Origin of the sequence: Fulvimarina manganoxydans (assembly GCF_900176465.1) — a bacterium.
Taxonomy (GTDB): domain Bacteria; phylum Pseudomonadota; class Alphaproteobacteria; order Rhizobiales; family Rhizobiaceae; genus Fulvimarina; species Fulvimarina manganoxydans.
This window is the reverse complement of record NZ_FWXR01000018.1, coordinates 1-57,671: the sequence shown is the minus strand read 5'-3', so window position 1 is coordinate 57,671 and position 57,671 is coordinate 1. Positions and strand designations below refer to the sequence as shown.

Sequence of the window (57,671 nt, the reverse complement as noted above, 5' to 3'; positions counted from 1 at the left end):
GGTTCTCGCGCCGCGCCTTGCGAATCTGCTGGCGGGCTTGGCGCACGGCCTCGGCCGTCACCGCGCAGGTGTTGAAGACGATCGCGTTTGTCTCGCCAGCGCCGAGGCCGGCCGCGCCCGCTTCGCGCTTCATCACCTCCGCCTCATAGGTGTTGAGGCGGCAGCCGAAGGAAATGACGTCGACACCCATCAGGCCGGCTCCCGGCTTTCCTCGGGCAGGCTTGTCTTGCCTTCCGCGTCGCGGATGTAAGCCCCGGTCTGCGGGTCGAGCCGTCCGGACCACATCCAGGTCGCGGGACCCGTCATGATCACGTGATCGTCCTCGCGCCATTCGATCAGGAGTTCGCCGCCGGCTGGCACCGTCACCGCCACCTTTCGCCCCGTTCGCCGTGTGCGCGCGGCCGAGACGGCAGCGGCGCAGGCCGCCGAGCCGCAGGCGCCGGTGAGCCCCGCGCCCCGCTCCCAGGTGCGCAAGGTCAGGCTCTCCGCGCTCGTCACCTGAGCGATCGAGATATTGGCGCGCTCGGGAAAGATCGGATGATTTTCCAGGATCGGACCGAAGCGATCGAGATCATAGGACCAGACATCGGCCTTGACCCAGAAGATCGCATGGGGATTGCCCATGGAAGCGACCGAGGGCGAATGGAGCACCGGCGCGTCGATCGGGCCGATCTGCAATTCGATGGCGCGGGTATCGCGAAACTCTTCGGCCAGCGGAATATCCTGCCAGCCGAAGCGCGGCGGGCCCATATCCACCGAAACAAGGCCGTCCTCGCGCTCATGGGCGCTCAAGATGCCGGCAAGGGTTTCGAAGGTGAAGCTCTGCCGTCCGGTCTCGGCGGCGAGCGCCTGAACGACGCAGCGCGTGCCGTTGCCGCAGGCGCCGGCCTCCGACCCGTCGCGATTGAGAATGCGGATATAGGCGTCGGTGCCGTGAAGGCGCGGATCGTGGATCGCCATGATCTGATCGAAGCGCGTCGCCGCATCCTCGGCCAAGGCGCGCGCCGCCTCGGGCGATATGCGGGCTTTCGACCCCCGCATATCCGCCACGATGATCTCGTTACCGAGCCCGTTCATCCGCGCGAATGGGATGGTCGGGCCGGCGGCCTTCATGTCCACCGTCTCGCTCATGGGCCGCTATATGGCCGATCGGCGGGCCGAATGAAAGACGGTGCGGGCTGCAAGGCCGCTTTGCGCTCCGTCTGACCGAAAGCAGGTGGACAACCGCTTTGAACAGGCCCGACAACTCAATGGGTCAGACGCGGGGAGGAGAGATAGGCGTTGAGAAGCCTTTTCATTCCGTTGTGAATCTCAGATTCCGAATTTGCCGACAGGAAGTATTTCGGGCTCGACGCGCAGTCTTCCAGCGCCAGGGGAATGTAGTCTCGCCGCGTCATCGAAGGAGACGCGCTGCCGCGCATGTGACCGCCCCAGGTCGAGTTCCATCCCGCCGATCCCATGCTGGCCCCTGGCCCGGCATTGTAGCCCCAATCCCAAGGCACCGGCAGATATTCAGTATAAAGGGCGGCGATATCAATTCCACGGTCTTTAATCTGATCGCACCATTTCGGATTCGTCGGCGCGATCTTGTTGGGCGACTCCCAAACCCATTCGCGCTTCGAGATCAGACCGTCCGTCAACATCATGATCAGCTTCTTCGGCTCCGACGGGGTGGCTCCGGACCCGGCCCGTCCGATCATTTTCGTCAGCGTTTCGAGCGACAGGTCGAATATACTGGTCTCGTCAGAATCCTCGCTCAAGCGCGCAACCTTCTCGTTGAGAAGGACTTCTTGAGTGGTTTTTCCTTGATCGGTTTTTTTGCACTTCGTGCCCCCCAGGAGAGGATGGTGACTGCTGCAAAGCAGTCCTCCCTTGCCCTGGACCTCTGCGGAGAGATAGTCTGGGTCTACAATCTTTTTGGCATAGTCGCCGATGGTGTAAAGCCCGACACGAATCCGCTCTCCGTTCGGATCGGCCTTCTTGATCTCGTCCATCGACGTTCGAACCGCATCGGCCACGACATCGCTCCGAAGACGGATCCCTCGCCCCCTCGCATAGTCGTAATTGGTCGCATAGCTTGTTGTGCCCACAGGGCCTTCGTGTGTGTGGCAGGCAAAGACGCAACCGATCTCCTGCTGCATCCTGTCTCGATCGGCCGGTGTCGCGGCCAAAAGCATCGAGGCGGAATTGTCTACGACGATCAGGATGTCGAGATAGGGCTTGCTGACGCCTTGGGATCCCGATCGAACGGTCATATCGATCGATCGCATCCCCATCACCTGCAGGAACATCGTCGGGACCGTCCCTGTGGCCGTCGCCTCGATCGTGCGATGGGCCTTGTCGACCGTCACCTGATCGATCTCGAACGTCCCGGATCGGGCGATCTGCTGAGCGTTGAAGAACCGCTTCACCTCGGCTTCGAGCTCCCCCTCGCTCGCGGTCGAGATCGAATGACTGGCGGCCAAAACGGCACTGTCCAGATCGCTTTGGACGTCTCTTTCGGAATTGGACGCATTGCGAAAATCGACCGCGCCGCCGATCGCCAAGACGAGTGGCACGGCCGAAAGCGCGAACATCATCGCGACATTACCGGATCGCTCGCGCTTGAAGGCGCGAAGACGACGCCATAACGGTTTCAGGATCGTTTCTCGGCGGACAGGCATTGCACTTCTCTCGCAGAATCATACGCTGACGAATGATGTCTCGAAAGTCCTGAGCGACGCTTAACGGAAATGTTCGCGATCGCATCAATCGTGCCAATACCGGTTCCGATGAACTCTTTCCTATATGAAGAGTTACCGATGGTCACAGTGCGGACTATGATCGATCGGGACGACCAATCGACCGCAATTCCTGTTCGACGACAGTGGAGCAGCGCGCCCTGTGGCCTTAGGGCAGTCTCTTCTCCGGCGCCGATCGGCTGCTCGGCGCTCAGAGATCAGGCGTTGGCTTTCATCGCGTTCGTCATGCTCGGGCTCCGTCCCAAGCATCCAGTGTGCCAATGAAGCCGCGCATTTCTCGAGCGTTTCTGGATGCTCGGTACGCGGACACAGAATGACGATGCGTTGAAGGTATCGGCTCTGCGATCCACCGGCCGCCTGCGGTCGGGCGTCGTGCCCTGTGCCCCGCGGACACCATTTGATACGATGTCCGATTGACCCAGTCGGGCTCCGTATCAAAGCCCGCGCAGCGCTTGAGCGGCTCTAAAGATCCGTATCGCAAAGCAACCGAACGGATTTCCTATGAGATGCGGCTCAGGCTTCGGAATAATAGCCGAGAATAGCCTTCGTCTCCAGATATTCCTCCATGCCTTCCGGGCCATATTCGCGCCCGTTGCCGGAGCGTTTGTAGCCGCCGAAGGGCGCCTGCGGGTCCCAGGCGGGAGCGTTGAGATGGACCTGACCGGCGCGAATCTGCGAAGCGACGCGGCGCACCTCGTCCATATCGGTGCCATGCACATGGGCGCCGAGCCCATAGACCGTGTCGTTGGCGATCGCGATCGCTTCTTCCACCGTGTCATAGGGCAGGATGGCGAGCACGGGCCCGAAGATCTCTTCCCTTGCGATCGCCATGTCGCGGCGGACATCGGAGAAGACCGTCGGCCGGGCGAAAAGACCCGCCGCCAGGCCCTCGGGCCGGCCCGGCCCGCCGGCGACGAGCCTGGCGCCTTCGGCGATTCCCGTCTCGATCATGATCTGAACGCGCTCATATTGCGCCCGGTTGGCGATGGCGCCGTGGGTCGTCGCCTCGTCGGTCGGCGCGCCGACCACGAACTCCGCGACCGCCATCCGCGCCAGCGCCTCGACCTCGGCGAGCCGGGCGCGCGGCACCAGCATGCGCGTCGGCGCGCTGCAGGACTGGCCTAGATTGCGCATGGCGGCGGCAACGCCGAGCGGCACGCAGCGGTCAAGATCGGCGTCGGGCAGGACGATGTTGGGCGATTTGCCGCCGAGCTCCTGCGCAACGCGCTTGACCGTCGGGGCGGCGGCTTGCGCGACGAGAACGCCCGCCCGGGTCGAGCCGGTGATCGAGACCATGTCCACGTCGTCATGGGCGGCCAGCGCTTCGCCGACGACAGGGCCGGAGCCGTTGACGAGGTTGAAGACGCCCGGCGGGCAGCCGGCCTCCTCGACGATCTCGGCGAAGAGAAGCGCGCTCAAGGGGGAAAGCTCGCTCGGCTTCAGCACCACCGTGCAGCCGGCTGCCAGCGCCGGGCCGACCTTGGCGGTGATCTGGTAGAGCGGCCAGTTCCAGGGCGTGATCAGCGCGCAGACGCCGATCGGCTCCTTCATGATCGCGGTCGTGCCGCGCTTCGAGACAAAGGGGAAGTCGGCGAGATTGTCGCGCGCGACGCGAATATGTTCGGCGGCGAGCGGGACCTGGGTCTGGCGGGCATAGGTGATGGGCGCGCCCATTTCGGTCATGAGCGCATGGGCGATCAGATCGAGCCGTTCGAGGATCAGCTTATGGATGCGGCCGAGACAGGCGGCGCGCTCCGGGGCGGGCGTCTCGGACCACGCCGGAAAGGCGCGCCTTGCCGCCAGCACCGCATCGTCGACATCGGCTGCGTTGCCGAGGGGCACTTGCGCCACGACCGCTTCTGTCGCGGGATCGACGACCGGGGCCTTTTCGCGGCCTTTCGGCGCGCGCCAGCTCCCGTCGATGAAGAACCGATCCAGATGGCCGGCTTCCTTCAGATGCTGGATGGGGTCGGTCATTGCAGGCGATCCTTGATGCGGTAATAGGCGCCGACCACGGGCAGGAACCAGGGCTTGCCGAAATGGCCGGGAATGGCGGGCCAGTCGAAGTTCTTCCAGGGGTTCGCCTCGGCCTGCCCGTCCATGACGTCGGCCATGATCGTGCCCATGAGCGTCGACATCTGGGTGCCGTGGCCGCTGTAGCCCATCGAATAATAGATGCCGTCGCGCTCGCCCGCCCGTGGCAGGCGGTCCCGCGTCATGTCGACCATGCCGCCCCAGCAATAATCGATGCGGGCATCGCGCAGTTCGGGGAAGACCTCGTTCAGCGAGGCGCGCAGGATCGCGCCGCTCTTCTGGTCGGAGGCGGGATTGGAGACGGCGAAGCGCGCCCGGCCGCCGAAGAGAAGCCGGTTGTCGGGGGTCGTGCGGAAATAGTTGACGAGGTTCTTCGTATCGACGCAGTTGCGCCGGCGCGGCACCAGCCGGTCCAGGGTTTCGACCGGCAGCGGCTCGGTGACGATCAGGAACGCACCGACCGGAACGATGCGCCGGCGGACCCAGGAGAGCGGGCGTCCGGTATGGGAGATGCCGCTCGCCAGAAGCACCTGGCGGACGCGCGTCTCACCGCGCGGGGTCTGAACGATGTGACCGCCGCCCGGCGCGGGTTTCAGGCCCGTCATCGGCGTGTGCTCGAAGATCGCGGCGCCGTGGCGCGCGGCGGCCTCGGCGAGGCCGCGCACGAAACGGCCGATATGGATCGTGGCGCTCTTGCGATAGATCAGGCCGCCATAATAGCGATCGGACCCGACTTCGCCGGGAAGATCGGCCCGCGTGACCATCTCGGTATCGGGATCGACATGGGCGGCGAGCAACTCCTGAGCCCGGGCGAGCTTGTCGTAATGCTCGGGCTTGGCCGCCAGTTTCAACTTGCCGACCCGGGCGAAATTGCAGTCGATGCCCTCTTCCCGGATCAGCCGTTCCACCGTGTCGACGCCAAGATCGAAGGCCCGATAGAGCGTGTCGGCGGTCTCGCGCCCGAGACGCTCGGACATGACGCCATAATCCTGGGCAAAGCCGTTGTTGCACATGCCGCCATTGCGGCCCGAGGCGGCGTTGCCGATCGTCTCGGCTTCGAGAAGGACCACGCGGGCCCCCTTCTTGGCGAGCGTCAGCGCCGCCGAGGACCCGGTCAGGCCGCCGCCGATCACCGCGACGTCATAGCTCTCCTCGAGCGGCCCCATGGCCCCGCCCGAAAAGGGCTTCGAGGTGTCCAGCCAATAGGATGTGAGTTTCATCGGGAGTGTCCGGTGGGGGTGGGAAAAGTATTACCAGCCGCGGATTCGCGGCCATTCGGCCGTCACCGTGCCGTCCGGGCCCGAGACCACATGGTAGCTCTCATGCTGGGCGCCGGTGGCGCAGGCATGGTTCGGCAGGATGCGGAGCTTGGTCCCGACGGGCAGGTCAGGAAGCGAAGCCGACGATCCGGAGCGGATGGCGAGCGTGCCGTGTTCCTGGCTGGCCTGGGCGACGAGAAGATCGGGATAGATCTTTCCCGCGATGTCCGTGACGAGACCATAGCCCTGATCGACGCGCTGCGCCGCCGTGCCGCGATCGCGCGACAGGGCCATCCAGCCGGCATCGATCATGATCCAGCCCTTTTCCGGCCGTTTGCCGATGACGGTGGCAAGGACCGATAGAGCGAGATCATCGGTCGAGCAGACGCCGACACCGTGCATGACGAGATCGAAGAGCATGTAGACGCCGGCGCGCATCTCCGTAACGCCTTCGAGAGACTTGGCGAAATGGGCGGTCGGTGTGGAGCCGACGCTGACGATCGGGCATTCATGGCCCGCCGCGCGCAGCCGCGTGGCGGCCTCGACGGCGACGGCCCGCTCGTTTTCCGCCGCCGCTTCCAAGGCTTCGGGCGTATTGAGCCCGTAGGATTCGCCGGCATGGGTGAGGACGCCCGCGAGCCGAACGCCGCCTTCCTTCAAAGCCGCCGCGACCTCGATCAGTTTCGGGTCGTCGATCCGCATGCCGCCGCGATGGCCGTCGCAGTCGATCTCGATGAAGGCCGCAGGCGTCACGCCTGCCGCTTGCCCCGCCTGTCCGAGGATGTGCGCCTGTTCGACCGTATCGAGGAGAAGCTTGATGGCGACGCCATCCTTGCGAAGCCGCATGGCCCGTTCGGCCGTGTGCGGCGCGAGGCCGACCGCATAGGTCATGTCGCGGAAGCCGTGCCCGGCGAAATACTCTGCCTCCGCCATCGTCGAAACGGTGATCGGCCCCGGCCCATCAGGAAAGACGTGGCGGGCGGCGTCGATCGACTTCACCGTCTTCATATGGGGGCGCAGCGTCACGCCGAAGCCGGCCATGCGGCTGGAAAGCCGGGCGAGATTGCGGTCCAGCCGCTCGGTGTCGAGGATGAGAGCCGGGGTCGGAAGCGTGTCCAGCCGCGATTTCGTGGACATTGGAGACCCCTAGTTCAGCGACTGGTTGGAGAGGGCGAAAAGCTGCGCCGGTCCGCTCTTGTGCAGCGTGCCGCGCACCATCACCAGCGCATCGCTGACCATCGGCAGGCCGAGGCTCTCCAGCCATGGCGACAGGCCCGTCTCCACATCGGTGTCGATCCGCACGAAGCGGCTTTCGAGCCGGGACAGGGCGGCCGCGACCAGGTGTCGGGCCTCGTCGGCGCCGGGCGCGACGACGGGGCCGACCACATGACCACGCCCCCAGACGCGGGAGATGGCGTAACCCGCAACCTCGCCGTCTTGCAGGAGGAGGTCGGTCTCGCCGACCGCCAGAAGCTGTTCCAGAAGCGGGCGGCGTTCGAAGCCGGTCGCCTCGCGGTCGAGCTTGAGGATGGCGTCGAAGTCCGACACGGCCATGGGGCGAACGATCTCGGCGGGCGGCGCATCCACCCGCCCGGGAAGAATGCCGTGATGCTGGTGGATCGTGCCGACGGGATTGAAGCCGCGCCTGAGATAAAGGGCCTTGCCCTCGGCCGTCGCGTTCAGAAGGATCGTCCGCGAACCCGCCGCCGAAAGGAGCGCATCCATCAGCCTGGCGCCATAGCCGCGTCCCTGCAATGCGTTCGAGACGATGATCATGCCGATCGTCGCGCCATCCTCGCCATAGGGGAACCAGGCGGCGGTGCCGACCACCTCGCCGTTCTGCTCGAGCGCGAGGCCCTCGCCGAGCTTGAGGGCAAAGGCCCAGTCCTCGACCCGATAGGGCCAGGAAAGCGCCATGGAGAGCTTATGGGCGCCCGGTAGGTGACGGTCGGAAAAGGGCACGATCGCCACCTCGTCCGCTGCGTTTTTGACGTCCCGAATGGCTGCGGTGTCCATGATGCGTGCGCACTTTTCTTTTTGCATTTCGCGAGTGATGTCGAGAGCCCGGCCGCCAAGCCGTTCTCCCGGTCGCTAAGCAAGGAAGCCCGCCGGCCCTTCGCGGGCAGAGGCGCGTCCTCGATCTTTCATCTCATAGGGTGATCCGAGAGAAGCCAAAGGTTCTACCGCAGGCCGGGGGCATTTCGGCATCATCTTCCGAACTTCCCAGATTTACGGCACGAACGGCCCAGCCGTTTCGCTACCTTGAGCGCAAGGTCCCAACCAAGGTCCCTGAGGAGATGCGCGATGGTGGAGGAAATTCTGGCGAGGCTGGTCGCCTTTCCGTCCGTCGTCGGCACGCCGAACGGGCCGATCACCAACTGGATCGCCGACTATTGCCGGTCCCATGGGGCTGAGATCCATGTGCTGCCCGGCCCGGAAGGCGATCGCGCCAATCTCTTCGCCAGCCTCGGCCCGGTCGACGTGCCGGGCTATGTCCTGTCCGGTCATAGCGATGTCGTGCCCGCCGACGAGGACGGCTGGAGCGCCGATCCCTTCACGCTGCGCGCCGAGGGCGAGCGGCTCTATGGGCGCGGCACCACGGATATGAAGGGCTTTCTCGCCGCCGCGCTCGCCGCGCTGCCGGTCCTTGCGGCCCGTCCGCTGAAGCGTCCCATCCATCTCGCCTTCTCCTATGACGAGGAGGCGGGCTGTCGCGGCGTGCCGCACATGATCGCCGCGCTGCCGAAGCTCTGCGCCGAGCCGCTCGGGGTGATCGTCGGCGAGCCGAGCGGGCTTCAGCCGGTCCTTGCCCACAAAGGTAAGGCATCGGTCCGGCTCGACGTGACCGGCCGCTCCGGCCACTCCTCGCGCCCCGATCAGGGGCTCAACGCCATCCATGCCATGGTCGGCGTGCTGGCCGATGCGGTCGCCCTCGGCAAGGATCTGGCGAGCGGCCCGTTCGATCCGCGCTTTACCCCGCCCTATTCGACGCTGCAGGTCGGCATCGTTTCCGGCGGGCGGGCGCTCAACGTGATCCCGGAGCGCTCGAGCGCCGAGATCGAATTGCGGGCGATCGCCGGCGCCGACCCGCGCGCGCTTCTGGAACCGATCCGCAACCGGCTGACGGCGCTGGAGGCCGAAGGCTTCGGAACCGGCTGGCAGGAATTGGCCGCCTATCCGGCCCTCGCGCTTGCCCCGGACAGTGCGCTGGCGGCGCTGATGGGCGAGTTGTCCGGCCAGGCCCCTTGCGAGGCCGTGAGCTACGGCACCGAGGCGGGGCTTTTCCAGGCGGCGGGCCACGACGCCATCATCTGCGGCCCGGGCGACATCGCCCGAGCCCATCGTCCCGACGAATTCATCACGCGCGGCGAACTCAACGCCTGCCTGTCCATGATCCTCGCTCTTGCAGAAAGGTGCCAGGCATGACCGGCCGCCCCGTCTTCCTGTTCAACTCCACCGCCGAACGCGCCGCCGTCTTCCGAAAGGCCTTTGCGCGGGATCTGCCTGATGTCGTCTTCGCGGACGATCCGGCGACCGTCGAGCCGGACGATGTCCGCTATCTCATCACCTGGACCATTCCGGCCGATCTCGCGCGCTACCGCAATCTGCAGGTGGTCTTCTCGATCGGGGCGGGCGTCGATCAGTTCGGCAAGGCGGGCCTGCCGGCCGATGTCGCCGTGGTGCGGATGGTCGAGGACGGCATCATCCGCATGATGCAGGAATATGTGACGCTCGCGGTGCTCGCCCTCCATCGCGATCTGCCCGCTTACGGGAGGCAGCAGGCCGAAGAGGTCTGGCGCGCCCTCCCCGCCCGGCAGGCCAGCGAGCGGCGCGTCGGGTTCCTCGGCCAGGGCATTCTCGCACAGGCGGCGATGGCGCGCCTCATGCCCTTCGGCTTTCCGCTCGCCGGCTGGAGCCGTTCGCCCCGCGCCATCGAGGGCGTCGAGGGGTTTCACGGCGCGGACCGGCTCGCCGATTTCCTGGCGCGGACGGATATTCTCGTCTGCCTTCTGCCGCTGACGGAAGAAACGCGCGGCTTCCTCAATGCCGAGCTCTTCGCCAAGCTTCCGCAAGGGGCAGCGTTGGTTCACACCGGACGCGGACCGCAACTCGACACCCCCGCGCTTCTCGCCGCGCTCGATTCAAGCCATCTGTCGGCGGCGATGCTCGACGTGACCGATCCCGAGCCGCTGCCCGCCGGCCATCTGCTCTGGTCTCACCCCAAGGTCGTGATCACGCCGCATGTGGCGAGCGTGACCCAGGCAGGGTCCGCCGCAGAGGCCGTCATCGACAATATCCGCCGCCATCAGGCCGGCCAGCCGATGGTCGGCCTGGTCGATCCGGCGCGTGGCTACTGACAAGACAAACTCGACAGACCCGGAGACCGAAACCATGTCGCTGATCGTTCCGATCGACCCCAAGCCGACTTTTGAGCCGAAACCCGGCGAGCCGCTCCCGGAGCGCCTGATATCCGGCTCGCCGACTTTCAAGACCTGGGCCCAGGACGCCTCCAAGGGCGAGATCGTCAAGACCGGCGTCTGGGAAGCAACGCCCGGCGAGACCCATTCGATCAAGGGCACGACCTTCGAATTCTGCCACCTCCTCGCTGGTCACATCGAGATCGAAGAAAAAGGCGGCGAAACCTATACGTTTCGCGCCGGCGACAGCTTCGTCATGAAGCCCGGCTTCGTCGGCATCTGGCGCACGATCGAGACGGTCCGCAAGATTTACGTCACGGTCTCCGAATGATCGACAACCGGCGGGCATCCGGCTCCCGAGCCATCCACGCCGACCCCTTGCATCTTTGAGGAACCGATGAAGACCTATCGCATCGCGCTTGTCCCCGGTGACGGCATCGGTCCGGCTGTCATCGATGCCGCCTGGCCCATTCTGGAGCGCGCCGCATCAAGGAACGCCATCGCGCTCGAAGCCACGCGCTTCCCCTGGTCCTGTGAATTCTACCACGAGACCGGCGCGATGATGCCGGCGGACGGGATCGAGACGCTGCGCGGCTTCGACGCCGTGTTCCTTGGCGCGGTCGGCTGGCCGGCGAAGGTGCCCGATTCCGTGTCGCTCCACGGTCTCCTCCTGCCGATCCGCAAGGCTTTCGCGCAATATGCCAATATCCGCCCGCACCGCCTGTTGCCGGGCGCCGAAGGCCCCTTGCGCCGGGAAGAGTTCGACATTCTCTGCATCCGCGAAAACACCGAAGGGGAATATTCGGGCGCCGGCGGGAGGGTCCATCTCGGCACGCCCGAGGAGGTGGCGGTGGAGACGGCGATCTTCACGCGGGTCGGCGTCGAGCGCATCCTGCGCTTTGCCTTCGACGAGGCGCGCAAGCGGCGCGGCAAGCTCGCCTCGGTGACGAAATCCAACGCCCAGAAACACACGATGGTGTTCTGGGACGAGATGACCAAGCTGATCGCGGCCGATTATCCAGATGTGGAGGTCACGCCCTATCACATCGACGCCATGGCGGCGCGGATGGTCATGGCCCCCGAAACCCTCGACGTCGTTGTCGCCTCCAACCTCTTCGGCGACATCCTCACCGATCTCGGCGCCGCGATCCAAGGGGGCCTCGGCTTTGCCGCCTCCGCCAATATCAACCCGGACCGCACGGCGCCCTCGATGTTCGAGCCCGTCCACGGCTCGGCGCCGGACATCGCCCATCTCGGCATCGCCAATCCGATCGCCGCCATCTGGTCGGGCGCGATGATGCTGGAGCATCTTGGCGCCGGCGAGGCCGCTGCCGACGTGATGCGGGCGGTGGAGGCGACGACGGCGCGCGGCCTCGGCACAATGCCCGGGAAAGATAAGACCGACCGGATCGCCGACGCCGTTCTCGATGCCCTGGGCTGACATTGCGCGTCGCGCTCGTCCATTCAGCCGCCCCCATGAAGAGAAGAAACCCATGCAATTGAACGAAACCGATCTCCTGCGCTTTCAGGGTCTGATTGACGGGCGTTGGCAGGATGCCGGCTCGGCGGCGACGCTGGACGTTGTCGATCCGGCGAGCCAGGGCGTCCTCGGCACCGTGCCCGATATGGGCGAGGCAGAGACCCGGGCCGCGATCGAGGCGGCCGAGCGCGCCTTCGGGCCCTGGAAGCGCAAGCCCCATGCCGAGCGCGCCCGTCTGATCGAGGCCTGGCATTCTCTGATGATCGAGCATGCCGAAGACCTCGCCCAAATCCTCACCGCGGAACAGGGCAAGCCGCTCACTGAAGCCCGCGGCGAGATCGCCTATGGCGCGAGCTTCGTCAAATGGTTTGCCGAAGAGGCCCGGCGCATTGGCGGATCGACCATCCCCTCGCCGACGCCCGACCGGCGCATCATCGTTCTGAAGGAGGCCGTCGGGGTCTGCGGCATCATCACGCCGTGGAATTTCCCGAATGCGATGATCACCCGAAAGGTGGCGCCGGCGCTTGCCGCCGGATGCACCGTCGTCATCAAGCCGTCAGAATTCACGCCATTTTCGGCGCTCGCCCTCGGCGTCTTGGCGGAAAGGGCCGGCATCCCGGCGGGCGTCGTCAATATCGTCACCGGCATGCCGACGGGTATCGGCAAGGCTTTCATGGAGAACGAGACGGTCCGCAAGATCTCCTTCACCGGCTCGACGCGGGTCGGCGCGCTCCTGATGCGCGGCGCGGCGGACTCGATCAAGCGGCTCAGCCTCGAACTTGGCGGCAATGCGCCCTTCATCGTCTTCGACGACGCCGATCTCGATCTCGCCATCGAGGGCGTTCTCATCTCGAAGTTCCGCAATGGCGGCCAGACCTGCGTCTGTGCCAACCGCATCCTCGTCCAGTCCGGCATCTATGACGCTTTCGCCGAGCGCCTCAGCGCCCGGGTGAAGGAGATGAAGGTCGGGCCAGGCACCGAGGAAGGCGTCGCGATCGGCCCGATGATCAACGAGGCCGCGATCGAGAAGATCGGCCGTCACATCGAAGACGCCAAGGCCAAGGGCGGGCACATCCTCGCCGAGAGCGGCCATATGCCGGAGGGCGGGCAATATGCGCGGCCCGTTGTGATTGGCGGCGCGACGACGGATATGCAGCTCGCCTCGGAGGAGACCTTCGGCCCCGTCGCGCCGCTCTTCCGCTTCGAGACGGAAGACGAAGCGATCAAGATTGCCAATGGGACACCCTTCGGCCTTGCCGCCTATTTCTTCACCGAAAGCCTGTCGCGCGCCTGGCGCGTCGGCGAGGCGCTGGAATTCGGCATGGTCGGCCTCAACACCGGCCTGATCTCCACCGAGGTCGCCCCGTTTGGTGGGGTGAAGCAGTCCGGTCTCGGCCGCGAGGGCTCCCATCTCGGCATCGAGGAATATCTGGAGGTGAAGACCTTCCATATGGGCGGCTTGCGCCAGAGCGGCTGAGTTTCAATCCACTGTTTACGGGGCGCCAACAGGGCGCTCCGTTTTGCTCGCCGAACCGATCTTGGTCGCCGTGAGCCCCACCCCCTTCAGGAGCCTCTCTCATGTTGCTGAATTCGCTGGTCGAGCTCGACCGCGCCCATCTCGTCCATCCCGTCGCCTCCTATCGGGGGCATGAAAAGGCCGGCGTGCGGGTTCTCGCCTCGGCCAAGGGCGCGCGGGTCAAGGAAGCCGGCGGACATGAGCTGATCGATGGCTTTGCCGGCCTATGGTGCGTCAATGCCGGCTATGGGCAGGAGAAAATCGTGGAGGCTGCGACACGCCAGCTTCGCGAGCTGCCCTATGCGACGGGCTATTTCGGCCTCGGCTCGGAGCCGGCGATCCGCCTTGCCTCCGAGCTCGCCGACCGGGCGCCGGGCGATCTCAACCATGTCTATTTCACGCTCGGCGGGTCGGACGCGGTGGATTCCACGGTCCGCTTCATCCGCTATTACTTCCATGCCATCGGGAAACCGGAGAAGGACCAGTTCATCTCGGTCATGAACGGCTATCACGGCTCGTCGACCGTCGGTGCCGGCCTCACCGCCCTGCCCGCCTTCCATGCCGGGTTTGGCCTGCCCTTCGACTGGCAGCACAAGATTCCATCCCATTACAGTTACCGCAATCCGGTCGGCACCGAACCGCAGGCGATCATCGAGGCCTCCGTCGCGGCCTTGCGGGCAAAGGTGGAGGAGATCGGGCCTGAGCGCGTCGCCGCCTTCTATGTGGAGCCGATCCAGGGCTCGGGCGGGGTGCTCGTGCCGCCGGATGGCTGGGTGAAGGCGATGCGCGAGACCTGCCGCGAGCTCGATATCCTGTTCGTCGCCGACGAGGTGATCACCGGTTTCGGGCGCACCGGGCCGCTCTTTGCCTGCGAGGACGAAGGCATCGTTCCCGATCTGATGACGGTCGCCAAGGGCCTGACCTCCGGCTACTGCCCGATGGGCGCGGTCCTCCTTTCGGACAGGATCTATGATGCGATCGCCGATGGCGCGGGGCTGACGGCCGTCGGCCATGGCTATACCTATTCCGCCCATCCGGTCAGCGCGGCCGTCGGGCTCGCCTGCCTCGATCTTTACGAAAACGGCCTTCTTGAAAACGGCCGCCGCGCCGGCGAGCGGCTGATGGCGGGGCTCCATTCGCTCGCCGATCATCCTTTGGTCGGCGAAGTGCGCGGCCGGGGGATGCTGGCCGCGGTGGAACTCGTGACGGACAAAGCGAAGAAGACGCCGCTTCCTGCCAGCGCCGAGCCGGCCAAACGCGTCTTCGACCGGGCCTGGGACAATGGCCTCGTGGTTCGCGCCTTCCCCACCGGCGTCCTTGGCTACGCACCGCCGCTCTGCGCGACCGACGCCGATATCGACGGGATCATCGAGCGCACGAAGATGACCCTCGACCAGACGTTGGAAGACCCTGACGTGCGCGCTGCGATGGTCGGCTGACGAGAGCGGAGCGGCCTGCCAAAGGCCGCTCCCTTCGAGGCGAACTCAGCCCAAAGCGTGGCCGGCGAGACCGAAGACGATCGGCTCGCCCGGCCGCTCGGTCAGGATGCGGCGGCCCTTCGACATGGTGGTGACGGTCTCGGCGGCCGGGAGGCCGTTGCGGCGAAGAAAATCCGCGAAAGCGCCTTCGGACCTTGTATCGACACGCACGAACTGCCCGCCGAGCCCGTCCAGATGCACGGCCGTAAGATGGATGGCGTCATTGTCGCTCGAAGCGACGATCGGACCGATGACATGGCCGCGCCCAAAGGGGCGGCACATGGAATAGCCGACGATCGCGCCGCCGCGCCGAAGCACCTGGATCGAGGCGGTCTCGGCCAGGCCCTTGAGATGGGCCATGCGGTCGGCCCCGAAGGCCGCATGGTCGAGCGCGGCGATCTCCGCGAGCGCGTCGGGGGCGAGGGCCTCGATTTCAACCTTCAGCACCAGACGCGCCGCCGTCACGGGCGGCATCACGCCTTGATGCATATAGACTTGGCCCTCGGTGGCGAAGCCGAGAGAGTGATAGAGGATATAGGCCGCACGCGTGGAATTAAGAGCAAGATCGCGCCCTGCGCAGCGGGCGAGAACCTGATCCATGAGCCATCGGCCATTACCCTGCGCTTGCGTGCGCGGCGTCGTGATGACGAGACCGATCGTGGCGAAATCGTCCCCATGGGGAAACCACATGGCGCTGCCGAAGACACGCCCGATCCCGTCGACGGCGACGATCCCCTCCCCGACGCTGAGCAGGAATTCCCAGTCCTTCGGACGGTGCGGCCAGCCGACGCTGATCGACAGGGCGTGAAGCAGGCTGACATCGACGCTGCCGATATCCCTTGCGAAGAGCTCGAAGGATTTGAGCCGCACGGCGTCCTGCATCTTCATCAATCCTCCGTAGCCTGACCGACCCTTCAAGTGGGACCGGCACGATGGCCCACTCGCGAAAGCGGCCTGTTCGGCCGTTGCGCGTCGGTCCGATCAGACCCGCTCCCCCGCCGCTGAATGTCTCGCATGCTCTCGATAGGGTGGTTCATTCGTCGCCGGTTTCCAGCCTACGACGGCCCATCGGATAACACTCCTTCCGTTACGGCTCAAACGGCGCCGCTCCGGGGGAGAAAGGCGCTCCCGCCGCCTCTGTCACGCACCCCTGTCTCTCGTCGTCACATCATCTCAGGGCGCTTGATCGCCGAACCATCGAAGAAACGGCTGAGCCGGAACGGGTTGATCTCGACGAAAGGTGTTTCGTTCATCGCCATTTCGCTCGCCAGCCGCCCGGCGCCGGGCCCGAGGGCAAAGCCATGGCCGGAAAAACCCGTGGCGAGCGTCAGGCCGCGAACGGCGTCGGGATTGGCGATGACGGGCACGAGGTCGGGCGAGGTGTCGATGAGGCCGGCCCAGGACGCGGCGACTTCAATGCCCTTGAAGACCGGGAAGTCGGCGACAAGGCTGTCGATCGCCTCCTTCACCAGATCCTTCTGGGGCGCCGGGTCCATGATGCGGATCTTCTCGAAGGGCGAAATCTTGTCGAAGTCCCAGCCGCCGAGCGCGTCGGGACCGTTGAAGAAGCGGCCATTCAGCCGGTATTTCAGCTTCTTGCCGATCTTGGCGCGCATCATCTCGCGGAATTTGGTGGCATAGAGGATGCCCTGGGGCGCGAGGTTGACGACGCCGTGCCCGGGAACCGCGATCGTGTAACTGCCGTCGAGGCGCCGTCTCAAAGCATACCCGGCGCCTGTCACGCAGCCGGCCTCGACGACGTTCGGGGCGGGCGTCGTGCGCAGCGCTGTGCCCTCCACATTGGCGACCGGCAGATCGATGCCATGGCGGCGCAGGAAGCGCGAGCTCCAGGCCCCGCCCGCCAGAACGACCGCCTCGGCCTTGATCAGGCCGCGTTCGGTCCACACGCCCTTGACCGCGCCATTGGCGATGTCGAGCCCGCGCACGGCGCAGTTCTGATGAATGGAGGCACCGAGCGCCTTCGCTCCGGTCGCGATCGCGGGCGCGGCCATGCCGGGCTCGGCGCATCCGTCGGTCGGCGACCAGATCGCGCCGACCCACTTCGTGGTGCTTCCCTTCATGCGCTCCTGTGTCTCGGCCGCCGTCAGGGTCTCGTTGTAAAAGCCCATTTCACGGGCCTTCCGGCTCCAGGCATCCCATCGTGCCAGTTCGTCCGCATCCTTGGAGGCGTAGAGGCAGCCGATGCGGCGAAAGCCGAGATCGGCACCGATCTCGGCGTCGATCTCGCCCCAGCGCTTCAGGCTGTGCATGGCGAGCGGAAGCTCATGGAAATCGCGGTTCTGCTGGCGCACCCAGCCCCAGTTGCGGCCCGACTGCTCGCCCGCGACGATCCCCTTTTCAACGAGTGCGACGGAAACGCCCTTGCGTGCCAGTTCATAGGCGGTGGAGGTGCCGACGATACCGGCGCCGATGACGACCACATCGACTTTTGCGGGAAATTCGGCGCTGTCCTGGACAGGGTTCACGACGATGGGCATGGAGAGAGGTCTTTCGGATCATTCGAGCCGCGAAGGCGGCGGGCTTTGGGAGGACGAGCTGCCGCGGCGCCGATCGCTGGCGCCAATCATTGGCGCCAAGCACTGGCGACAGCGCTGCGGCGATATCAATGGCCGTCGCTGCGTACATCGAAGGCGTCGCGCAGGCCGTCGCCGATGAAGTTGAAGCTGGCAACCGCGATCGTGATCGCCGCGCCTGGAATGATGGCGAGCCAGGGGGCGCTGCCAAGATATTGCTGGGCCCCGTTCAGCATATTGCCCCAGGAGGGCAGCGGCGGCTGGATGCCATAGCCGAGGAAGCTGATATAGGCCTCCATCAAAATGGCGCGCGCGACCGTCAGCGTAGCCGCGACGATGATCGGCCCGAGCGCGTTGGGCAGGATCTCCCGGAACATGATGTGGGCACCGCTGAGACCCAGCATCCGCCCCGCCTGGACGAATTCGCGCTCACGCAAGGAGCGGACCTCGGCATCGACGATGCGCGCCACCTCCATCCAGCTGGTGGCGGCGATGACGATGGTGATCATCATGGCGCTCGGCTGAAGGGCGGCCGCAAGCGCCAGAACCAGGAAGATCGAGGGGAAGGACAGGAAGCCGTCGACGGTCCGCATCAGGACGCTGCCGATCCAGCCGCCGCGATAGCCGGCGATGACGCCGACCAGGGTGCCGATGATGGTCGACAGGAGCATGGCGGAGAAGCCGACAGCGAGCGAGATGCGCCCCGCCTCGAAGAGCCGGGCCGCGACGTCCCGGCCGAGCGGGTCGGTGCCGAAGAAGTGGTAGCCGGTAAAGGGTGGCGCGAAGCGCGCACGAAGATCGATGTCGAGCGACCCGTAAGGCAGGAGATGAGGCGCCAGGATGCAGGCCAGCACCAGAAGAACGATCATGCCCAGACCGAACATGGCGAGCTTGTTGGTGATGAAACGGCGGGTCGTGCGGCTCCGCCACCAGCGTTCGCGGATGGGTTGGGACAGGGTGGCGCTCGTCATGGCGGTTGGCTCCCTCTCTCGGGCGATGGATGTCATGGATCAGGCCAATCGGATACGAGGATCGATGAGGGCGACGGCGATATCGGCGATGAGGTTGCTCGCGATGACCAGGATCGCCGAGAACATCAAAAGGCCCATCACCACCGGATAGTCGCTGTAACCCAGACTATCGAGGAAGAGGCGCCCCATGCCGGGCCAGGTGAAGACCGTCTCGGTGACGAGGGCGCCGGTCAGAACGCTCGGGAGCTGGATGCCGGCGAGCGTCACCATCGGCAGAAGCGCGTTGCCCACCACATGCTTCATCAGGATGCGGCGCTCTGACAGGCCCTTGGCGCGCGCCGTCTTGACGAAATCCTGGTTCATCACGTCCAGCGTCGCCGAGCGCATATAGCGGCTCCAGATCGCGACATGGACCAGCGCCAGCACGATGCTCGGCAGGATGAGATGGTGCAGATAATCCAGCACCGTCTCGTCGCCGATCGTGTACATATTTCCCGCCGGCAGCCAGCCGAGTTTCAGCGAAAACACATAGATGCCGACGAGACCGAACCAGAAGGTCGGGATCGACAGGGCGATCATCGCCCCGACCGTCGCCGCGTAGTCGAAGGTGGAGCCGCGATGAGTGGCGCTGCGGATGCCGATCCAGGCGCCGATGGAGACGGCGATGATGGTTGATGAGCCCATGAGCAGAAAGGTCGCCCACAGGTGCCGGGCGATGACCTCGAGCACGGGAGCGCCGTCCCGGAAGGAATGACCCCAATCGCCCTGAAGAAGCCGCCATGCCCAATCGAGATATTGAACATAGAGCGGGCGGTTCAGTCCGAGCTGCTCTCTCAGCCGGTCAAGATCGGCCTGGGTGATACTGGAATCGAGGCCGAACTGCGCGAGCGGCCCGCCCGGCAGCAGATTGAGCACGACGAAGCCGATCACCGATACGATCAAAAGCAGGACGAGGCTCTGCAGAATCCGTTTGAGGAGGAAGCCGGGCATTGGGAGAGGGACCCTTCGTGACAGCGTCGCCGGTAAGGTCCTCCGCCCTTGAGGAAAGGGCGGAGGAAAGGGGGAAAGGCCGCGATCAGTCCTTCCAGGACCAGGCGGCGGCATGCCAGGAGGGCGTGCGCGTATTGGGATTGAACTTGAAGCCTTCGAGCCCGGATTTGCGCCCCATCACGACGGTGTAGGCAAAGATCGGCAGGAAAGGCAGATCCTCGCGGATGATCTGCTGAACCTCCGTATAGATCTTCTTGCGCTCTTCCTGACCGAAGGTGCCTCGTCCTTCCTTCAGAAGCTCGTCGACCCGCGGGTTGGAATACTGCATCGTATTCGATCCCTGCCCGCCCTTGGCGGCGCTGGAGGTCGAGGCAAAGCGGTTGGTGACATCCGGGTCGGAGGCGATGAGGAAGGTGACGCCGGACATGGCCGTATCAAACTGGGACTTCGTCCAGAAGTCGCCCCACATGACCGCCGGCGGCAGGTTGGAGATCGTCATCTCAACGCCGATCTCGCGATAGATCTGCTGCATATATTGCTGCACCTGCTCGCGCAGATGATTGCCCGAGGTGGTGGAGTTGGCGAAGGCGAGACGCACGCCGTCCTTGGCACGGATGCCGTCCGATCCCGGCACCCAGCCGGCATCGTCGAGAATCTTGCGCGCCTTGTCCAAATTGAATTCCTGCTTCGGCAGGTCCGGATCGTAATAGTAGGACAGCGGCGGCATGAAGGTTTCGGTCATGGTGCCGACGCCGTAATAGATGCCATCGATGATCGACTGGCGGTCGAGCGCGGCATAAAGCGCCTCGCGCACGGCCGGGTCCTTGAATTGCGGCCGCTCCAGATTGAAGAAGATGCCCTCGATCGAGGAGCCGGGCTCCAGGGTGACCGTGCGATCGGGCAGCTCCTTGGCCTCGGCGTAGTGATCGGGCGTGATGTAGGACTGATCCACCAGATCCACGTCGCCGCTCTGGAACTGGGTGTAGAGCACCGTCATGTCGGGGATGTATTTGAAGATGAGCTCCTCGATGAACGGCCCTTCACCGAAATAGTCCTCATTGGCGACGAGCTCGACCCGGTCGCCCGGCACGCGGTTGCTCCATTTGAACGCACCGGTGCCGATGGGCGACTGGTTGAAGGGGGCCGTATTCGGGTCTTCCGCCGCGCCCAGGATATGCTTGGGCACCATGAAGGTCTCGGCCAGGAAGGCGAGATAGGGCGCGAACTCGCTTTCCATCCGCCAGGTGATCTCCGTCGGCGAAACAACGGTAAGATCACGAACCAACGAATGTCCGCCGGTGCGCCAGGAGAGGAACTTCGGATCGACGATCAGCTCCAGCGTGTATTTGACGTCTTCGGCCGTGAAAGGCTTGCCGTCATGCCATTTGACATCGTCGCGCAGGCGCACCCGCCAGTTCAGGCCGTCTTCGGAAATGCCGCCATTCTCGACGCTCGGAACCTCGGCGGCGAGATTGGGCTGGATCACACCGTCCGGGTCGATGCGGAAGAGCGCGTCGAAGACCGAGAAATGGACCGCGTCGTCCACCTCGTTGTGAACCATCAAGGGGTTGAAGACGGTCGGCTCCTGGGACATGCCAACGACGACGCGTCCCTTCGGCTCCCTGTCTTCCTGGGCGAAGGCCGCGCCGCCGAGGAAATGGGGCGCGACAAAGGTGGCAAGGCCGCTGGCCGCCATCAGGCGCAGGGCACTACGGCGCGAAAGGCCGGACTTCGGGGGGGTCTTATCCGTCATGATGTCGGTTCCATTCCAGTTGAGGTTGCGGGCCAGTTGAGGTTGCGGGCTTAAGGTTTTCGGGGTGCTGGCTCAGTTGAGGGCGGAGAGACGCGCCTCCGCCGGCATCCGGCCCGGAATCGCGTCCACGAGCTCACGCGTGTAGGCCGAGCGGGGATCGAGAAAGATCTGCGAGGGCGGCCCCTGTTCGACGATCCGGCCCTTTTGCATCACCGCGATCTCGTCGCAGATCTGGCTGGCGACCCTGAGGTCATGGGTGATGAAGATCATCGAGACACCGGTCTCGCGCTGGATCTGGTCGAGAAGTTCGAGAATCTGCGCCTGGATCGACACGTCGAGCGCCGACACCGCCTCGTCGGCGACGAGAAGCTTCGGCTTGAACATCAGGGCCCGGGCGATGCCGATGCGCTGGCGCTGGCCGCCGGAGAACTCGTGCGGATAGCGCTCGAAGGCACCCGCATCGAGGCCCACATGGGACAAAAGCGCCTGCGCCTCCTTGCGGGCTTTCGGATAATCCATGCCGTGAGCGACGGGGCCAACGGTCAGGATATGCCCGATCGTGGAGCGCGGATTGAGGGAGGCGAAGGGGTCCTGGAAGATCATCTGGATCTTCGGACGGAGCGGGCGAAACTCCGCATCGCTCAGGGGGACGATATCGCGGCCCTCGAAAAGGATGCGTCCGCCATTGCCGTCCTGGAGCTTGACCAGAAGGCGCCCGAGGGAGGATTTGCCCGAGCCGCTCTCGCCGACAATGCCGAGCGTACGGCCCGGTCCGATCTCGAAGGAGACGTCCTGCACCGCCTTGACGAGGTACTCTCCGCCGAACAGGGCGCTGCCGATGCGGTAGGTCTTTCCGAGCCCCTCGACCCGGATGATCGGCTCCGGCGCCGCGTTGGACGCCGCCGCCCGGTTCTCGCCCGTCAGCGCCGGAACGGCGGCGATCAAGCGCTTGGTGTAGGGATGGGACGGCGACTTCAGCACCGCGTCGGCGCTTCCCGTCTCGACGATACGGCCCTTTTCCATGACCACTACGCTGTCGGCGATCTCGGCCACGACGCCGAAGTCATGGGTGATGAACATGACGCTCATCCCCTTGCGTCGCTGGATGTCGCGGATGAGATGCAGGATCTGCGCCTGGGTCGTCACGTCGAGGGCCGTCGTCGGCTCGTCGGCGATCAGGATCTTGGGCTCCAGCGCGAGCGCCATCGCGATCATGACCCGCTGGCGCTGTCCGCCTGACAGGCGGAACGGATATTGGTGATACATCAGCTGGGGATCGGGGAGGCTCACTTCCGTCAGGAGCTCGATGACCCGCGCCCGCTGCCATTCGCGCGTGCCCACCCCATGAGCCGTCAGCACTTCGGTAATCTGCTCGCCCACCGTCATCAGCGGATTGAGCGCCGAGAGCGGGTCCTGGAAGATCATCGAGACGACGCGGCCGCGCAGATTGCGCAAGGTGGCGGGTGCGGCGCCGATCAACTCGCCCGCCTCCGCCCCGCCGAGATGAATCTCCCCGGCCGAGACCCGGATCGAGGATGGCAGGAGTCCCATGATCGTGTTGGCGGTGACCGACTTGCCCGATCCGGATTCGCCGACGATGCACAGGATCTGTCCGTCCTGAAGATCGAAGGATATGTCCTCCACGGCGTGACGCCGTTCCATGTCCTTAGGCAGGTCGATCGTCAGACCGCGAACCGAAAGCGCCGGCCCCGTTGCCCCGTCAGTCTGGTATTGCGGCGTCATCGTTTGCGGTTCCTATCAGTGCAGACTAATAAATCATCAAACTGAGCAGGCAAAAGATGCAAAATCAGGCAGGCTGTGCCAGGTTGCAGCGCGATGCCTACTTGTGGTCGATCCTGCATTCCCTTGGGGCCGTCATCGTTTCGACATCGAGTGTTGCGCGTTTGGCGCCATTGAAAGCGCTGAATTGCGTGGAGCGCGCAGCAGAAGCTTCTGCAGGCCACGGCCAAATCGGCATTTTCCACTCGTCATCCGGTGCCCCGTCGCAGGCCTGCTCGACGCGGAGTCCACAGTTCCCAGGGAAAGGCCGAAGGGCGCGAAAATCGATCGCAAACGGGTGGGCACCACTTTCTGCCTCGCAAGGGTTCACCCTGCCTTTCGATAAGGCATGGCACGGCGTCTCCAACCCGTCCCTCACGCCGAAAGCCTCTGCAATCCGGTGGCGAGCGCCTCCAGAAACCGGTCCACATGGGCGGCTTCGCAGACCAGCGGCGGACGAACCTTCAGTGTATCCTCATTGGCGCCGCAGGTGCTGATCAGGACGCCGTCGTCGCGCAACAGATTGACCAGATCGAGCGCCATCGCCCGGCGCTCGCCGGGCGACATCGCGTCCCGTCCGATGTCGATGCCGAAGAAGAGACCCGCATGGCGCACCGCGCGGATGGCGTCCGACTGGCCGGCAAGGACATCGAGGCCGGATGCGAGGCGCTCGCCCATGGCAAGCGCATTCTCCATGATCCCGTCGCGCTGAAGAATGGTGAGCACGGCGTCGGCCGTCGCGATGCCGACGGTATTGCCGGCAAAGGTGTTCGAATAGCGCGCCGTCGCGCCGAACCGGTCCATATGCGCCCGGCGTCCGACCACGGCGCCGATCGGATAGCCGTTGCCCATCGGCTTTCCGAGCGTTGCGAGATCCGGCGCCACATCGTGGCGTTCGAAGCCCCACATATGGGAGCCGGTGCGCCCGAAACCGGGCTGGACCTCGTCGGCGATGAAGAGCCCGCCCGCCTCGCGCACGGCCTCGACCGCGCCGGCGATGAAGCCGGGCGGGTCCAGCCACACGCCATCGCTGGAAAAGATACTGTCGATCAGAAGCGCCGCGACGCCGATGCCGCGCCGGTCGAGATCGCGAATGGCGGCCCTGACCTCTGCCTCGAAAAAGGCGGCGGCATTCGCTTCGTCGATCCCGGACGGTCCGGGCAGGTTGACCATGCGCACCGATGGGCTGAGCTTCACCGCATCGCCGAGATTGGGCGACACCGCCGCAGCGGCCGCGCTCGTGCCGTGATAGGCATAGGAGGAGACGATCACCCCGTCCGCGCCGCTGACCAGCCGGGCGATGCGCAGGGCGAGATCGTTCGACTCGCTGCCCGTGCAGGTGAAGACGACCCGGTCGAGCGCGCTCGGGAAGGTGGCGATGAGGCGCTCGGCATAATCGACGAGGCGCGGTTCCAGATAGCGCGTATTGGCGCTGAGCCGCCCGGCCTGCTCGGCCATGGCGGCGGTGACCTCCGGGTGGCAGTGACCAAGGGAGGGAACATTGTTGTAAAAGTCGAGAGTGGCCCTGCCATCGGGGTCGTAAAGCCACATGCCTTCGCCGCGCACGAAATGGACGGGGCGTCGATATTGCAGGCGGTAGGAGGAACCGAGCACGTGATCGCGGCGAGCGATCAGATCCGCCTCGCGCTTCGGCAGGCTGGCCTCGCCAGGCCTGTAGCGATTGGGCATTAGGTCTTCGGCCATGGCGGATTTACCCTGTTCGATGGGGAGGAAAAGAGCCTGCTCGGGCGCCTTGCGACGCGCCATCCGGCGGGCGAGCGAAGGGGCGCTCCGGGCATCATCGCGAGCTTGCGGCAAGAGCTGCGCGAACGGCCGCCTCCCCCTCGCCCGGGCTCAGCCTGTCGAGAATGGCGAGACCGGTTTTAGCGCGGGCGACATTCTTCATGATGTAGGCGGTCTCGCCGGGAAAGAGGCTCGCCCGCCAGTGATTGATCAGGATCAGCGCGCTTTGGCGGGCCTTCATCAGCCCGACCAGGAGCGTGGTTTCCAGCTTGGACAGCGGCAGGATGGAGGCATACCCCGCGATCAGATGCTCCGCGCCGCCGAGCGGACTGGCAGGGTCGGCGACCTGATGGCTCGCCGCGATGGCAAGGTCCTGGATTTGGGGTCCGAAGCCGCCATCGCCGAAATCGATGAAGGCGATTCTCTCCCCTGCTGCGAGCGTGTTGAAGGGGCTCGGATCATTGTGGGTGACCTGCCATGGGACGTCGCAGAGAGCCGGTTCGACGCGGCGGAGATAGTCCCTCATCGCCCGAGCGACGGCCTGCCCCATTTCTCCCTCGGGCAGATGGCGCTCCAATTCGATCAGGCGGGGCCAGCAGCCGATATGCCAGAGGACCGGACGACGGGCGCCCGGCAGATCATCATGAACCGCCAGCGCGCGATCAAGGTGGGCGAGCGCCCGGCCGCAGCGATCAAGAAGGTCGGGCGAGCGGGCTTCGCGGTGAAGGGGCACGCCCTCGACAAGGCTCTGCAGATAGCCCGAAGCGCCCGCCTCCTCGAACATCGCGGCGCCATCGAGGGTCCGAATGATCGTCGGCGCAACGAAGCCCTTTGAACCTTCGAGAGCGCTGAGCGCGGCGGACTGGAAGCGGAAGCTCTCGACCGCCGGTTTCTCACGGGCGGTCTTGAAGATCAGCCGCTCGCCGGTGGGAAACCGAATTTCGGCCGTCTGCTCGACCTCCGAGGAGAGGATTTCGATCTCTCCCGACAGGCCGTAATGGCGCCAAAGGAGCGCCCCCAGCGCATCGATCTCGAGGATGCCGGGCGATGTGGCAAGGGCGCTCATGGCGGCTTCGACATGAGATTGGCTAAAAGACGCAAGGCCGATCGGCTTTTCGGACTTTTCAACGCAGCCGGCCTGGTTTTCGACACGCAAGAAGCGGCTCCCTAACGGCGCGTGGAACGCGGCGGCCGAACGATCTTGTGCCGCCGGTCTCAGAGACCGACGACGCCCGGCAGATGCCGGATGTCGGGGATCTCGGTATAGCCGTAATAGGGATTGGCCGGCTCGTGGCCGCGATTGACCCACACCTTGTTCTTGATGCCGAGATCATGGGCGGACATCAGATCGTATCGGAAGGAGGAGGAGACGTGAAGGATATCCTCCGGGCCGCAGTTCAGCATGTCGAACATATATTCGAAGGCCTTGAAATGCGGCTTGTAGGCGCCCGCCTGCTCGGCCGTGTAGACAGCATGGAAGGGCGCGCCGAGCTTGGCCACATTGTCGTGGATCTGCGCGTCCATCGAATTGGTGAGGGTGACGAGCGGGATCTCCTTGGCGACCCTGGCAAGCCCCTCCGGCACGTCGGCATGGGGGCCCCAGCTCGGGACGCGCTCATAGATGTTCTGCGCGTTCTCGGGTTTGAAGGCGACGCCATTACGCTTGCAGGTCCGCTCGAGCGCGTTGTGAACCACGTCCGCATAGGGCTGCCAGTCCTTCATCACCTCGTCGAGCCGATAGGCGGAGAAATCGGCGATGAAGGCCTGCATCTGAGGCTCGGAGAGCTCGCTGCCGTATAGATCGCGCGCCGCTTCCGCCATCTGGAAGTGGATCAGGGTGCCGTGGCAGTCGAAGGTGATATATTTCGGGCGGAAATCGGTCATGCGGGGGGACCCTTTTCGTCGGCCGTGCAGCCTATTGAAGCGATGCGACGACGGTAGGACCGAACGGGCCGGACGGATGACCGATTTCAGCGATCTTCGAGCAGGAAATGCCGTTTAACGGTGAGATTTCGGCATAATGGCCTAGACGCTCGATTGATGGGACTCAACGGGGCGCACCGGGCCCTTGCCCTGGGAGAGCCCCAAGACCTGGCCCGACCCCAATCCCATCAGAGCGGGAACAGCGTCCTGAGCGGCAGATGGGCGCGCACGATCGGCGACTTCAGGACGACGAAGCTGAAATATTTGTCGATGCCGATATCCAGGCTCGACAGGCGCTCCATGATCTCCTGATATTCGCTGATCCCGGCGGCGACAACTTTGAGAAGATAGTCGTAGCCACCGGAGACGAGATGGCACTCGACCACTTCTTCCACCTTGTCGACGGCGGCCAGAAATCGGGCGAAATCGATCTGCTGATGGTTCTTCAGCGTCACCTCGGTGAAGACGGTGAGGGTCTGCCCCAGTTTGGCGACGTTGATCTGCGCCGAGTAGCCAGAAATATAGCCCTCCGCCTGCAGTTTCTTCACGCGCATGAGGCAGGGACTGGCGGAAAGATTGACCAGTTTGGCGAGTTCGACATTGGTGACACGACCGTTCTTCTGCAATTCGTGCAGAATCTTGATGTCGATACGGTCAAGTTTCATGGATGCGATCCGGACCTCAAATCACAATGACGGCCGCATGGCGGACTCTGCCCCACGCTAAGCAGCCCGGCCTTTCCTGTCGATTGGATTTGCGAAGATATCCTCGCCCGCCCCCGGCTTGTTTCGAAATTCGGCGCGGGATTCAAGGTCGATCGCCTCTGTCGGACCACATAGGGTGCCCGGGTGATTCAGTCGGGCTCCGTATCAAGGCCCGCCAGGCCTTGTCGGGCCTGGCTATTGGTCCGGCAAGGCCTAGCCCAGCGCGCGAAAGCGTCGGGGCCATCCTCAAAACTCCGTTAGATCGCAAGAGCTTGTTCTTGCGATCATAGTCTCGTCCAGTCCACACCGCATATTGTGGGACCGGAGACAGAAAGTTCACGACCGACATGGAGCGTCCTGCATGTTTCGAACCCCGATGAACCGTCGGACCCTTCTCTCAGCGGGAGCGGCCGGCGCCGGCGCCCTTCTGGCGATGGGAACATCCAGCCACTTCGTTCCCGCTCGCGCAGCAGGGCTTGCGCCGACGCCCTCCATGCGCGGCGGATCGAACAATTACCGTCCCGGCGCTCCGATCGTCGAGCGGATCGGCAATGGTGGCTTCTGGATGACCGGCAGCGTTCGCCGGGCGGGAGACGGCGCGCCTTTGGAAGGCATCCGCATCCAGATCTGGGCCCATACGACGGAAGGCTATGAGCGCGATCCCGAAAGCCATGGTGCAACGCTGACCGGCGCCGACGGGACCTTCCGGCTGGAAATGCCGCAGATCGTGCCGGCCTTCGGGCAGCCCCATGGGCATCTCGCCTATGACGGCGATGCCTATGAGACCGTGTTCCTGCGCCCGGTCATGCCGAGCCCGCGCGATACGAGCCTCAACGCCGATTTTGTCCTTCAGCCCGTCTGACATGGGGTCGAAAATTCGCGGAATTCTAATCTGGGGCGCCTTGGTGATCGCCATCGTCGCCCCGATCACGATCGCAGCGACGAGCGACTATCTCGCCTATCGAAGCGGGATCTATATCGCGGCCGGCTTTGCCGGGATCGTCGCGATGGCGCTCATTCTCATCCAACCGCTGCTGGCGGCCGGGTATCTGCCGGGCCTCGCCATGCTTCGAGGCCGCCGCCTGCATCACTGGGTTGGGGCAAGCCTCGTCATCGCGATCCTCGCCCATGTAGGCGGGCTTTGGCTGACGAGCCCGCCCGACGTGATCGACGCCCTGACATTCACCTCGCCGACGCCCTTTTCCGACTTCGGCGTTCTCGCCATGTGGGGCCTCTTCGCAGCTGCCGCGCTCGCGGGCTTTCGCAAGACCCTGCGCATCCGCCCGGCCGTCTTCCGCTTCGCCCACACGGCGCTTGCCGTTTTCGTAGTCGTCACAGGTTCGGCCCATGCTCTCTTGATCGAAGGCACCATGGGCACGACCTCCAAAATCGCTCTATGCGCTCTCGCTCTCGCCGCAACGGTCAAAGCCATCGCGGATCTGCGCAGTTGGGCGCTCCTGACGCGCCGCCGACGCCGGGCCTGAAGCACTAGGCAGGATGGTGCTTGCCCTGTCGTGCCATTGCCTTGCGCGCCGCTCTTTCGGGCCATTGTCGACAGAACGGACCCAGCGACATGGGTGAACCGTCGAGGCCGATCAGCTGACACATCCCGCCGAGCGAGGAGGCGCGGAGCGGGGGGACGCCGCAGCGGTTTCAACGCGCTTGGGTGAAGAGGATGCGGAAGGCGAAGGCCGAGAAGACCCCGGCAAAGAGCCAATCGATGACGCGCATCACCTTCGGACGAGCCTTCAAGGCACTTGCAAAGCGATCGGCGGCGAAAATCATCGCCACCGAGAAGGGTATGGCGAGAAGCAGGAAATAGACGCCGAGAAAAATCAGCTTGCCCGTCACATGCGGATCGCGCGCCGAGACGAATTGCGGAAGGAAGGTCACGAAGAAGAGGATGATCTTCGGATTGAGAAGATTGATCCCGATCCCGGTCAGCCAATGGGCGGAAAGCGGCCGGGGCTTGATACGCTTGGAGGGTTCAAGCTGGAACGATGATCCCTTGAAGAGCGCCTGAAGCGCAAGAAAGACGAGATAGGCCGCACCTGCGATCTTCAGCGCTAGAAAGGCCTCCGGCGAGGCCGCGATCAGGGCGGAAATGCCGAAGGCCGCAAGGCTCGTATGGATGAGGATACCGGTCGAGGCGCCCAGCATCGCCATGATCCCGGCCGAACGCCCCTCCGAGAGCGTTCGCCCCAGAAAGAGCGTCATGTCCGGACCGGGGGTGATCGTCAGCACGAAGGCGGCCAGGGAAAAGGCGAGGAGGGTCGAGAGATCCGGCAGAAAGCTCATGGGGAAAACCCTGGTCGAAGAGCGCATTTCATTGATAGGCGACGACAATGTCCGAGGCCGAACCCCATGGGGTTGGACAAAGCCGATTGGCGATTCCGCTCATAGCATAGATGCGGCCTCGGCTTGCGCGGTTATCGATCCCTTCGCCCAAGCTATACGAGAGTCTCTTCAAACGGCATCGATCGAGGACTCGGTCCGTGGTCCACCGGCGTCATCTCGTAAACCAATGTCGGGCTGCGAATTTCGAAGGTGAGACCGATCCTTTGGCGCTTCGTCATCCTCGTACTCGAAGAGTGCGGGGACCATGCCATCACCGTATGAGCGGCATTCGGGCGGAGGACTTTGCACGAAGCTGGCCGCAATCGCTTGTGGTGATCAACCTTCGAGGCATGCGTCCCCGGCCCTGGCGGGCGGAGGATGACGACGGTTCTTAAAGCCTCGACCAATCGTCCGCCGTTTTGATCTGACATAATAAGACTAATCGTCGAGGCCGATCCGAGCGAGAATGCGCTGCAGCTCTTCGGCGGACCCGTATTCAATACGGATCGAACCCTTGTTCGGCTTGCCTTTGACCTTGACGGCAAGATCCAGACGCGCGGCCAATCGGCGCTCGATCTCGGCGAGATGGGCGTTCGGGGTCGGTGCCCGCCGCTCCCGTGCGGGGCTCTCCGCCGGATCCTCGTCGTCCTGACCATTGCCGGCCGTGCGGGCGAGTTCCTCGGCTTGGCGGACGGATAATCCGTCTTCCACGATGGCGCGGGCCACACGCTCGGGGTTCTCGGCATTGACCAGCGTCCGGGCCGCCCCGGCGCTTAACTTGCCCTCGACGACCATCGCGCGAACGCTTTCGGGCAGACGCAACAGGCGGAGCGTGTTCGCCACATGGCTCCGGCTCTTGCCAAGTCCCTCGGCAAGATCGGCCTGGGTATAGCCGTGCTCGTCGATCAGCCGCTCATAGGCAAGCGCCTCTTCAATGGCGTTGAGGTCGGTTCGCTGGACGTTCTCGATCAGCGCGATCTCGATCGACTGGCGGTCGTCGATGTCGCGAAGGACGATCGGGACTTCCTTGAGTTCGGCGGCTTTCGCCGCCCGAAACCGTCGCTCGCCCGCAACGATCTCGAAGCCGCCTTCGCGGTCCGGATCGGGACGCACGAGCAGCGGCTGAACGATGCCGTGCTTGCGCACGGAGGCCGTCAGATCCGCGAGATCGTCCTCCGAGAAGGTGCGGCGCGGATTGTTGGGATTGGGCACGACGCGATCGAGAGCGACGACGCGCTCGGCCTGCATCGGCACCGCGCTCTCGGCCTCCGGCACCTTATTGGCTGCGGCCGGGCGGAACCCGCCGTGATTGCCGGGTCCGATCAGCGATGCGAGGCCCCGCCCCAATCTCTGCCGTGAACGATCTTCACTCATGCGCCCGACGTCCTGCCGTCATCGTCTTCTGCATCGCCGAGCCGCCATGGTACACGGCGTCCCCGATGCGAAATGTTTCACGTGGAACAGGGCTGTCCGCCCTGCCCTGCCATCCTTTGATCCCTCAGGCGGCAGCCAACTGCTTTTCGCGTTGGATGATCTCGGAGGCAAGGGCGATATAGGCCTGACTGCCCGGACACTTCATATCGTAAAGGATCGCCGGCTTGCCGAAGGACGGCGCTTCCGAGACACGGACATTGCGCGGAATGACCGTCTGATAGACGCTATCGCCCATGAAGGAGCGCACATCGCGCACGACCTGCGCGGCCAGATTGTTGCGCCCGTCGAACATGGTCAGCACGATGCCATGGAGATCGAGCTCGGGATTGAGGCTGTCGCGCACCTCTTCCACCGTCTGAAGAAGCTGGCTGAGACCCTCCAAAGCAAAGAACTCGCATTGCAGAGGAACGAGCACGGAATTGGCCGCCGCCATCGCATTGATCGTCAGAAGGTTCAGCGACGGCGGGCAGTCGACCAGAACGAAATCATACTTCGCCCCCGCCGCCGCGTGACGATCCAGCGCATCGCGCAGGCGATAAGCGCGGCGATCGGCCGTCGATATCTCCATTTCAAGACCGAGAAGATCGAGCGTCGAGGGGACGATCGACAAAGCCGGCACGGCCGTTTCCAGCGCCGCTTCGTCGATGGACGCCCCCTGGGTCAGGACGTCATAGGACGAGATTTCCCGCTCGTCCTTCTCGATGCCGAGCCCTGTCGAGGCGTTGCCCTGGGGGTCGAGATCGATCAAGAGCGACCGCTTGCCGATCGCCGCGAGAGCGGTGGCGAGATTGATGGCCGTCGTCGTCTTGCCGACGCCGCCCTTCTGATTAGCGATGGTAATGACCCGCATCGATGGTTCCGCGATCCTGTCCATCGGTTCTTGCCGTCAAGGATAACCCAAGACGGGCGAAAAGCGACACGCCTTTTCGGCATAGCTCCCGCGCGAACCAGATTGCGACCGGCAAGCCGGTCTCTCACAGCTCCCTCGAATGATAAGCGATCCATCCAAACCGCCCAGCATTCTCAATTCCTTTAGTGACACGCCGGTGGGTGGAAGGCCTCCCCCCGTCTCCGTCCGGCGCCTTGGTGCCGGCGCGATCGAATTGAGATCGGCGCACGGCAGATAATCCTGAATGGCATCAACCAGGCTCAGCGCCGACGCCGTTCTGGCAAGCAAGCTCAGCGCCGTTCGATCGCACCGAGCTCGAGAACGACAGAGCCATCCTTCAGCATCGAATCATGCTTTACCATTTCGAAACGCCAAAGGGCAGACGCCGCCTCGATTTCCTCCCCATGTGTTTCCCCTTTCGCAAAGAAACACTTGGCCTCGGGTTTCGCATGCGGCTCGACCATCGCCAGAAGCTCCGAGAGCGAAGCAAGGGCACGGGCGGTCACGACATCGGCGCTGGAAAGCACAGGGCCGACAGCCTCGATCCGCTCGGCATGGACAGCGCCGGAAAGGCCCAATTCACGCATGACCGCGCGCAGAAAAGCGGCCTTCTTGCCATTGCTCTCGACGAGGTCGATATGGGCGTCGGGCCGCTCGATCGCGATAATCAATCCAGGCAGGCCGCCGCCGGAGCCGAGATCGGCGCAGCGCTGGAACGGTGGCAGAAGCTGTTCCAGTTGCAGCGAGTCCGCAATATGCCGCTCCCAGACCGCGCCGAGCGTCGCGGGCGCGATCAGATTGATCCGGCGCTGCCATTCTGTAAGAAGGGTGACATAGCGGTCGAGCCGCTCTTCGGTTTCACGTGAAACATCGAAGCGATCGAGAAAGGCAGCGCGTCCTGCGCGCTGGGCATCGGCTACTGCGCGCGGATCGCGTGACGCCGGCTTGCGCTTTCCCGCTGACTTTACAGCGCCCGAACGAGTCCGCGATCCGCGATCGGCGCCGAACCCGGCCTGACCTCTACCCTGTCCCGATCCACCAGTCCGGGGCCCATCGTCACGCGGCATCGGCCATCTCGCTTCGACGAATAGCGACAAGGAGGATGGCAAGCGCCGCCGGCGTCATGCCGTCGATCCGCTCGGCCTCGGCAAGGCTCACCGGGCGACGCTGTCGAAGCTTCTGGCGCAGCTCGTTGGAGAGGCCCGGAAGTGCTTCAATGTCGAGGCCATCAGGGATGAGACGATTCTCGTCCTGGCGCAGCCGCTCCTGATCGCGCTTCTGGCGATCGAGATAGACGTCATAGGCCGCCTCGATCTCGATGCGCTCGCGAACCGGAGCTGCAATGGCTTGAATTTGCGGCCAAATCCTCGCCAATCGATCGAGATCGACATCCTTTTGGGACAGAAGCTGCCAAGCGGAGCGACGACGCCCGTCCTTATTGACTGAAAGGCCGTGGCTCTCCGCCTCGTTCGGTGTGACGCTGAGGCCTTCCAAGAGGTCACGCGCCTCAGACAGCGCCGCCTCGCTGCGGGTGAAGGCGTCCACGCGCTCAGGCCCGGCGAGACCGAGCCGGATCGCCAAAGGCGTCAGCCGCCGGTCGGCATTGTCGGCCCGCAGCGAGAGACGAAACTCGGCGCGCGACGTGAACATGCGATAGGGTTCGCTGACGCCATTCCGGGTGAGATCGTCCACCATGACACCGAGATAAGCATCGGCTCGGGTGATCGCCACCGGCTCCGCTTTGCCGGCAAAGCATGCGGCATTCAAGCCGGCTAACAACCCTTGCGCGGCTGCCTCTTCATAACCCGTCGTGCCATTGATCTGGCCGGCGAGATAGAGCCCTTGAGCACGGCGAACACTCAAGTGGCGATCGAGCTCGCGAGGGTCCACATGGTCATATTCGATCGCATAACCCGGCTTCAGGATCGTGACGCCCGAGAGCCCAGGGATCGACCGCAGGAAGGCTTCCTGAACGTCCTGCGGCAAAGACGTCGAGAGCCCGTTCGGATAGACCGTGTCGTCGTCGAGCCCTTCCGGCTCCAGGAAAATCTGGTGCCCGTCCCGATCCCCGAACTTGACGATCTTATCCTCGATAGAGGGACAATAGCGCGGGCCGACCCCCTCGATCTGGCCCGAATAAAGCGCCGACCGGGAGAGATTGTCGCGGATGATACGATGGGTCTCGCCCGTCGTGCGCGTCACGCCGCATTCGATTTGCGGATTGGCGATCCGGGTCGTGAGATAGGAAAAGGGAACCGGATCTTCGTCGGCCGCCTGGCGCTCGACTCTCTGCCAGTCGATGGTCTTGCCATCGAGCCGCGCGGGCGTCCCGGTCTTGAGGCGGCCGAGCTTGAGCCCCAGGCGCCGCAACGTCGCCGACAAACCGGTCGAGGCGTCCTCGCCCATTCGCCCGGCGGGAATACGCTCAGTTCCGATATGGATGAGACCGGACAGGAAGGTGCCGGTGGTCAGCACCACGGCGCCGCAGGCGATCCGGCGCCCATCGGCGAGGATCACGGCAGAGACCGCGCCCTCCTCGCCGATCTCCACATCGAAGACATCGCCTTCGACGACGGTGAGCTGGTCGTGATGGGCGATCTTGGCCTGCATGGCGGCGCGATAGAGCTTGCGATCGGCCTGGGTCCGGGGACCGCGAACCGCCGGGCCCTTGCGCCGATTGAGGAGGCGGAACTGGATGCCGGCGGCATCCGCCACCTCGCCCATGAGACCGCCCAGCGCATCCACTTCCCGTACGAGATGGCCTTTCCCGATCCCGCCGATCGCCGGATTGCAGCTCATCGCCCCGATCGTCTCGAAACGGTGGGTGACGAGAACGGTCGACGCGCCGAAGCGCGCCGAAGCGCTCGCCGCCTCGCAGCCGGCATGGCCGCCGCCGATGACAACGACATCGGCGTGAGACGGAAAGGGCCTCTCGGCATGCGGATTGGTGCTCGGATTGTGCGAGTTATGCGCGGTCATCATGTCCGTCCAGGATCGCGGAAGAAACGGGCCGCTTTGTAAGCGATCATATTCGGCATATGCCGACAGGCTCGGCCCTGAGGCGATCGTTGCGCGACCTATAAGACGTAAAGGCCGGCTGAGACAATGGTGGGGAACGGCAAGTGCGTCAGAGAGCGCCTCATTGGATCGACGTTAGCCGAGACTGTCGCCCCTCCGACAATCGAAAGAGGTGGTCGTTTGATTTATAAGCCGGCTTAACCCCTTGGGGGAGTTAAGCGGCCTCATCGCCGTCGATACAAGCTCTCGCTTGAACAGGCTTGCCCGGCTCGCCTAGGAGCATTCGGACCCGCGCCTGAATGATCTCGTCAAAGGCTGATCGCCGATCGCTCCACCAGCACAGTCCTTTCGAGCCCGTCTTCTCGTTATCGATGCCGGCGCCACCAAGGGCGGCCATCAGTTCGTGGGCCATCGCCTCAGCGCTCTCGGCGACCCGCACGCCCTCCGGCACCGTCTCGATGCCGCGCAGAGCGATCGGCGTCGCCACCGTCGGGCGTCCAAGGGCCAGCGTCTCGATCGTCTTGATCTGGATGCCCGAGCCGACGACGCTTGGGATCGCAACGACACGGCAATCGCGCAGGAAGGCCTCGGCATCAGGAACGAAGCCCGCAAAGTTCACAGGGCCCCTCACCGTGCCCGGCGCAAAATGGGTCTTGCCGCCGACCCGGATCGAGAGGCGGGGATCGAGATGGGGAACGACCTCGTCCAGAAACCAGTCGAGGCCCGCACGATTGACGTCCCAAGAAAAATTGCCGAGGAGGCCGATATCGGCGCTCGGCGGCTTGACGCTGCCCCCATCGAGGGCCAGGGCCGGTGTCTTGCCGGGCACCGGAACGACTTCGATCAGCGCTTCGGGATCGAGCCGGCGAAGGGCATCGGCATCGGCCTTTGTCAGCGCCCAGACGGCGCTCGCCCGATCGAGAACCACCTGTTCCATCCGTTTCAGCCGCAGGGCTTCCCGCCGATAGATCGCGGCCTTTGCCCGCGCCTTCAGGCTGCCGCGTCCGTTGTTCAACGCGCGCCTCCCATAATCGGCGTAAAGCTGGTGCTCGGCATTGTGCGCGACGAAAACGACCGGCAGGTCGCCGGGAATGATCGGAAGAAGCCAAGCCGACTGGGCATGATCGAGAACGACGAGATCGATGTTGCCCTCAGCGAGACGACCGACAGCCTCGCTCCGCATCTCGTCGGAGACGTATTTGGCGCTCGAATAGGCCTCGCCGCTGAGCGCTGCGCGCGCCATCCAGACCGCGGACTGAAGTTTTGCCTCGGCGCTTTCGATCGCCCGCTCGCCGGCAGAGGCGAAACCCTCGGGCAACGGCGCGTCGGAGCCGGAGCGGCGATAGGCAAGGACCTCCACGTCACAGCCGGCGCGGCGCAGAGCCTCGATGACATTCATCGAGCAGATCTCGCCCCCGCCCCTTTCTTCGTGCGGAAGCACAGTCGAGAGAAAGAGGACGCGCGGCGGCCTTGCGGTCTTTGAGACGGCGCCCGATGCGCCACCGCGCCGGGGACGCTCGAAAGGCAGGATTGCCGATGTCGGCGCGCCGGTGGGAGCCCTCCCACGGCGGCCACGCAGAACGTCTCTGGCAACCAAGGGAACGATCTTCGGACCCTTAACGAGATAGCGGCGGGCCATTCGCTTCGGATCGCTCGAAAGGCGATAGAGCCATTCGAGGCCGAGCCGCTGGAAGCCCTTGGGCGCACGCTTCTGGCGTCCGGTCAGAAAATCGACGCTGGCGCCGACGCAAAGCGCGACGCCATGGGTCCGCTTCGATGCCAGATCGCGCGCGAAGAATTCCTGTTTGGGAAAGGACAGGCAGACAAGGAGGATGTCCCACTCCGCCAGATTGGCGCGCTCGACCGTAGCCTGCCATTCGGGCGAGCCGACGGTGAGGCGCATCTCGGAGGCGATAAATGTCAGCGCAACCTCAGGATAGCGCTTGCGCAGAGCCTCGAAGGCCGCGCGTTCGGGCCCGACGACGCCAATGCGGATATCCGGCCGCAGCGGCGCGGATAGAAGGCTTTCCGTCAGGTCGGAGCCGGGACAAGGATGGAGCGTCACGCCGGCGGCGCGGCCGAGAAGGGCGAGAATACGGCTGTCGCAGATCTGCAGCGCGGCCGCATCATAAGCGCGAACGAGCGCACGATCGCCGCCATGATGATAGGAGACCACATGATCCACATTCGGGGTGACGACATAGCGATAGCCCCCGCCTTGGAGGGTCGCCGTCAGCGTTTTGCGGATTCCCGCGAGATCGGCATCGAGGAATCTGAGACCCAGAAAGTCGATCGTCTGCGCCGCTCGGCCGTCTGCCCTCGTGTCCATCCCATCCCGCCTTTTCGCTCGATCATACGGGCGGAGCGCCCAAAACCATGACATTGATTGAAATTTGAAGGGCCTAAGCGTCGCGCCAAAGCAATTCAGACAATTTCAGACACGAGATTTGGAGACATCTTATTATATGAGAACCCTTTTGCGTATTGTTTTCGGGATGTAGCGTAAATGCCGAAACTTTATTTCAAATGAATTGGAGGCCCGAGCGCCTCTGTGGCGCTCAAACCTGCAGTGGCGCAATCATCGAACGAATGCTGTTATGCGAACAACGGCTTAACGAACGACATCCGTGTCCCGGTGGGCGATCACCTCGACCCGGTCGCCCACATCCAGCCGTCCTTCGGAACGCGGCACGGCGTTCCAGCCAAAGAGAACGCCTGGCACCCGGCGGTCGGCCGACATGCGCATCTCGCGCAGGATCGTCAGGGGTTGATCGCCGGCAAAGCGCCCTTCCTGGGGATCGACCGTGGTGATCGCGCATCGGGCACAGGGTTTGACGAGATCGAGCATAAGGCTCCCGACCCGGATCGTCTCCCAGCCATCCTCGGCCCAGGCCTGCGCCCCGTCGATGACGAGATTGGGCCGAAAGCGGCTCATCGTCACCGGCTCATGGCCGTCATAGACGAGGCGGCTGTTGAGATCGCGCAAAGACGCGCTTGTCGTGATGAGATAGGGATACCCGTCGGCCAGCGAGACCGGGGCCGCGTCACCGGCCCATTCTGCATTGGCTACGCGCTCCAGCCTGTCCTGATAGACCAGTTGAACCTCTCGCCCCAGCCAGCGCGACAGCGCCTCATGGGTCGCCTCGTCGGCCAGCGCGACATCGACCTCGTCGCGCCAAATCGTGACCTTCGTCCGCTCTTCGCCGGTCGGGCGCGGCACGAAGCGCTCGCCCACATCGCCAAAGGTGAGGATGATCCCGTCTTCTTGAAGTTCGGAATGAAGCAGCGCGAGGCTCGGAATCTCGCGCTGGGTCAGGAAACGCCGCTTGGCGCGGTCCACCACCATCCAGCGCCGATCACCGGCAAGCCCCTGGCGCTGCAAGTCCGCATGGCTCAGATCGACGCCGCGACCGCTCTTGACCGGATAGATATGGATCGAGCCGAGATGCATGAAAGGTCTTTCCTTGGTCAAAGGGATTTAAGCCGATGGCCTAAGATGCTGACGCATCGGGTCGCGAGGTCATTCAAGTGTCACGCTTCGCCTCCCGTCAACACAGACGATGGCGTCTCGCCCTTATCCAACGGGAATGCCGCATGCATCGGTAGCATGGGTCCCCGCGCCCTTCGGGCGCGAGGATCAAGGGGGTGTCAATGGCATCGATCTCGACTTCGAGGACTGCCGGGGCGCAGATCTCTCGAAAGATTTCGCGGCGCTAAGCCTATTTGGCAAGATCGCCGAGCAGGCCGGCCGCGACGGTAAGGCGTGGCACCGAGGTTTCGCCGGAGCCGGCCAAAGCTCGGATCTGGTCCGAGATTCGTCCGACGGTGCCGCGATTCTCCTCGGCCCAGGCCGAGACCGGATCGCTCTCATTCGCATAGCTCTTGAGGGCGGCTTCGGTCAGGCGGCGGCGGGCTTCCGCTATTTGACTCGCGGCTCTGTCGATGGCGAGGATCTCGTAATAATCCGTCGCTTCGAGGGAGAACAGCGCGGCCTCCAGGCGCCCGATATCGAAGCGCTTGGTGATCTCGAAATAGCCGGACATGACTGTGTCGGTACCAAGCTCTGTTTCACGTGAAACAGCGGAAATATCCGGCAGCAGGGCGAGCAAGGGCAGCATGGCGATGTCGTCGGCGAGATCCTTCGGAACCCCGGCCTCGGCCCATTCGGCGCTGCGCGCCTCGACCCCGCTGCGCGAGGCCTCCGAGGCAAGCTCCAAAAGCCGGCCGCGCAGGGTCTCCATCGCATTGCGGCATTCGACGACGGCGCCGGTCAGCCCATTCTCGAAATTGCCGTTGCGCACGAACCAGCGTGTCGTGCGGCGCAGGAACTGCCCTATCTCGGAATAAAGCCGGTTCTGCAATTCGCCGGAAACCTTCGTGTCGAGCGCATCGATCCGATCGTAGAGATCGGCGACCGCCAGACCGTCCTTCGAGGCGACGAAGGCTCGGACGATTTCCGCCGGAGAGGCACCGGTCGCCTCCCGCAGCACGGTGAGAAAGGTCGGGCCACAGCGATTGACCAGCTCATTGGCAAGCACCGTCGCAATGATCTCCCGCTTCAGCCGATGGCCTTCGATGTCTCGGGCAAAGTCACGGCGCATCGGACCGGGGAAATAGTCGTGCAGCCGGTCTTCCAGATAGGGATCGTCCGGCAGATCGCTGGACACGACCTGATCGAAGAGCGTGATCTTCGCATAGGCGAGAAGAACGCCGATCTCGGGGCGGGTCAGGCCTTGGCCTGTGCCGCGCAGATCGGCGATAGCGGCGTCGCTCGGCAGAACCTCGACCGTTCGATCGAGACTCCCCTCCCCTTCAAGAACGCCCATGAAGCGTGCCTGAAGCGGCAGCGCGGCCGCCCCCATGCGTTGTTCGAGCGAGATCGCCAGGGTCTGCTCGTAATTGTTCGACAGAACGAGCTCGGCGACCTCGTCCGTCATGGCGGCGAGAAGCGTGTTGCGATTCTCCCGCGTCAGCCGATCGTCGGTCATCGCGGCCTTGAGCGCGATCTTGATATTCACCTCCACGTCGGAGGTGTTGACGCCCGCCGAATTGTCGATGGCGTCGGAATTGATACGGCCACCTTTGCGGGCAAACTCCATGCGGCCACGCTGGGTGACGCCAAGATTGGCGCCTTCCCCGACCACCTTGGCCCGCAGCTCGGCGCCGGTGACGCGGACCGCATCATTGGCGCGGTCGCCGACATCGGCATTGGTCTCGCTCGCACCGCGCACATAGGTGCCGATTCCGCCGAACCAGAGAAGGTCGACGGGCGCCTTGAGGATCGCAGTGATGATCTCGCTGGGCGTTCCGGTGGTCTTGTCGAAACCGATCGCCTCGGCCGCCTCGCGCGACAGGGTGATACGCTTCTCCCGGCGCGAAAAGACGCCGCCGCCGGCCGATATCTTCTCCTTGTCGTAATCGGCCCAGGACGAGCGCGGCTTGTCGAAGAGGCGCCGTCGCTCCTCATAGCTCGAGGCCGGATCGGGGTTCGGGTCGATGAAGATATCGCGATGGTCGAAGGCGGCGATGAGCTTGGTCTGGCGCGACAGGAGCATGCCGTTGCCGAAGACGTCGCCCGACATGTCGCCGCAGCCGACCGTGGTGAATGGCTCGCTCTGAATATCCCAGGCGCCGCCATCCTTGCCGATCTCGTGGAAGTGGCGCTTGACCGCCTCCCAGGCGCCCCGGGCCGTAATGCCCATGGCCTTGTGGTCGTAACCGGCCGAGCCGCCCGAGGCGAAAGCGTCGTCGAGCCAGAAGTCTTCCGACTGGGCGATGGCATTGGCCGTGTCGGAGAAGGTCGCCGTGCCTTTGTCGGCCGCGACGACGAAATAGGGATCGTCGCCATCATAGCGCCGAACCTTTTCGGGCCGCAGCACGTCGTCGCCGGAAATATTGTCGGTGATCGACAGGAGCGAGGCAATGAAGACCACATAGGCCGACTTGCCGCCGGCGAACCAAGCATCGCGATCCGAAGCGTCGGGCAGCTGCTTGGGATAGAAGCCGCCCTTGGCGCCGACCGGCACGATGACCGCGTTCTTCACCTGCTGGGCCTTCACGAGGCCGAGGACCTCGGTGCGATAGTCTTGGGCACGGTCCGACCAGCGCAGGCCGCCACGGGCGACCTTGCCGAAGCGCAAATGGACACCTTCGACACGGGCATCGAAGACGAAGATCTCGCGGAACGGAACCGGCGCCGGAAGCCCTTCGACGCAGCGGCTCTCGAACTTGAAGGCGAGCGCCGGCTCGACCCGTCCGGGCTCCGCGGTCAAATCCGTGCGCGTGCCGTCGACCGCGAAATAGTTGGTCCGCAAGGTCGCGAGGATCGCGTTCAGGAATCGGCGGATGATGCGATCGTCATCGATCGAGTCCACATCGTCGAGACCTTGGGTGATCGCCTCGAAGATGTCCGAGACGCCGCGTGCCGCGGCCCGGCGGGCTTCCCGCCCCTCGATGTCGCCATCCTCGCTGTCGCTCGTCTCGGCGCCGCCGCGCTCCGGATCGAAGGCCGCCTCGAAAAGCTCATAGAGTTTCCTCGCAAGGCCCGACTGCCGGGTCAGCGCTTCCGCGATATAGTCCGGCGAATAGGACAGGCCCCCCTGTCGCAGATAGCGGCCATAGGCGCGCAGGACATTGGCCTGGCGATGATCGAGACCGGCCTCCAGCACGAGGCCGTTGAAGCCGTCATTCTCGATCGCGCGCGACCAGACGGCGGCGAAGGTCTTCTCCAGCGCCAGCCCATCGTCGGAATAGGTAATGTCCCCGCCCCGGCGACGCTTCAGATCCATGTCGTGAAGATGGACCACGCGCCCATCGGGCCGATGGATCGGGAAGGTCCGCTCCGAAATGACCGAGAAGCCCATATTTTCGAGGATCGGCACGCGGGTCGACAGCGCGACGGCATCGCCCAGGTGATAGATCTTCAGCCGGACAAGGCTCGCCTTGTCGCCGGGCCGGCGATAGAAGTCCATGAAGAGCGGCTGATCCTCGCTCAAGGTCTCCATCACCGAGGCGTCCTTCACCGCCTCTTCCGGTCCGATGACGTCGCGATAGCTTTCGGGAAGGCCAGCCGAATAGCCGGAGAGATCCTGGAACCGGCCACCTTTGGCGAGCTCGACCTCGAACGTATCGGCCCAATTGCGGGCCATGCGCCCGATCTCGGCTTCCAGCGCCTCAATGTCGGGGCTCGGGGTCGGCGTGTCGCCGCGCCCGATGATGAAATGGACGCGGGCGAGCGGACCTTCGGGGAAGGCCGGATAAAAGGCCGAGACATGGCCGTCATAGGCCTCGGCCAGCAGCGCGCCGATCCGCTCGCGCAGGCGCGAATCGTAGCGCTCGCGTGGCACGAAGACGAGAACCGAGGCGAAACGGTCGAAGCGATCGACGCGGGTCAAAATGCGGACACGCGGCCGCTCGCCAAGCTCCACCACCGTTCCGGCGAAGCGCTCCAGCGTGTCGACGTCGATCTGGAAGACCTCGTCGCGCGGATAGGATTCCAGCGCATTGAGAAGCGCCTTGCCCGAATGGGAATCGGGGCGAAAGCCCGAACGGGCGATCACCGTCTCGGCCTTCAGGCGCAGATAGGGGATGGAGAGGATCGACCTCGTATAGGCCGTGGAGGTGAAAAGGCCGACGAAACGGGTCTCGCCGGCGAGTTGTCCGGCCTCGTCATAGCGCTTGACGCCGACATAATCCATGTAGGCACGGCGATGAACATCGGTCCGGGCATTGGCCTTGGTCACGATCAAGGGCTGGGGCGCTTTCAGAAAGGCGCGGATTTCCGGCGTCGTCGTCGCCGGCTGGCCATGGCGTCCAAGGATCGAGACATCGGGATCGGCGAGAATGCCGAGCCCCTTGTCCTCGACCCGTGAGAGAAGCTCTGTGCCCTCGCCGCCGCTGACCGTATATTCGCGGCTTCCGAGGAAGATGAAATTGTCGTCGCGCAACCATTCGAGAAGCGCAGCGGATTCGGAGACGAGCGCCTTGTTCGCTTCGCCCGCGCGGGTTTCCTCGGCGCGCAAGGTGGCGATCGCCCGATCGGCCCGCTCGCGCATGGCCTCGAAATCGAAATTGGCGTGTTTCACATGGGACAGGATGCGCCCGAGCTTGGCCTTGAGATCGGCGCCGCCATCGGGATTGGCAAAACGGTCGAGCGCGAATTGGATGATGCTGACCCGCTCGGCATCGCTGACCCCCTTGCCGGCGCCCGGCGAGCTTGCCGAAAAGCTGGACACCTTTCCTTGAGAGTCCCGCACGACTTCCAGGATGGGATGGGAGATGTAATGGATGGCGACGGAGCGCGCCGCGATCTCGGCGGCGACGGAATCGAACAGAAACGCCATGTCCCGATTGACGATGGTCACGAGCTGCTGCGCCTCGCCGGATAGGGTGAAGCCCTCCGGCTCCTCGACGACCACTTCCGGCTCGCCGGAAGTATAGCGACCGAGAGCCTTGTCGGCCGACTGGACGGCGATGGGGAGCGCGCCCTTGTCGAAGGCAGCCAGATCCTCGGCGGGCGGGCGGGCAAAGAGTAGAGGCGCGAGAGACCGCGCGCCGCCCTCTTCCGGAAGCTCTGCGATCACCGCTTCGAGGATCGTCGCCTTCTTCGCATCGAGTGCCTGACCCATGCTCCCTCTCCTTTGTCGCCTTTGTCGCCCCGCGCCGCCTGCGCATTTCTTTGGGCGTGCAGCATCATGTCACGAAAGCCGATCCCGGCCATACCAGAGCGATCGAACCGAGACCGGACCTTCACGGGACAAGATGATAGAGAGCTGTTGCGACGTTTCGACCATCACGCTCTCATCAAGTGACCCATCTTTCCGAGTGGAGAGACCCGGCTTGTCAGCGGCACCGCATTCGGCCAGACCTAGCCACCGCGTGACGGAGACGAGCCATGAGCGAAGGACGCAGCGAGGACGACAGAAGCAGGCGCGAGGCAGACGCGATCTTAAAGCGGGTGCGCCAGGAGACCGAACCCCAGGCCGGCGGTCATGCCGAAGCCTGGTTCACCCGCGCGCGCGCTCATTTTTCCGCCGCCGACGCCGATCAGGCCGACCGGGTCGAGGTGATCGGCAGCCGCATCGGGCGGATTGCCGGGCTGATCGCCTTTTTCGTGCTTCTCGTCCTGTTCCTCCTGCAATTTGCCGCGTGACGCCGATGGTTTCGCCCTTCTCCGCTCTCCAGCGCCACGACATTCATACACTTCCGCTCGCATGGACAGAGCCTAACATTGACGCCTCGGCTTCTCCCCCATGGGGAGAAGTGCCGGCAGGCGATGAGGGTCGGGTCGAGGCTTTCGCGGGAGAAATGCCGATCGGCGAAAACCCTTTTATCGCAGAGCCTTTCCCCTCACCCGCCCTTCGGGCACCTTCTCCACACGGGGGAGAAGTCGTTGGTGCTTGCTGCCGGCTGTCAAGACATATCGCTCAAGCCCGTAGAAGACCGACAGCCGGTCGTCAGCGCCACGCGTCGCGCCTCTTCTTACGATGCGCACCTCTCAAAGCCCTTCAGCCAAGGGATGCCGTCCTATGACAATCATCCCCAAAACGATCCATAAATTCGATCCGCAAACGCCAGGCTCCGAGCCGGAGCGTCCCGTAATCCTCGCCATGTCGAGCCATGTGGCCCGGGGCAGCGTCGGCAATCGCGCCGTTGTCTTCGCCTTGGAGACCCTCGGCCATCAGGTCTGGTCGGTTCCGACCGTCACCCTGCCCTGGCATCCCGGGCACGGGCCGGCGACGCGGATCGTCCCGGACGATACAAGCTTCGAAGCCTTCTGCGAGGATATCGCCGCCGCGCCCCATTCCAGCGAGATCGCTGCCGTCATCACCGGCTATTTCGGCTCAGAGAGGCAGATCGAGATTGCAAGCCGCCTGATCACCCGGCTGCGCGACAAGCGCCCCTCCCTCGCCTATTGCCTCGATCCGGTGCTGGGCGATGGCGGACGGCTCTATCGGCCGCGCGAGACGCTTCACGCCATGCGCGACAGGCTCCTGCCCCTTGCCGACATCGCAACACCCAATCGATATGAGTTGGAATTTCTCACCGAGCTGAGCCTGACCGACAACAACCATCTCGTCGATGCCGCGCGCACGCTCGGGCCCGAGACGGTCGTCGTCACCTCAGCATTCGGCATGCTGAAAGGCAGCATCGCCAATCTCCTTGTCACCTCCGAGGCGACCCATCTTGCCGAACATCGGCTGATCCCTGGGGCGCCGAATGGCGGCGGCGACCTGACGGCGGCGCTTCTTCTCGCTCGCCTTCTCGAAGGTTTGCGGCCGGAAAAGGCCCTGCAACTCGCCACCGCCTCGGTCTTCGATATGATGGCACGAACGACCAAACGTGGCGCTGACGAGATGACGCTCGTCGCCGATGCGGAGGTCTTCCGCCAGCCTTTGGCCATGGTCCAGACACGCCGACTGGAGCGGCCGAGGAAGCGGTGACTGTCGGGCCGACCTTATCATCTTCGATGTCCGGCCATTACGCGTGTTTCACGTGTGACATCCCGGGGCCGGATTGCTTCCAGCGGTCGGCTTCGCAGTCGCAAAACTAACGATTGATCGGCGCTTCGCGCCCGCTTATCAAGAGAACCATGTCGACCCATCTCCCCGATCATCTCGCCGCGGGCTATCGCGCCTTTATCGCCGCTCGGTCTCCGGCCGAACGCGAGCGGTTTCGCGAACTGGCGTCATCCGGTCAGCATCCCTCGACGATGGTGATCGGCTGTTGCGACTCCCGCACGGCGCCGGAAACGATCTTCAACACGGCGCCCGGCGACATCTTCGTGGTGCGCAATGTCGCCAATCTCGTCCCGCCTTACGAGCCGGACGGTGAGTATCACTCGACCTCGGCGGCTCTGGAATTTGCCGTCCATGCCTTGAAGGTGAAGCACATTCTGGTGCTCGGCCATGGCGGCTGCGGCGGCATTCATGCCGCGCTTTCCCCTGCCGCCGAGCCGCTCTCGCCCGGCGACTTCATCGGCAAATGGATGAGTCTTCTCGATCCCGTCGCCAAAGCCGTGGGCGGAAACAGCCATATGACGGCCAGAGAGCGGCAATCGGCGCTGGAGCGGATCGCCATCCGCCACTCGATCGCCAATCTGAGAACCTTCCCGCTGATCGCAGAGCTCGAAGCCGCCGGCGATATCAGCCTGCACGGCGCCTGGGTCGATATCAGCTCCGGCGAATTGTGGTCGATGGATCCCGAGACCGGCGATTTCGAGCGGGCCGAGCGGCCGGACTTGGCTGACTGATCGTTAGCTGCCCCGGCTTTCTCTCGCCCTTTTTCGCAATTCAGCCGTCTTTGTCTGTTTGGGCGCATGAGACTGTGTCTAAATCGGCAAGGCATGTTGCAAATGCGTGTCTTCGTTGCAAATTGGCACATGACCGTCTTGCGTCTGCCGGAGGATGTTCGATTTACTGATCGGACCGGCCGCAAGCCGCGGGCGCAGAAGGCGATACAGACACCGAGTGACCGGGGAAGCATTCGACCGATGACGAAACTCATGACCACCGGCGCGGTTCTGACCGCCCTCCTCCTGGCGGCAGGCTGCTCGCGCTCCATGCCGAGCTTCGATTCGGCCAATAGCGGGCCGAGCCCGCTGGCCCCGCAACCGACGGCACAGGTTGCGGCCAATCAGCTGCCGCCTCCGCCCCCGCCGCCCCCGCCGGGGCAGAACCAGTCGATGATGGGCGCGCCGGGCACCGATCCGAACAATCCCAATGGCATGAACACGTCGCCGGGCGGCGACACCCAGATGGCGTCCCTCGATCCGAACCAGTCCGGCGCGGGCGCCTCGAGCACCCCGCCTGCTGGCGGCGGCCAGCCCCTGTCGCGCAACAAGGTCCTCGGCGCCTATAAGGTGACGACGGCGGGCGGCAACTGCCAGATCATCCTGTCGCTGACCAAATGGAGCGGCGGTTATCGCGCAGCCTCGCGCGGCTGCCCCGGCGCCGTCGCCGACGTCTCGGCCTGGGACGTCTCGGGCAACAACGTCGTCCTGCGCAATGCCGGCGGCTCGCAGGTCGCCAGCCTCTCCTCGACGGGCGACGCCCGCTATGACGGCCAGACGAGCGGCGGTCAGGCGATCAGCCTTTATCGGTAAGAGTTTAGGCGCGAAGCGATCATCGGCTGTCCGACAGATCGCTTCGTATCCGCATCTCTTGGCCTCAGGGGCACCAGCCTGGCGCGTCGCAACGCCGGGCAGGGTCGCTGGACCGCCTCGCCATAGTGCACTGGGCTTGGTCGCACATTCCCTCGGCATCGTGGCGACCGGATAGCCAGCGCGCGTTCGTGAGATTCCGGCCTGCCAATTAAGCTTTGGGGTATTCCGGGACCCTGCTCGCTATGGCGCCGTCCGACCCAGAGCGCTGCAAGCCTTGCGCCTTGCACTCAAAAGCAAGGATTTCCAACGCCTTCGACAGCGCAAATGCGCAATCATCCGCGATTTTCAACTAAAATTCATCGGAAGAAATGGTGCCCCAAGCCGGACTCGAACCAGCGACCTACGCATTACGAATGCGTTGCTCTACCAACTGAGCTATTGGGGCACGCGCCGAAAAGGGCTTCGACACCCTTAAGCGTGGCGCCTCCTTACCGGCTATGGCTTGAGAGTTCAAGCCAAAATCGTCACAGATGTCTCAGGCACCGTTTGAGGTGGGCGCCGGGTGTGGCGGCCTTGCAAGATGGGGCAACTCGTCAAAGGCTTGCCGCCGTGCGCGCCGCTTGATCGTAATGGCCGGAGAGAACCCGCATCAGATGGGCGATGGCCGAAAGGCTTTCGGGCGACATGCCGAGTTCGCGCGCGCCGGAGACGAGGATGCGCTCGCGATAGGTCCAGTAGCGGGCACAGGCCGTCTCGCCGTCCGCCGTCACCTGGATCAGCCGTTCCTTGCCCGCCTTGTCGCGGGTGACGAGGCCGCGGGCCTCGAGCTTCTTGACGGCATAGGTGGCGAGATGGGTGTCCTCGATGCCAAGGACGAGGCAGATATCGGCGAGGCGCTTCGGCCTTGCGCGATGGGTCACCGTGTGGAGAACGAGGATCTCGGTGGCCGTCAGCCCCGGATAGCCGGCCGCCGTCATGCAGCGGATCATCCAGCGATCAAAGGCATGGCTGGCGAGAATGAGGCCGAATTCGACCTCCGAGAGCTCCGGCAGCGCGCCATCGGCGAGATGGGCCGAGGAGACGATGGGCCCGAGGCTCGTTTGATCGAGGCTCGCGGCACCCTGCCCTTCGTTCGGGGAAACGTCGTCCTTGGGCTCGGTTTTATCTTGAATCGTCCGCCTGTTCTCGCTCATCGCTCAGCCTCCCGTGAACATGGTCCGCGGCAGGAAGAGCGCGAGATCGGGAAACAGCGCCAGGAGGACGACCATCAAGGCCAGAAGGCCGAAGAACGGCGCCGTCGCACGAGCGATGGCGAAGATGTTCTGGCCCGTCAGGCCTTGAATGACGAAGAGATTGAAGCCGACGGGTGGGGTGATCTGGGCCATTTCGACGACGATGACGAGATAGATGCCGAACCAGACCAGGTCGAAACCCGCCTGCTCGACCAGCGGCATGACGACGGAGGTGGTGAGGACGACCATGGAAATGCCGTCGAGAAAGCAGCCGAGCACCATGAAGAAGACCGTGAGAGCGAAAAGCAGCGCGAAAGGCGAGAGCTCCATGGCGGCGATGACACCGGCGAGCTGGCGCGGCAGGCCGGTGAATCCCATGGCCGTGGTGACGACGGCGGCTCCCGCCAGAATGAAGGCGATCATCGCTGAGACGCGGGTCGCGGCCATCAGCGCATCGGTGAAGACGGCCCGGCTCATGCCGCCCTGAAGGGTGACGACGAGAAGGGCGAGAACGACGCCGATGACAGCGGCCTCGGTGGGGGAGGCGATACCGCCATAGATCGAGCCGATAACGCCGAGAATGAGGAGAATGGTCGGCAGAACCCGCTTGAAGGCCGAAAAGCTGCTCTCGGCTGCCAGTTGGTCGACATTGTCGGGCATGGTCTGCGGCTTGATCAGCGCGACGGCGGCGACGAAGCCCATGAAGAGGAGCGCGAGAAGAATGCCGGGGACGACGCCGGCGATGAACAGCCGGGCAATCGACTCGTTCACTGCCGCGCCATAGACGATGAGAATGATCGAGGGCGGAATGAGCAGGCCGAGCGTGCCGGAGCCTGCCAGCGAGCCGATCGACAGGCGCCGGTCATAGCCGCGGGCTTCAAGCTCGGGCAGCGAGATCTTGCCGATGGTCTGGGTGGTCGCGGCCGAGGAGCCAGAAATTGCCGCAAAGACCGCGCAGCCGACTACATTGACATGGATGAGGCGGCCCGGAAGCCGGCGCATCAATGGGGATAAGCCGGCAAATAAATCTTCCGACAAGCGGGAGCGAAAGAGGATTTCGCCCATCCAGACGAACATGGGCAGGGCCGTCAGATCCCAAGCGGTCGAGGCCGACCAGAAGGAGGTGGCGAGGATCTGGGCGTCGGGCAGGGCCGGGCGCGTCATCAAAGCCGCGATGGCGGTCAGGGTCAAGGCCAGCGCGACCCAGAGCCCGGCGCCGAGCGAGAGGAAGAGAACGGCGACGACGAGAATCGAGATTTCGGTCAAATCCATCAGACCGTCTCCCCATCGCCGCGTACCGGATCATGGCCGGAAAAGGCTTGGGCAGCCGTATCGATAAGGGCGATCGCCAGAAGCAGGAGGCCGAGGCTGGCCACGCCTTGCGGCAGCGCCAGCGGCACCGCGATCATGCCGTAGGAGACATCGCCATAGGACCAGCTCTTGAAGGCCAGAGCTCCGAGGGCATAGGCGCCGAAGCCGGAGAGACCGGCGCCGAGAAGCGCAACGAACCCGTCGATGATCTGTCGGCCGCGATCGGGCAGGCGCGTCACCAGAAGATCGACGCGGATATGGATGTTCTTGGCGAGCGTATCGGCCAGTGCCAAGAACGTGGCGCCGGCCAGGAGAAAGCCGGCGATCTCGGCAAGCGAGGGCACGATGAAGCGCGTCGGCTCGGCCCCGATCTTCACCAGAAGGAAATCCATGATCCGCGCACCCACCTGGACCGCGACCAGCGTCGCGATCGTCAACAGGCAGAATGCGGCCAGTGCCGCCGCGCCGAGATAGAGAAGATCGAGTGTTCGTCGCATGAGGCGAGGGCCTTTCGAAGGTGGGTGGTTTTCAGCTGGCTCAGGGCTCGGATGGCGGACTCAAGGTCGTCATTGATACTACTTGAGGCCGGTTCGGCTTTTATCGGCGAGCGGCTGAGGTTCTCTCCCGGCCCCGCAACGCGTAGCCCGATGGGCCGTAAACCTCGAAACGCCATCATTCTCGGGCCCCGTCCCGACGGCATTCCCACATCCTGGGAGGAGCTTGGATCGTGGGGGTTCGTGACCGAGCTTGGTCTTGACGATGACCTTGGCGACTTGCCTCAACAGCCGGTCGCAAGCGCCGACGACTTCTCCCCCAGGGGGAGAAGCCGACACGTCCATGGCCGGTTCTCAACCGCTAGCGTGAAAATATGTGATCCTCGTAGGGTCCGGTCCCGAGAATCCGGACCAGCGCTCGAAGCCTCTGCAACACTCGACGAAGTCCATCTGAAATGCTTCATCGCCCAGCTGAATCCGGAGTTTCGGCACGGCGGACGAGGATGGGACGGGGGGGGGGGAGGGCGGAGCGAAACCGACAGCGCCGCACCCGCCCCACGCCGCCTTTACTGCTTATAGGCGTCCATCAGCTTGGTGCCCGCTTCGCCGGCCTTGTCCTGCCACTCGCCGGCCATCTTATCGCCGATCGCCTGGAAACCCGACTTCAGATCCTCGGAGGGTTCGGTGACCTTGATGCCGTTATCGGCGGCGACCTTCGTCGTGCGCTCGGTCTCGGCCTTGGAGGCTTCCCAGCCCCGCGTTTCGGCGGCGGCGGCAGCGTCCGTGATCGCCTTCTGGGCGTCTTCGGGCAGGGCGTCGAAGGCCGCCTGATTGACGATCACCATATTGCGCGGCAGCCAGGCATTCATCGGATAGTAATAGGTGAGATAGTCCCAGGCCTTGGAATCGACGCCCGTTGCCGGCGAGGTCATCATCGCGGTAACGCGGCCCGTCGAAAAGGCGGTCGGAATGTCGGAGGCCTCAACCTGGGTCGGCACCATGCCGGCCGCGCTCGCCAGCTCCTCTGTCGCCGTGTTGTAGGCGCGGAAGGTGCGGCCCGACAGATCCGCCATGGTCTCGGCCGGCTCCTTGGTCCACAGACCCTGAGGCGGCCAGGGCACCGAGAAGAGCAGCTTCAGCCCCTCGCGCCCCAGGGCCTCTTCCATCAAGGGCTTCTGAGCGTCGTAAAGGCGCTTGGCGTCGTCATAGCTGGTGGCCAGGAACGGCACGGAGTCGGCGCCGAAGATCGCATCCTCGTTTTCGAGCCGCGAGACCAGAAGCTCGCCGATCGGCACGATCCCGTCGCGCACCGATGCCTTGATCTCCGGATGCTTGATGAGCGTCTGATTGTAGTGGGGCGTGATGGTCACCGCGCCCGAGACATCCTCGATGAACTGGGCGATGTTCTTCTCGTGGAAGTTTCCTTCCGGATAAGGCGTCGGCATGTCCCAGGCGGTCTGGGCGAAGGCAGAACCGGACAGAACAGATAGGCCGCCCGCCGCGATCAATGGCATCATCGTCTTCATTGCTGAACTCCTCTCGCAAAGACCGGTCGGGTGACCGTGGGGGACATGTTCAAGCCGGTCATCAGCCCATCCTCCTTGCGGCGAACCCGTTCTCGGAACTGACGAAAACGTCCCACGAAAATTGCGCAGCGTCAATCACTCTGATAATCTATCGATAAATTACCGACGAATGCATAAGGATTGCGCCGAATGCCTATGAACCAGTCAGCCTCGAAGACCACCGACAGCTTCGATTTCTGGATCGATCGCGGCGGCACCTTCACCGACGTCATCGCCAGGGCTGCGGATGGAACGCTCTCGGCGCGCAAGCTCCTGTCGGAAAATCCCGGCGTCTATGACGACGCGGCGCTGGAGGGCATTCGCCAGACCCTCGGGCTGGAAACCGGCGCGGCGATCCCCCCGGGGCGCATCGGAACCGTGCGGATGGGCACGACCGTCGCAACCAACGCACTTTTGGAGAGGAAGGGCGACAAGACGCTTCTCCTCATCACCAAGGGTTTCCGCGATTCCTTACGCATCGCCTATCAGGCACGGCCGGATATTTTCGCCAAAGAGATCATCCTGCCCGAGCAGCTTTATGCAAAGGTCGCCGAGGTGCCGGAGCGGGTGCTTGCCGACGGCACCGTCGAGATCCCCTTCGACGAAGGGGCTGCGCGCGAAGCCCTCACCGCGGCCAAGGCCGAGGGCATCGACGCCGTCGCCATCGTCTTCATGCATTCCTGGCGCTATCCCGAACACGAGGCGAAAGCGAAGGCCCTGGCAAAGGAAGCCGGCTTCACGCAGATTTCGGTGAGCCATGAGGTCTCGCCCTTGGTCAAACTGGTCGGGCGTGGCGATACGACGGTGGTCGACGCCTATCTGACACCAATCCTCAAGCGCTATGTCACCCGTGTGGCGAACGCCCTCGGCGCCTCGACCGAGGATGAAAAGGCGCCCTCGCTTCAATTCATGATGAGCTCCGGCGGCCTGACGGCGGCGGAGATGTTCGAGGGCAAGGACGCGATCTTGTCGGGCCCCGCCGGCGGCGTGGTCGGCATGGCCGAAACCGCCAAGGCGGCGGGCTTTGAAAAGGTCATCGGCTTCGACATGGGCGGCACCTCGACCGACGTCACCCATTATGCGGGCGCCTATGAGCGGGCGCTGGATTCGGAGGTCGCGGGCGTGCGCATTCGCGCGCCGATGATGCGCATCCATACGGTGGCGGCCGGCGGCGGCTCGATCCTCTCCCTCGACCAGGGCCGGTTCCAGGTGGGCCCGGCATCGGCCGGCGCCCATCCGGGCCCTGCCGCCTATGGCAAGGGCGGGCCGCTCACCGTGACCGATGCCAATGTCATGCTAGGCAAGCTGCAGCCCCATCTCTTCCCGGCCGTCTTTGGCGAGAACCAGGACCAGCCTCTGAACGTGGAGGCCGTGCGCGAGAAATTTGCCGCGTTGAAAGCCTCGATCGGCGGCGAGAAGAGCGTCGAGGACATTGCCGAGGGCTTTTTGACCATCGCGGTCGAGAACATGGCGAATGCCATCAAAAAGATTTCGGTGCAGCGCGGCTACGACGTCTCGCGCTATATGCTGAACTCCTTCGGCGGGGCAGGGGGGCAGCATGCCTGTCTCGTCGCCGATGCCCTGTCGATGGAAACCGTGCTCGTGCATCCGATGTCCGGCCTCCTCTCGGCCTATGGCATCGGCCTTTCCTCGCTCTTCGTCTCGCGCTCGCAAGCGCTCGTCTCGCCGCTCGATGACCGGGCCAAAGCGGAAATCGAGGCTTTGGCCGATCGGCTGGTCGATGAGGCCCATAAGGAACTCGAAGCCCAGAGTGTTTCACGTGAAATGATCGACACGGAGACGCTGCTTCAGCTGCGCTATGACGGAACCGACACGACCCTGCCGGTCGCCTATAACGGCTCGCTCGAAGATGCGCGCAAGGCTTTCGAAGACGCTCACAAGGCCCAGTTCGGCTTCGTCTATGAAGGCCGCGCCATCACCGTCGAGACGGTCTCGGTCGAGGCGAGCGAGCGGACGGAAGAGCGGGCCGAATCCAGATCCAAAGCAAGCGAGGCCCATGACCCCTCGACCGACGAGACGGTGTCGATCTTCACCGGTGGCGAGCGCCGGGAGGCTTCCGTCTTCCGCCGGGAGGCGATGAAGGCCGGCGCGCGCCTCAAGGGCCCGGCACTGATCGTCGAGCCCAATCAGACCATCGTCGTCGAACCGGGCTGGGCCGCCGAACTGACCGCCGGCAACGACATCCTCCTGAAACGCGTCGAGGCAAAGCCCCGCCTCGCGGCCCTCGGCACGGGAGACGAAGCCGGACAGGCGGGCGCCGATCCGGTGCTTCTCGAAGTCTTCAACAATCTCTTCATGTCGATCGCCGAGCAGATGGGCGTGACGCTGCAGAACACCGCCTCGTCGGTCAATATCAAGGAGCGTCTCGACTTCTCCTGCGCCGTCTTCGACGCCAAGGGCGCCCTCGTCGCCAACGCGCCCCATATGCCGGTCCATCTCGGCTCCATGGATCGCTCGGTCGAGACGATCATTGCGCTGAATGAGGGCAAGATCCGCCCCGGTGACGTCTTCGCCCTCAACGCCCCCTATAACGGCGGCACCCATCTGCCGGATATCACGGTGGTGACGCCGGTCTTCGACGACAATGGTCAGGAGCTCTTGTTCTACGTCGCCTCACGCGGCCATCATGCCGATGTGGGCGGTATCGCGCCCGGCTCCATGACGCCCCGCGCCACCAAGGTCGACGAGGAAGGCGTCCTCATCGACAATCTGAAGCTCGTCGATCGCGGCGCCTTTCAGGAGGACGCGCTGCGGCAGGTTCTCACCGATCATCCCTATCCGGCCCGCAATCCCGAACAGAACATCGCGGACTTGAAGGCTCAGATCGCGGCCAATGAGAAGGGCGTCGCCGAACTGCGCAAGATGGTCGATCAATTCGGCCTCCACACGGTTCGCGCCTATATGGATTTCGTCCAGGACAACGCCGCCGAAGCCGTGCGCGAGTTGATCGCCACCCTCGACGACTGCGCCTTCGACTATCCAACCGACAACGGCCAGACCATCCGCGTCAAGGTGACGATCGACAAGGACAAGCGCGAGGCCAAGGTGGACTTCACCGGCACCTCGGCGTCGATGGCGAACAATTTCAACGCCCCCGAGCCGGTGACCCGCGCCGCCGTCCTCTATGTCTTCCGGGTGATGGTCGAAAAGCCGATCCCCATGAATGCCGGTTGCCTGCGGCCCGTGACGATCGTCGTGCCCGAAGGCTCCATGCTGAAGCCCGCTTACCCTGCGGCGGTCGTCGCCGGCAATGTGGAGACCTCCCAGCATGTGACCAACGCGCTCTTTGCCGCCTTCGGCGCCCTGTCGAACTCGGAAGGGACGATGAACAATCTGACCTTCGGCGACGAGACCTATCAATATTACGAGACGATCTGCTCGGGCTCGCCGGCGGGCCGGATGAATGACGGGCGCAGCTTTGCCGGAACCTCCGGTGTCCATGTCCATATGACCAATTCGCGGCTGACCGACCCGGAAATCCTGGAAATGCGCTATCCGGTCGTGCTGGAGGATTTCCATATCCGCGAGGGCTCGGGCGGAGCGGGTGAAAAGCGCGGCGGCGACGGCACCAAACGCACGATCCGCTTTCTCAAACGAATGGACTGCGCGATCCTCTCCTCCCACCGCACGCTCCCTCCGGCCGGTATCGAAGGCGGTAACCCGGGCGAGAAGGGCAAGACCGAGGTGCGCCGGTCGAACGGGCGTCTGGAAGAACTCGCGCCCTGCGACCAGACGGTTCTGGAAGCGGGCGAGGCGGTCATCGTGACGACGCCGACACCCGGCGGGTTCGGTCAGCGTTAGAGTAAGACACCAAAAAATTGATCGACTTTTTGGATCACGGCTTACGAGAAACAAGAGGCTGGAGTGAGCATGCGACCCAATCATGTCGGGCTCGCTCTAGAGCAAAATGCGATGGGCGGGCGTCACTCGTCCACGCAACAATTTTGCTTTGAAGAACGATGCCGAAATGCTGCATGGCTCTTCGACCACCATCCTGCCGCAGGACAAAGCGTTACAGCGAAAATGCGACCCCCGACTGATCGCATTTTCGCTCTCGGGCATGACGGCCCGGACATAGGACTCAACATCGTCCCAACTACTCTAACATCTCGATATGATCATGAAAGCTTTTGATCCCGATAGGGGGCGGAAATCTTGTCCTTTGGTCGTACACCGCAGCGAAATTGGAGCCTCGCTCTCAGTTATTTCAAAGCAATAGGCTCTTCTCTTAAATAATATACGCTCATATTATCAGATTGTTATTTCAAGACCTCGGAAAGCTTTGGGTTTTAAGGCTTCGGTAGTCGCACCGATCGGTAGGGCTTCAGCGTGCTCCATCCGGTTCGGCATGGAGATTACCCTTCCGAAAGGTCGTCAGAATGCGCTTCAGCTCCGTTCAAACCCAAATTGCCGCCCTCTGTGCCTCTTGCGCGGTTGCAGCGATTACCGTTCTCGTCACGATCGGGATCGTTTCAAACAGCAACACTCAGTCCATGACGTCCGATCGTGTCGGCGCCCTGGTCGACGACATGACGCGGCAGAATCTGACACATTTGGCCGAGATCAAGAGCCAGACGATCCAGGTCTCGATCAACGAGGCCTTCGATGCCGCTCGCACGATGGCTCACAGTTTCGAGGTGCTGGCCACCGGGCCGGAAAACACCGCAAGCGGTGAGAACCGCCGCCAGACATTCAACGACATCCTGAAGCAGGTTCTGATCGACAATCCTGCCTTCAACGGCACCTATAGCGCCTGGGAACCGAACGCCTTGGATGGGCGCGATCGCGAATTCGTCAATCGCCGTGAAGCCGGCTCGGATGCGACAGGGCGCTTTCTGCCCTATTGGACGCGCGACCCATCGGGTCAGATCGGTATCCAGCCCCTGGTCGAATATGACAGCGACGCGCGCCATCCCAACGGCGTGGCGAAGGGTGGATGGTATATTGGTCCGAAGAATGGCGGTGGCGAGAGCATTCTCGCACCGCTCCCTTATATCGTGCAGGGCCGACAAGTGTTTCTCAGCACCATGTCGATCCCCTTGACGGTCGACGGGCGATTTGCCGGCGTGGTCGGTGCGGACTTCGATCTGGCTTTCATCCAGCGCCTCGCCGAAGAGGTGCAAGCATCGATCTATGACGGCGCCGCCTCTATCGACATCGTCACTCATGACGGGTTGATCATCGCTTCGACCCGGTTCCCGGAGGCCATCGGCGGCAGCTTCGGCGCGGTGGATGCGGATCTCAGCGAAGAGCTGGCTTCAGCCGCAAAAAGCGAGGCAAGCACGACCGTCGAACATGGCGAGACGATCACCGCCGTCGCGCCGGTCGCCCTGGGGCGAGGGGATGATACGTGGTCGATCGTCATCGGCGTGCCGACAGAAGTGGCCATGGCATCGGCCGATGATCTGGCTGCCGACCTCGACGCGCGTGGGGACAGAGACCTCCTGCTTCAGATCGGTGCCGGCCTTCTCGTCGGTCTTCTCGCCCTCCTCGCCGGCTGGCTGGCGGCGCGGGGCATCGCCAATCCCATCCGTCGGATGACGGACGTTATGAGCCGTCTTGCCTCGGGCGATACGAGCGTCACTGTGCCCGGCGCCGACCGCCGGGACGAGATCGGCGAGATGGCCAAAGCCGTCGAAACCTTCAAGACGCAAGGCATAGAGCGCGAGCGCCTGGGAGCCGAAGCCGAGACGGCCCGCCAGAACGAGACCCTCGCCAAGGAGCGCCAGGCGGCAATCGAAAGTGCCAAGGCCGAGGATCTGCGGGTTCTTGTTACGGCTGTGGAATCCAGCTTCGACCGCCTCTCGGACGGCGATCTCACGATCCGCATGAACCAGAAACTCGCCCCGGAATTCGAGCCGATCCGCGTCAAGTTCAATGACAGCGTGTCCCAGCTTGAAGCGGCGATCGGCGGGGTCGTCTCTTCGGTCCAGACCATCCGCAC

At 64.1% G+C, this 57,671-nt stretch carries 43 protein-coding genes, 1 tRNA gene and 1 pseudogene (1 of these 45 running past the window's edge); 14 read left to right on the top strand and 31 right to left on the bottom strand.

The features are described from left to right. The 8 genes and pseudogenes from mtaB to B9A15_RS16845 all read right to left on the bottom strand — a co-directional run. A protein-coding gene (mtaB, locus tag B9A15_RS16875; protein WP_084411692.1) for a tRNA (N(6)-L-threonylcarbamoyladenosine(37)-C(2))-methylthiotransferase MtaB crosses the window boundary here: on the bottom strand, positions 1–190 show its 5' portion. 1,100 nt of this gene lie to the left of the window's left edge; 190 of the gene's 1,290 nt are visible here — the first part of the coding sequence; it begins with the start codon at positions 188–190; its stop codon lies beyond the left edge, outside the window. Then, on the bottom strand, positions 190–1,131 hold the full coding sequence (gene dapF / locus B9A15_RS16870; RefSeq protein WP_084411691.1) for a diaminopimelate epimerase: 942 nt from the start codon (positions 1,129–1,131) through the stop codon (positions 190–192). Before dapF ends, mtaB begins: the two co-directional genes overlap by 1 nt. Positions 1,132–1,247: 116 nt before the next feature. Continuing rightward, positions 1,248–2,291, bottom strand: a complete 1,044-nt coding sequence (locus tag B9A15_RS16865) for a hypothetical protein (RefSeq protein WP_244557008.1) — start codon at positions 2,289–2,291, stop codon at positions 1,248–1,250. 177 nt (positions 2,292–2,468) lie between these two features. Next, positions 2,469–2,579, bottom strand: a pseudogene (locus B9A15_RS23890) (pilus assembly protein TadG-related protein); the annotation flags it as partial. A 675-nt stretch (positions 2,580–3,254) separates the two neighbouring features. Further along, positions 3,255–4,718 (bottom strand): aldehyde dehydrogenase family protein, encoded by a 1,464-nt coding sequence (locus B9A15_RS16860; protein WP_084411689.1) that lies wholly within the window; start codon positions 4,716–4,718, stop codon positions 3,255–3,257. Continuing rightward, a complete protein-coding gene (locus B9A15_RS16855; RefSeq protein ID WP_084411688.1) occupies positions 4,715–5,995 on the bottom strand; it encodes an NAD(P)/FAD-dependent oxidoreductase in 1,281 nt (426 codons plus the stop codon). Before B9A15_RS16855 ends, B9A15_RS16860 begins: the two co-directional genes overlap by 4 nt. Positions 5,996–6,025: 30 nt before the next feature. Beyond that, a complete protein-coding gene (locus B9A15_RS16850) occupies positions 6,026–7,171 on the bottom strand; it encodes an alanine racemase (protein WP_084411687.1) in 1,146 nt (381 codons plus the stop codon). Between the two features lie 9 nt (positions 7,172–7,180). Beyond that, positions 7,181–8,050, bottom strand: coding sequence for a GNAT family N-acetyltransferase (locus tag B9A15_RS16845; RefSeq protein ID WP_084411686.1), 870 nt, complete (start codon positions 8,048–8,050; stop codon positions 7,181–7,183). A gap of 288 nt (positions 8,051–8,338) precedes the next feature. Between B9A15_RS16845 and argE the strand changes: the two genes are divergently transcribed. The 6 genes from argE to B9A15_RS16815 all read left to right on the top strand — a co-directional run bounded on the left by argE (position 8,339) and on the right by B9A15_RS16815 (position 14,887). Continuing rightward, on the top strand, positions 8,339–9,460 hold the full coding sequence (gene argE, locus B9A15_RS16840; protein ID WP_084411685.1) for an acetylornithine deacetylase: 1,122 nt from the start codon (positions 8,339–8,341) through the stop codon (positions 9,458–9,460). After that, entirely contained in the window at positions 9,457–10,392 is a 936-nt protein-coding gene (locus B9A15_RS16835; protein WP_084411684.1) for a 2-hydroxyacid dehydrogenase, read from the top strand. Before argE ends, B9A15_RS16835 begins: the two co-directional genes overlap by 4 nt. Positions 10,393–10,426: 34 nt before the next feature. Beyond that, on the top strand, positions 10,427–10,783 hold the full coding sequence (locus B9A15_RS16830; protein WP_084411683.1) for a cupin domain-containing protein: 357 nt from the start codon (positions 10,427–10,429) through the stop codon (positions 10,781–10,783). A 66-nt stretch (positions 10,784–10,849) separates the two neighbouring features. Then, entirely contained in the window at positions 10,850–11,893 is a 1,044-nt protein-coding gene (locus tag B9A15_RS16825) for a tartrate dehydrogenase (protein WP_084411682.1), read from the top strand. Positions 11,894–11,945: 52 nt separating this feature from the next. Continuing rightward, the gene (locus B9A15_RS16820) at positions 11,946–13,409 is read left to right on the top strand and encodes an NAD-dependent succinate-semialdehyde dehydrogenase (protein ID WP_084411681.1); all 1,464 of its coding nucleotides are present in this window, start codon (positions 11,946–11,948) and stop codon (positions 13,407–13,409) included. Between the two features lie 101 nt (positions 13,410–13,510). Next, positions 13,511–14,887, top strand: coding sequence for an aspartate aminotransferase family protein (locus tag B9A15_RS16815; RefSeq protein WP_084411680.1), 1,377 nt, complete (start codon positions 13,511–13,513; stop codon positions 14,885–14,887). Positions 14,888–14,932: 45 nt separating this feature from the next. Here the strand turns inward: B9A15_RS16815 and B9A15_RS16810 are convergent, their stop codons facing one another. From B9A15_RS16810 to B9A15_RS16765, 10 genes are all read right to left on the bottom strand, one after another. Beyond that, on the bottom strand, positions 14,933–15,808 hold the full coding sequence (locus B9A15_RS16810) for a GNAT family N-acetyltransferase (protein ID WP_084411735.1): 876 nt from the start codon (positions 15,806–15,808) through the stop codon (positions 14,933–14,935). Between the two features lie 281 nt (positions 15,809–16,089). Then, on the bottom strand, positions 16,090–17,424 hold the full coding sequence (locus tag B9A15_RS16805) for an NAD(P)/FAD-dependent oxidoreductase (RefSeq protein ID WP_084411679.1): 1,335 nt from the start codon (positions 17,422–17,424) through the stop codon (positions 16,090–16,092). A 125-nt stretch (positions 17,425–17,549) separates the two neighbouring features. Further along, a complete protein-coding gene (locus B9A15_RS16800; RefSeq protein ID WP_084411678.1) occupies positions 17,550–18,431 on the bottom strand; it encodes an ABC transporter permease in 882 nt (293 codons plus the stop codon). A gap of 39 nt (positions 18,432–18,470) precedes the next feature. Then, on the bottom strand, positions 18,471–19,421 hold the full coding sequence (locus B9A15_RS16795) for an ABC transporter permease (protein ID WP_084411677.1): 951 nt from the start codon (positions 19,419–19,421) through the stop codon (positions 18,471–18,473). 85 nt (positions 19,422–19,506) lie between these two features. Beyond that, positions 19,507–21,174 (bottom strand): peptide ABC transporter substrate-binding protein, encoded by a 1,668-nt coding sequence (locus tag B9A15_RS16790; protein ID WP_084411676.1) that lies wholly within the window; start codon positions 21,172–21,174, stop codon positions 19,507–19,509. Between the two features lie 72 nt (positions 21,175–21,246). Continuing rightward, a complete protein-coding gene (locus B9A15_RS16785; protein ID WP_084411675.1) occupies positions 21,247–22,917 on the bottom strand; it encodes an ABC transporter ATP-binding protein in 1,671 nt (556 codons plus the stop codon). Between the two features lie 411 nt (positions 22,918–23,328). Continuing rightward, on the bottom strand, positions 23,329–24,657 hold the full coding sequence (locus tag B9A15_RS16780) for an aspartate aminotransferase family protein (protein ID WP_084411734.1): 1,329 nt from the start codon (positions 24,655–24,657) through the stop codon (positions 23,329–23,331). A gap of 94 nt (positions 24,658–24,751) precedes the next feature. Then, on the bottom strand, positions 24,752–25,852 hold the full coding sequence (locus B9A15_RS16775) for a phosphotransferase (protein ID WP_244557007.1): 1,101 nt from the start codon (positions 25,850–25,852) through the stop codon (positions 24,752–24,754). A 59-nt stretch (positions 25,853–25,911) separates the two neighbouring features. Beyond that, positions 25,912–26,580 (bottom strand): haloacid dehalogenase type II, encoded by a 669-nt coding sequence (locus B9A15_RS16770; protein WP_084411674.1) that lies wholly within the window; start codon positions 26,578–26,580, stop codon positions 25,912–25,914. A gap of 227 nt (positions 26,581–26,807) precedes the next feature. Then, positions 26,808–27,284, bottom strand: coding sequence for an Lrp/AsnC family transcriptional regulator (locus B9A15_RS16765; RefSeq protein ID WP_084411673.1), 477 nt, complete (start codon positions 27,282–27,284; stop codon positions 26,808–26,810). Between the two features lie 415 nt (positions 27,285–27,699). Between B9A15_RS16765 and B9A15_RS16760 the strand changes: the two genes are divergently transcribed. Both B9A15_RS16760 and B9A15_RS16755 read left to right on the top strand, forming a co-directional pair. Further along, positions 27,700–28,185, top strand: coding sequence for a peptidase associated/transthyretin-like domain-containing protein (locus B9A15_RS16760; protein WP_244557006.1), 486 nt, complete (start codon positions 27,700–27,702; stop codon positions 28,183–28,185). A 1-nt stretch (position 28,186) separates the two neighbouring features. Beyond that, positions 28,187–28,807: a ferric reductase-like transmembrane domain-containing protein gene (locus B9A15_RS16755; RefSeq protein WP_084411671.1), complete on the top strand. Its 621-nt coding sequence runs from the start codon at positions 28,187–28,189 to the stop codon at positions 28,805–28,807. A 169-nt stretch (positions 28,808–28,976) separates the two neighbouring features. On the opposite strand, the gene B9A15_RS16750 is transcribed toward B9A15_RS16755, so the two are convergent. From B9A15_RS16750 to B9A15_RS16715, 8 genes are all read right to left on the bottom strand, one after another. Then, entirely contained in the window at positions 28,977–29,621 is a 645-nt protein-coding gene (locus B9A15_RS16750) for a LysE family translocator (RefSeq protein ID WP_084411670.1), read from the bottom strand. Positions 29,622–30,098: 477 nt separating this feature from the next. Next, positions 30,099–31,034, bottom strand: coding sequence for a ParB/RepB/Spo0J family partition protein (locus B9A15_RS16745; protein ID WP_084411669.1), 936 nt, complete (start codon positions 31,032–31,034; stop codon positions 30,099–30,101). Between the two features lie 124 nt (positions 31,035–31,158). Continuing rightward, positions 31,159–31,944: a ParA family protein gene (locus B9A15_RS16740; RefSeq protein WP_084411732.1), complete on the bottom strand. Its 786-nt coding sequence runs from the start codon at positions 31,942–31,944 to the stop codon at positions 31,159–31,161. A 329-nt stretch (positions 31,945–32,273) separates the two neighbouring features. Then, positions 32,274–33,050 (bottom strand): 16S rRNA (guanine(527)-N(7))-methyltransferase RsmG, encoded by a 777-nt coding sequence (gene rsmG / locus B9A15_RS16735; protein ID WP_084411668.1) that lies wholly within the window; start codon positions 33,048–33,050, stop codon positions 32,274–32,276. Then, the gene (gene mnmG, locus B9A15_RS16730) at positions 33,040–34,965 is read right to left on the bottom strand and encodes a tRNA uridine-5-carboxymethylaminomethyl(34) synthesis enzyme MnmG (protein ID WP_244557005.1); all 1,926 of its coding nucleotides are present in this window, start codon (positions 34,963–34,965) and stop codon (positions 33,040–33,042) included. Before mnmG ends, rsmG begins: the two co-directional genes overlap by 11 nt. A gap of 250 nt (positions 34,966–35,215) precedes the next feature. Further along, positions 35,216–37,330 carry a WecB/TagA/CpsF family glycosyltransferase gene (locus B9A15_RS16725; protein WP_170923339.1) on the bottom strand — a complete coding sequence of 705 codons (2,115 nt, stop codon included), beginning with the start codon at positions 37,328–37,330 and terminating at the stop codon, positions 35,216–35,218. 282 nt (positions 37,331–37,612) lie between these two features. Next, positions 37,613–38,452, bottom strand: a complete 840-nt coding sequence (locus B9A15_RS16720) for an MOSC domain-containing protein (protein WP_084411666.1) — start codon at positions 38,450–38,452, stop codon at positions 37,613–37,615. A 268-nt stretch (positions 38,453–38,720) separates the two neighbouring features. Beyond that, a complete protein-coding gene (locus B9A15_RS16715; protein WP_084411665.1) occupies positions 38,721–43,628 on the bottom strand; it encodes an NAD-glutamate dehydrogenase in 4,908 nt (1,635 codons plus the stop codon). Positions 43,629–43,894: 266 nt separating this feature from the next. Here B9A15_RS16715 and B9A15_RS16710 point away from each other — a divergent pair, with 266 nt between their 5' ends. The 4 genes from B9A15_RS16710 (at position 43,895) to B9A15_RS16695 (ending at position 47,104) form a co-directional block, all read left to right on the top strand. After that, entirely contained in the window at positions 43,895–44,152 is a 258-nt protein-coding gene (locus B9A15_RS16710) for a hypothetical protein (RefSeq protein WP_084411664.1), read from the top strand. A gap of 376 nt (positions 44,153–44,528) precedes the next feature. Beyond that, entirely contained in the window at positions 44,529–45,443 is a 915-nt protein-coding gene (gene pdxY, locus B9A15_RS16705) for a pyridoxal kinase (RefSeq protein ID WP_084411663.1), read from the top strand. Positions 45,444–45,592: 149 nt separating this feature from the next. Then, positions 45,593–46,252 carry a carbonic anhydrase gene (locus B9A15_RS16700; RefSeq protein WP_084411730.1) on the top strand — a complete coding sequence of 220 codons (660 nt, stop codon included), beginning with the start codon at positions 45,593–45,595 and terminating at the stop codon, positions 46,250–46,252. Between the two features lie 240 nt (positions 46,253–46,492). Further along, positions 46,493–47,104, top strand: coding sequence for a protease inhibitor Inh/omp19 family protein (locus tag B9A15_RS16695; protein ID WP_170923338.1), 612 nt, complete (start codon positions 46,493–46,495; stop codon positions 47,102–47,104). 369 nt (positions 47,105–47,473) lie between these two features. On the opposite strand, the gene B9A15_RS16690 is transcribed toward B9A15_RS16695, so the two are convergent. The 5 genes from B9A15_RS16690 to B9A15_RS16670 all read right to left on the bottom strand — a co-directional run bounded on the left by B9A15_RS16690 (position 47,474) and on the right by B9A15_RS16670 (position 51,667). Further along, positions 47,474–47,549: transfer RNA gene (locus tag B9A15_RS16690), tRNA-Thr, on the bottom strand. 148 nt (positions 47,550–47,697) lie between these two features. Continuing rightward, the gene (locus B9A15_RS16685; RefSeq protein ID WP_084411662.1) at positions 47,698–48,297 is read right to left on the bottom strand and encodes a winged helix DNA-binding protein; all 600 of its coding nucleotides are present in this window, start codon (positions 48,295–48,297) and stop codon (positions 47,698–47,700) included. Positions 48,298–48,300: 3 nt separating this feature from the next. Continuing rightward, positions 48,301–49,608, bottom strand: a complete 1,308-nt coding sequence (locus B9A15_RS16680) for a TRAP transporter large permease (protein WP_084411661.1) — start codon at positions 49,606–49,608, stop codon at positions 48,301–48,303. Next, positions 49,608–50,144, bottom strand: coding sequence for a TRAP transporter small permease subunit (locus tag B9A15_RS16675; RefSeq protein ID WP_084411660.1), 537 nt, complete (start codon positions 50,142–50,144; stop codon positions 49,608–49,610). The genes B9A15_RS16680 and B9A15_RS16675 overlap by 1 nt, the downstream gene beginning before the upstream one ends. 563 nt (positions 50,145–50,707) lie before the next feature. Then, positions 50,708–51,667: a TRAP transporter substrate-binding protein gene (locus tag B9A15_RS16670; protein ID WP_084411659.1), complete on the bottom strand. Its 960-nt coding sequence runs from the start codon at positions 51,665–51,667 to the stop codon at positions 50,708–50,710. Positions 51,668–51,856: 189 nt separating this feature from the next. Here B9A15_RS16670 and B9A15_RS16665 point away from each other — a divergent pair, with 189 nt between their 5' ends. Both B9A15_RS16665 and B9A15_RS16660 read left to right on the top strand, forming a co-directional pair. Then, a complete protein-coding gene (locus tag B9A15_RS16665; protein ID WP_425292969.1) occupies positions 51,857–55,528 on the top strand; it encodes a hydantoinase B/oxoprolinase family protein in 3,672 nt (1,223 codons plus the stop codon). A 578-nt stretch (positions 55,529–56,106) separates the two neighbouring features. Further along, the coding region (locus B9A15_RS16660; RefSeq protein WP_084411658.1) for a methyl-accepting chemotaxis protein at positions 56,107–57,671 on the top strand (1,565 nt) is incomplete at its 3' end.

Coding starts and splice junctions, on each gene's coding strand:
- B9A15_RS16685 (WP_084411662.1), bottom strand. CDS start 48,297: ATGAGCGAGAACAGGCGGACGATTCAAGATAAAACCGAGCCCAAGGAC.
- B9A15_RS16805 (WP_084411679.1), bottom strand. CDS start 17,424: ATGCCCATCGTCGTGAACCCTGTCCAGGACAGCGCCGAATTTCCCGCA.
- B9A15_RS16820 (WP_084411681.1), top strand. CDS start 11,946: ATGCAATTGAACGAAACCGATCTCCTGCGCTTTCAGGGTCTGATTGAC.
- B9A15_RS16675 (WP_084411660.1), bottom strand. CDS start 50,144: ATGCGACGAACACTCGATCTTCTCTATCTCGGCGCGGCGGCACTGGCC.
- argE (WP_084411685.1), top strand. CDS start 8,339: ATGGTGGAGGAAATTCTGGCGAGGCTGGTCGCCTTTCCGTCCGTCGTC.
- B9A15_RS16800 (WP_084411678.1), bottom strand. CDS start 18,431: ATGACGAGCGCCACCCTGTCCCAACCCATCCGCGAACGCTGGTGGCGG.
- B9A15_RS16755 (WP_084411671.1), top strand. CDS start 28,187: ATGGGGTCGAAAATTCGCGGAATTCTAATCTGGGGCGCCTTGGTGATC.
- B9A15_RS16830 (WP_084411683.1), top strand. CDS start 10,427: ATGTCGCTGATCGTTCCGATCGACCCCAAGCCGACTTTTGAGCCGAAA.
- B9A15_RS16695 (WP_170923338.1), top strand. CDS start 46,493: ATGACGAAACTCATGACCACCGGCGCGGTTCTGACCGCCCTCCTCCTG.
- B9A15_RS16850 (WP_084411687.1), bottom strand. CDS start 7,171: ATGTCCACGAAATCGCGGCTGGACACGCTTCCGACCCCGGCTCTCATC.
- B9A15_RS16825 (WP_084411682.1), top strand. CDS start 10,850: ATGAAGACCTATCGCATCGCGCTTGTCCCCGGTGACGGCATCGGTCCG.
- B9A15_RS16680 (WP_084411661.1), bottom strand. CDS start 49,608: ATGGATTTGACCGAAATCTCGATTCTCGTCGTCGCCGTTCTCTTCCTC.
- B9A15_RS16720 (WP_084411666.1), bottom strand. CDS start 38,452: ATGCATCTCGGCTCGATCCATATCTATCCGGTCAAGAGCGGTCGCGGC.
- B9A15_RS16725 (WP_170923339.1), bottom strand. CDS start 37,330: ATGGACACGAGGGCAGACGGCCGAGCGGCGCAGACGATCGACTTTCTG.
- B9A15_RS16670 (WP_084411659.1), bottom strand. CDS start 51,667: ATGAAGACGATGATGCCATTGATCGCGGCGGGCGGCCTATCTGTTCTG.
- B9A15_RS16865 (WP_244557008.1), bottom strand. CDS start 2,291: ATGTTCCTGCAGGTGATGGGGATGCGATCGATCGATATGACCGTTCGA.
- B9A15_RS16770 (WP_084411674.1), bottom strand. CDS start 26,580: ATGACCGATTTCCGCCCGAAATATATCACCTTCGACTGCCACGGCACC.
- B9A15_RS16700 (WP_084411730.1), top strand. CDS start 45,593: ATGTCGACCCATCTCCCCGATCATCTCGCCGCGGGCTATCGCGCCTTT.
- B9A15_RS16715 (WP_084411665.1), bottom strand. CDS start 43,628: ATGGGTCAGGCACTCGATGCGAAGAAGGCGACGATCCTCGAAGCGGTG.
- B9A15_RS16745 (WP_084411669.1), bottom strand. CDS start 31,034: ATGAGTGAAGATCGTTCACGGCAGAGATTGGGGCGGGGCCTCGCATCG.
- B9A15_RS16810 (WP_084411735.1), bottom strand. CDS start 15,808: ATGCAGGACGCCGTGCGGCTCAAATCCTTCGAGCTCTTCGCAAGGGAT.
- B9A15_RS16785 (WP_084411675.1), bottom strand. CDS start 22,917: ATGACGCCGCAATACCAGACTGACGGGGCAACGGGGCCGGCGCTTTCG.
- B9A15_RS16845 (WP_084411686.1), bottom strand. CDS start 8,050: ATGGACACCGCAGCCATTCGGGACGTCAAAAACGCAGCGGACGAGGTG.
- pdxY (WP_084411663.1), top strand. CDS start 44,529: ATGACAATCATCCCCAAAACGATCCATAAATTCGATCCGCAAACGCCA.
- rsmG (WP_084411668.1), bottom strand. CDS start 33,050: ATGCCGCGTGACGATGGGCCCCGGACTGGTGGATCGGGACAGGGTAGA.
- B9A15_RS16665 (WP_425292969.1), top strand. CDS start 51,857: ATGCCTATGAACCAGTCAGCCTCGAAGACCACCGACAGCTTCGATTTC.
- dapF (WP_084411691.1), bottom strand. CDS start 1,131: ATGAGCGAGACGGTGGACATGAAGGCCGCCGGCCCGACCATCCCATTC.
- B9A15_RS16710 (WP_084411664.1), top strand. CDS start 43,895: ATGAGCGAAGGACGCAGCGAGGACGACAGAAGCAGGCGCGAGGCAGAC.
- B9A15_RS16760 (WP_244557006.1), top strand. CDS start 27,700: ATGAACCGTCGGACCCTTCTCTCAGCGGGAGCGGCCGGCGCCGGCGCC.
- B9A15_RS16835 (WP_084411684.1), top strand. CDS start 9,457: ATGACCGGCCGCCCCGTCTTCCTGTTCAACTCCACCGCCGAACGCGCC.
- B9A15_RS16855 (WP_084411688.1), bottom strand. CDS start 5,995: ATGAAACTCACATCCTATTGGCTGGACACCTCGAAGCCCTTTTCGGGC.
- B9A15_RS16740 (WP_084411732.1), bottom strand. CDS start 31,944: ATGCGGGTCATTACCATCGCTAATCAGAAGGGCGGCGTCGGCAAGACG.
- B9A15_RS16815 (WP_084411680.1), top strand. CDS start 13,511: ATGTTGCTGAATTCGCTGGTCGAGCTCGACCGCGCCCATCTCGTCCAT.
- mnmG (WP_244557005.1), bottom strand. CDS start 34,965: ATGATGACCGCGCATAACTCGCACAATCCGAGCACCAATCCGCATGCC.
- B9A15_RS16860 (WP_084411689.1), bottom strand. CDS start 4,718: ATGACCGACCCCATCCAGCATCTGAAGGAAGCCGGCCATCTGGATCGG.
- B9A15_RS16765 (WP_084411673.1), bottom strand. CDS start 27,284: ATGAAACTTGACCGTATCGACATCAAGATTCTGCACGAATTGCAGAAG.
- B9A15_RS16750 (WP_084411670.1), bottom strand. CDS start 29,621: ATGAGCTTTCTGCCGGATCTCTCGACCCTCCTCGCCTTTTCCCTGGCC.
- B9A15_RS16790 (WP_084411676.1), bottom strand. CDS start 21,174: ATGACGGATAAGACCCCCCCGAAGTCCGGCCTTTCGCGCCGTAGTGCC.
- B9A15_RS16795 (WP_084411677.1), bottom strand. CDS start 19,421: ATGCCCGGCTTCCTCCTCAAACGGATTCTGCAGAGCCTCGTCCTGCTT.
- B9A15_RS16780 (WP_084411734.1), bottom strand. CDS start 24,657: ATGGCCGAAGACCTAATGCCCAATCGCTACAGGCCTGGCGAGGCCAGC.